53 protein-coding genes, 1 tRNA gene and 1 pseudogene (2 of these 55 cut by a window edge) are annotated in these 57,671 nt (G+C 43.8%); 32 read left to right on the top strand and 23 right to left on the bottom strand.

What is annotated here, in order from left to right:
• From tnpC to SIO70_RS33330, 6 genes and pseudogenes are all read left to right on the top strand, one after another.
• Window positions 1–771, top strand: the 3' portion of a protein-coding gene (gene tnpC / locus SIO70_RS02870) for an IS66 family transposase (protein WP_320579276.1). It extends 999 nt beyond the left edge of the window; the window shows 771 of its 1,770 coding nt (coding positions 1,000–1,770); the start codon falls outside the window, past its left edge; its stop codon occupies window positions 769–771.
• Window positions 772–920: 149 nt separating this feature from the next.
• Window positions 921–1,352 carry an ATP-binding protein gene (locus SIO70_RS02865; RefSeq protein WP_320582084.1) on the top strand — a complete coding sequence of 144 codons (432 nt, stop codon included), beginning with the start codon at window positions 921–923 and terminating at the stop codon, window positions 1,350–1,352.
• Between the two features lies 1 nt (window position 1,353).
• Window positions 1,354–2,256: a HEPN domain-containing protein gene (locus tag SIO70_RS02860; RefSeq protein ID WP_320579275.1), complete on the top strand. Its 903-nt coding sequence runs from the start codon at window positions 1,354–1,356 to the stop codon at window positions 2,254–2,256.
• A complete protein-coding gene (locus SIO70_RS33335) occupies window positions 2,253–2,537 on the top strand; it encodes a helix-turn-helix domain-containing protein (protein WP_414017899.1) in 285 nt (94 codons plus the stop codon). Before SIO70_RS02860 ends, SIO70_RS33335 begins: the two co-directional genes overlap by 4 nt.
• Before the next feature lie 270 nt (window positions 2,538–2,807).
• Complete coding sequence (locus tag SIO70_RS02855; RefSeq protein WP_320579274.1) at window positions 2,808–3,065, top strand: hypothetical protein; 258 nt, start codon at window positions 2,808–2,810, stop codon at window positions 3,063–3,065.
• A 258-nt stretch (window positions 3,066–3,323) separates the two neighbouring features.
• Window positions 3,324–4,100, top strand: a pseudogene (locus tag SIO70_RS33330) (recombinase family protein); the annotation flags it as partial.
• Between the two features lie 793 nt (window positions 4,101–4,893).
• On the opposite strand, the gene SIO70_RS02850 reads toward SIO70_RS33330, so the two are convergent.
• The 3 genes from SIO70_RS02850 to SIO70_RS02840 all read right to left on the bottom strand — a co-directional run bounded on the left by SIO70_RS02850 (window position 4,894) and on the right by SIO70_RS02840 (window position 6,921).
• A tRNA-Ser gene (locus SIO70_RS02850) sits at window positions 4,894–4,983 on the bottom strand.
• An 86-nt stretch (window positions 4,984–5,069) separates the two neighbouring features.
• Window positions 5,070–6,104, bottom strand: coding sequence for a type I asparaginase (locus SIO70_RS02845; protein ID WP_320579273.1), 1,035 nt, complete (start codon window positions 6,102–6,104; stop codon window positions 5,070–5,072).
• A 46-nt stretch (window positions 6,105–6,150) separates the two neighbouring features.
• Entirely contained in the window at window positions 6,151–6,921 is a 771-nt protein-coding gene (locus SIO70_RS02840) for a TatD family hydrolase (protein WP_320579272.1), read from the bottom strand.
• Window positions 6,922–7,049: 128 nt separating this feature from the next.
• Here SIO70_RS02840 and SIO70_RS02835 point away from each other — a divergent pair, with 128 nt between their 5' ends.
• Window positions 7,050–7,937, top strand: coding sequence for a hypothetical protein (locus tag SIO70_RS02835; protein WP_320579271.1), 888 nt, complete (start codon window positions 7,050–7,052; stop codon window positions 7,935–7,937).
• Between the two features lie 344 nt (window positions 7,938–8,281).
• On the opposite strand, the gene SIO70_RS02830 is transcribed toward SIO70_RS02835, so the two are convergent.
• On the bottom strand, window positions 8,282–8,908 hold the full coding sequence (locus SIO70_RS02830; RefSeq protein ID WP_320579270.1) for a polysaccharide deacetylase family protein: 627 nt from the start codon (window positions 8,906–8,908) through the stop codon (window positions 8,282–8,284).
• A gap of 73 nt (window positions 8,909–8,981) precedes the next feature.
• On the opposite strand from SIO70_RS02830, the gene gltX reads away from it, so the two are divergent.
• On the top strand, window positions 8,982–10,514 hold the full coding sequence (gene gltX / locus SIO70_RS02825) for a glutamate--tRNA ligase (protein WP_320579269.1): 1,533 nt from the start codon (window positions 8,982–8,984) through the stop codon (window positions 10,512–10,514).
• A gap of 68 nt (window positions 10,515–10,582) precedes the next feature.
• Here gltX and SIO70_RS02820 read toward each other — a convergent pair whose 3' ends face one another.
• Complete coding sequence (locus tag SIO70_RS02820; RefSeq protein WP_320579268.1) at window positions 10,583–12,274, bottom strand: glutamine--tRNA ligase/YqeY domain fusion protein; 1,692 nt, start codon at window positions 12,272–12,274, stop codon at window positions 10,583–10,585.
• 227 nt (window positions 12,275–12,501) lie between these two features.
• Here SIO70_RS02820 and SIO70_RS02815 point away from each other — a divergent pair, with 227 nt between their 5' ends.
• The 7 genes from SIO70_RS02815 to fumC all read left to right on the top strand — a co-directional run bounded on the left by SIO70_RS02815 (window position 12,502) and on the right by fumC (window position 20,087).
• Window positions 12,502–12,921, top strand: coding sequence for a cobalamin B12-binding domain-containing protein (locus tag SIO70_RS02815; protein ID WP_320579267.1), 420 nt, complete (start codon window positions 12,502–12,504; stop codon window positions 12,919–12,921).
• 54 nt (window positions 12,922–12,975) lie between these two features.
• Window positions 12,976–13,695, top strand: coding sequence for a hypothetical protein (locus tag SIO70_RS02810; protein ID WP_320579266.1), 720 nt, complete (start codon window positions 12,976–12,978; stop codon window positions 13,693–13,695).
• 247 nt (window positions 13,696–13,942) lie between these two features.
• The gene (locus SIO70_RS02805) at window positions 13,943–14,719 is read left to right on the top strand and encodes an enoyl-CoA hydratase/isomerase family protein (RefSeq protein WP_320579265.1); all 777 of its coding nucleotides are present in this window, start codon (window positions 13,943–13,945) and stop codon (window positions 14,717–14,719) included.
• Window positions 14,720–14,829: 110 nt separating this feature from the next.
• Window positions 14,830–15,012, top strand: coding sequence for a hypothetical protein (locus tag SIO70_RS02800; RefSeq protein WP_320579264.1), 183 nt, complete (start codon window positions 14,830–14,832; stop codon window positions 15,010–15,012).
• Between the two features lie 146 nt (window positions 15,013–15,158).
• Complete coding sequence (locus tag SIO70_RS02795; RefSeq protein ID WP_320579263.1) at window positions 15,159–16,214, top strand: S41 family peptidase; 1,056 nt, start codon at window positions 15,159–15,161, stop codon at window positions 16,212–16,214.
• A gap of 127 nt (window positions 16,215–16,341) precedes the next feature.
• Window positions 16,342–17,298 carry a sensor histidine kinase gene (locus SIO70_RS02790; RefSeq protein ID WP_320579262.1) on the top strand — a complete coding sequence of 319 codons (957 nt, stop codon included), beginning with the start codon at window positions 16,342–16,344 and terminating at the stop codon, window positions 17,296–17,298.
• Between the two features lie 1,391 nt (window positions 17,299–18,689).
• Window positions 18,690–20,087 (top strand): class II fumarate hydratase, encoded by a 1,398-nt coding sequence (fumC, locus tag SIO70_RS02785; RefSeq protein ID WP_320579261.1) that lies wholly within the window; start codon window positions 18,690–18,692, stop codon window positions 20,085–20,087.
• Window positions 20,088–20,470: 383 nt separating this feature from the next.
• Here fumC and SIO70_RS02780 read toward each other — a convergent pair whose 3' ends face one another.
• The 8 genes from SIO70_RS02780 to SIO70_RS02745 form a co-directional block, all read right to left on the bottom strand.
• Window positions 20,471–21,445, bottom strand: coding sequence for a sulfite exporter TauE/SafE family protein (locus tag SIO70_RS02780; protein WP_320579260.1), 975 nt, complete (start codon window positions 21,443–21,445; stop codon window positions 20,471–20,473).
• Window positions 21,446–21,588: 143 nt separating this feature from the next.
• Window positions 21,589–24,462, bottom strand: a complete 2,874-nt coding sequence (locus SIO70_RS02775; RefSeq protein ID WP_320579259.1) for a TonB-dependent receptor — start codon at window positions 24,460–24,462, stop codon at window positions 21,589–21,591.
• Window positions 24,463–24,738: 276 nt separating this feature from the next.
• Window positions 24,739–25,395, bottom strand: a complete 657-nt coding sequence (locus SIO70_RS02770) for a lipoprotein signal peptidase (protein WP_083724730.1) — start codon at window positions 25,393–25,395, stop codon at window positions 24,739–24,741.
• A 53-nt stretch (window positions 25,396–25,448) separates the two neighbouring features.
• Window positions 25,449–27,950: a bifunctional UDP-N-acetylmuramoyl-tripeptide:D-alanyl-D-alanine ligase/alanine racemase gene (locus tag SIO70_RS02765; RefSeq protein ID WP_320579258.1), complete on the bottom strand. Its 2,502-nt coding sequence runs from the start codon at window positions 27,948–27,950 to the stop codon at window positions 25,449–25,451.
• 221 nt (window positions 27,951–28,171) lie between these two features.
• The gene (gene gldG, locus SIO70_RS02760; RefSeq protein ID WP_320579257.1) at window positions 28,172–29,878 is read right to left on the bottom strand and encodes a gliding motility-associated ABC transporter substrate-binding protein GldG; all 1,707 of its coding nucleotides are present in this window, start codon (window positions 29,876–29,878) and stop codon (window positions 28,172–28,174) included.
• 35 nt (window positions 29,879–29,913) lie between these two features.
• A complete protein-coding gene (gldF, locus tag SIO70_RS02755; RefSeq protein WP_320579256.1) occupies window positions 29,914–30,648 on the bottom strand; it encodes a gliding motility-associated ABC transporter permease subunit GldF in 735 nt (244 codons plus the stop codon).
• 210 nt (window positions 30,649–30,858) lie between these two features.
• Window positions 30,859–31,299, bottom strand: coding sequence for an iron-sulfur cluster assembly scaffold protein (locus SIO70_RS02750; RefSeq protein ID WP_320579255.1), 441 nt, complete (start codon window positions 31,297–31,299; stop codon window positions 30,859–30,861).
• 122 nt (window positions 31,300–31,421) lie between these two features.
• Window positions 31,422–32,636: an IscS subfamily cysteine desulfurase gene (locus SIO70_RS02745; RefSeq protein WP_414017949.1), complete on the bottom strand. Its 1,215-nt coding sequence runs from the start codon at window positions 32,634–32,636 to the stop codon at window positions 31,422–31,424.
• A gap of 100 nt (window positions 32,637–32,736) precedes the next feature.
• Here SIO70_RS02745 and mce point away from each other — a divergent pair, with 100 nt between their 5' ends.
• Window positions 32,737–33,138 (top strand): methylmalonyl-CoA epimerase, encoded by a 402-nt coding sequence (gene mce / locus SIO70_RS02740; RefSeq protein WP_320579253.1) that lies wholly within the window; start codon window positions 32,737–32,739, stop codon window positions 33,136–33,138.
• Window positions 33,139–33,540: 402 nt separating this feature from the next.
• Here mce and SIO70_RS02735 read toward each other — a convergent pair whose 3' ends face one another.
• Window positions 33,541–34,821, bottom strand: coding sequence for a UDP-N-acetylmuramoyl-tripeptide--D-alanyl-D-alanine ligase (locus SIO70_RS02735; RefSeq protein ID WP_320579252.1), 1,281 nt, complete (start codon window positions 34,819–34,821; stop codon window positions 33,541–33,543).
• A gap of 317 nt (window positions 34,822–35,138) precedes the next feature.
• Between SIO70_RS02735 and SIO70_RS02730 the strand changes: the two genes are divergently transcribed.
• The 6 genes from SIO70_RS02730 (at window position 35,139) to SIO70_RS02705 (ending at window position 39,870) form a co-directional block, all read left to right on the top strand.
• Window positions 35,139–35,510 carry a hypothetical protein gene (locus SIO70_RS02730; protein WP_320579251.1) on the top strand — a complete coding sequence of 124 codons (372 nt, stop codon included), beginning with the start codon at window positions 35,139–35,141 and terminating at the stop codon, window positions 35,508–35,510.
• 33 nt (window positions 35,511–35,543) lie between these two features.
• Window positions 35,544–36,092 (top strand): YceI family protein, encoded by a 549-nt coding sequence (locus tag SIO70_RS02725; RefSeq protein ID WP_320579250.1) that lies wholly within the window; start codon window positions 35,544–35,546, stop codon window positions 36,090–36,092.
• A 32-nt stretch (window positions 36,093–36,124) separates the two neighbouring features.
• Window positions 36,125–37,045: a DUF5777 family beta-barrel protein gene (locus SIO70_RS02720; protein WP_320579249.1), complete on the top strand. Its 921-nt coding sequence runs from the start codon at window positions 36,125–36,127 to the stop codon at window positions 37,043–37,045.
• Between the two features lie 140 nt (window positions 37,046–37,185).
• On the top strand, window positions 37,186–37,512 hold the full coding sequence (locus SIO70_RS02715; RefSeq protein ID WP_320579248.1) for a DUF4157 domain-containing protein: 327 nt from the start codon (window positions 37,186–37,188) through the stop codon (window positions 37,510–37,512).
• A 119-nt stretch (window positions 37,513–37,631) separates the two neighbouring features.
• Window positions 37,632–38,018 (top strand): Co2+/Mg2+ efflux protein ApaG, encoded by a 387-nt coding sequence (apaG, locus tag SIO70_RS02710; protein ID WP_072364286.1) that lies wholly within the window; start codon window positions 37,632–37,634, stop codon window positions 38,016–38,018.
• A 91-nt stretch (window positions 38,019–38,109) separates the two neighbouring features.
• Window positions 38,110–39,870: a c-type cytochrome gene (locus tag SIO70_RS02705; protein WP_320579245.1), complete on the top strand. Its 1,761-nt coding sequence runs from the start codon at window positions 38,110–38,112 to the stop codon at window positions 39,868–39,870.
• On the opposite strand, the gene SIO70_RS02700 is transcribed toward SIO70_RS02705, so the two are convergent.
• Both SIO70_RS02700 and SIO70_RS02695 read right to left on the bottom strand, forming a co-directional pair.
• Entirely contained in the window at window positions 39,845–40,141 is a 297-nt protein-coding gene (locus tag SIO70_RS02700; protein ID WP_083724754.1) for a helix-turn-helix domain-containing protein, read from the bottom strand. The genes SIO70_RS02705 and SIO70_RS02700 overlap by 26 nt on opposite strands.
• A 442-nt stretch (window positions 40,142–40,583) precedes the next feature.
• Window positions 40,584–41,633 (bottom strand): hypothetical protein, encoded by a 1,050-nt coding sequence (locus SIO70_RS02695; RefSeq protein WP_320579241.1) that lies wholly within the window; start codon window positions 41,631–41,633, stop codon window positions 40,584–40,586.
• A 68-nt stretch (window positions 41,634–41,701) separates the two neighbouring features.
• Between SIO70_RS02695 and SIO70_RS02690 the strand changes: the two genes are divergently transcribed.
• The 5 genes from SIO70_RS02690 to SIO70_RS02670 all read left to right on the top strand — a co-directional run bounded on the left by SIO70_RS02690 (window position 41,702) and on the right by SIO70_RS02670 (window position 47,342).
• Complete coding sequence (locus SIO70_RS02690; protein WP_320579238.1) at window positions 41,702–42,385, top strand: porin family protein; 684 nt, start codon at window positions 41,702–41,704, stop codon at window positions 42,383–42,385.
• A 184-nt stretch (window positions 42,386–42,569) separates the two neighbouring features.
• A complete protein-coding gene (locus SIO70_RS02685) occupies window positions 42,570–44,234 on the top strand; it encodes an NAD+ synthase (protein WP_320579237.1) in 1,665 nt (554 codons plus the stop codon).
• Window positions 44,235–44,345: 111 nt separating this feature from the next.
• On the top strand, window positions 44,346–45,617 hold the full coding sequence (gene serS / locus SIO70_RS02680) for a serine--tRNA ligase (protein ID WP_320579235.1): 1,272 nt from the start codon (window positions 44,346–44,348) through the stop codon (window positions 45,615–45,617).
• 104 nt (window positions 45,618–45,721) lie between these two features.
• Window positions 45,722–46,267, top strand: coding sequence for a GNAT family N-acetyltransferase (locus SIO70_RS02675; RefSeq protein ID WP_320579233.1), 546 nt, complete (start codon window positions 45,722–45,724; stop codon window positions 46,265–46,267).
• Between the two features lies 1 nt (window position 46,268).
• Window positions 46,269–47,342, top strand: a complete 1,074-nt coding sequence (locus SIO70_RS02670) for a HesA/MoeB/ThiF family protein (RefSeq protein WP_320579230.1) — start codon at window positions 46,269–46,271, stop codon at window positions 47,340–47,342.
• 29 nt (window positions 47,343–47,371) lie between these two features.
• On the opposite strand, the gene SIO70_RS02665 is transcribed toward SIO70_RS02670, so the two are convergent.
• The 3 genes from SIO70_RS02665 to SIO70_RS02655 all read right to left on the bottom strand — a co-directional run bounded on the left by SIO70_RS02665 (window position 47,372) and on the right by SIO70_RS02655 (window position 50,060).
• Entirely contained in the window at window positions 47,372–48,505 is a 1,134-nt protein-coding gene (locus SIO70_RS02665; protein WP_320579228.1) for a PepSY-associated TM helix domain-containing protein, read from the bottom strand.
• A gap of 223 nt (window positions 48,506–48,728) precedes the next feature.
• On the bottom strand, window positions 48,729–49,694 hold the full coding sequence (moaA, locus tag SIO70_RS02660; RefSeq protein ID WP_320579227.1) for a GTP 3',8-cyclase MoaA: 966 nt from the start codon (window positions 49,692–49,694) through the stop codon (window positions 48,729–48,731).
• A 3-nt stretch (window positions 49,695–49,697) separates the two neighbouring features.
• Window positions 49,698–50,060: a DUF7009 family protein gene (locus tag SIO70_RS02655; protein ID WP_320579225.1), complete on the bottom strand. Its 363-nt coding sequence runs from the start codon at window positions 50,058–50,060 to the stop codon at window positions 49,698–49,700.
• A gap of 40 nt (window positions 50,061–50,100) precedes the next feature.
• Here SIO70_RS02655 and SIO70_RS02650 point away from each other — a divergent pair, with 40 nt between their 5' ends.
• Both SIO70_RS02650 and SIO70_RS02645 read left to right on the top strand, forming a co-directional pair.
• Window positions 50,101–50,331 (top strand): MoaD/ThiS family protein, encoded by a 231-nt coding sequence (locus SIO70_RS02650; protein ID WP_320579223.1) that lies wholly within the window; start codon window positions 50,101–50,103, stop codon window positions 50,329–50,331.
• 11 nt (window positions 50,332–50,342) lie between these two features.
• Window positions 50,343–50,759, top strand: a complete 417-nt coding sequence (locus tag SIO70_RS02645) for a molybdenum cofactor biosynthesis protein MoaE (protein WP_320579221.1) — start codon at window positions 50,343–50,345, stop codon at window positions 50,757–50,759.
• Here the strand turns inward: SIO70_RS02645 and SIO70_RS02640 are convergent.
• Together SIO70_RS02640 and moaC are read right to left on the bottom strand one after the other, a co-directional pair.
• The gene (locus SIO70_RS02640; protein ID WP_320579219.1) at window positions 50,734–51,312 is read right to left on the bottom strand and encodes an NTP transferase domain-containing protein; all 579 of its coding nucleotides are present in this window, start codon (window positions 51,310–51,312) and stop codon (window positions 50,734–50,736) included. The genes SIO70_RS02645 and SIO70_RS02640 overlap by 26 nt on opposite strands.
• Entirely contained in the window at window positions 51,312–51,794 is a 483-nt protein-coding gene (gene moaC, locus SIO70_RS02635; protein WP_320579217.1) for a cyclic pyranopterin monophosphate synthase MoaC, read from the bottom strand. The genes SIO70_RS02640 and moaC overlap by 1 nt, the downstream gene beginning before the upstream one ends.
• A gap of 40 nt (window positions 51,795–51,834) precedes the next feature.
• Here moaC and SIO70_RS02630 point away from each other — a divergent pair, with 40 nt between their 5' ends.
• From SIO70_RS02630 to SIO70_RS02620, 3 genes are read left to right on the top strand one after another with little or no spacing between them, the layout of a single operon-like run.
• Window positions 51,835–53,040 (top strand): molybdopterin molybdotransferase MoeA, encoded by a 1,206-nt coding sequence (locus tag SIO70_RS02630; protein ID WP_320579215.1) that lies wholly within the window; start codon window positions 51,835–51,837, stop codon window positions 53,038–53,040.
• Window positions 53,041–53,055: 15 nt separating this feature from the next.
• The gene (locus SIO70_RS02625; protein WP_320579213.1) at window positions 53,056–54,498 is read left to right on the top strand and encodes a DUF1800 domain-containing protein; all 1,443 of its coding nucleotides are present in this window, start codon (window positions 53,056–53,058) and stop codon (window positions 54,496–54,498) included.
• Window positions 54,499–54,508: 10 nt separating this feature from the next.
• A complete protein-coding gene (locus tag SIO70_RS02620) occupies window positions 54,509–55,711 on the top strand; it encodes a DUF1501 domain-containing protein (protein ID WP_320579211.1) in 1,203 nt (400 codons plus the stop codon).
• Here SIO70_RS02620 and SIO70_RS02615 read toward each other — a convergent pair.
• Together SIO70_RS02615 and SIO70_RS02610 are read right to left on the bottom strand one after the other, a co-directional pair.
• The gene (locus SIO70_RS02615) at window positions 55,708–56,211 is read right to left on the bottom strand and encodes a hypothetical protein (protein ID WP_320579209.1); all 504 of its coding nucleotides are present in this window, start codon (window positions 56,209–56,211) and stop codon (window positions 55,708–55,710) included. The two genes, SIO70_RS02620 and SIO70_RS02615, sit on opposite strands and share 4 nt — an antisense overlap.
• Before the next feature lie 131 nt (window positions 56,212–56,342).
• Window positions 56,343–57,671: the 3' portion of an OPT family oligopeptide transporter gene (locus SIO70_RS02610; RefSeq protein WP_320579207.1), read on the bottom strand. It continues 651 nt past the right edge of the window; 1,329 of the gene's 1,980 nt are visible here — the last part of the coding sequence; its start codon lies beyond the right edge, outside the window; the stop codon is at window positions 56,343–56,345.

Genomic DNA, 57,671 nt, shown 5'->3' with positions numbered 1-57,671 from the left:
CTTCATGATGAAGGTCAGGGCAAAGCCTCCAATGGTTGGATGTGGGTTTTTCATGCACCTGAACACAAACTTGTACTTTTTGAATTTCACCCAGGCAGAGATCATGAAGTTCCAAAGGAAATCCTGAAAGATTTTGCAGGAACATTACAAACAGATGCACTATCTTCTTACACCGCAGCATTTAAAGAAAACGAAAAAGTTACGTTGATGAGCTGCCTTGCGCATATCCGCCGAGGGTTCAAAAAAGCTCAACGACAAAATAAAATATTGGCAGACCAGGTACTCGTATATTTTAATATCATATACCGTATAGAAGCATACGCCAAACGTAAAGCATTTACTCCTGATAATCGGTTAGCCTTACGACAGAAATATAGTAAACCCTTCTTCGATAAGATCCGCAGCTGGTTGGATGAGCAAAAGGATATACACGTACCTGACAGCTTGCTGGCTAAGGCCATCAACTATGCAAATAATCAGTGGGATAAGCTGAACATACTATTTTTAAATGGAAGGATCGATGTCGACAACAACTCGACTGAGAGAGCTGTCCGTCCAATTACATTATTTAGGAAGAACTCACTTTTTGCCAGTAATGAGCATGGTGGCGAAAGAGCTGCTTTATTTTATTCCCTCGTAGAAAGTTGTAAACTGAATGGGATTGATCCATTCGAATACTTAAATGATGTGTATGATCGCCTACACGATTGCACCGCAGCTGAACTGGTACAGCTATTACCTCAAAACTGGAAGCCTGTCAAAGCAAAGTAATACTATCAGATTGAACCAGGAATAATCAAAGAACTAAATGATCTATTGGATTGTAGTTGCAAATGTAGCTACTGTTGAATACATAAAGAAGATGCCCCGCATCGAATGCTTACCACTGGTTTAAGGATCAGCTTCAACAGTATAAGTTAATCACAGCTACTCGTTCCGTAAAGATCAAAACCAATTTTCGACGTACAGTACCAGAGTATATTATAACAGATGAAATAAAACTAGGACAAATCTTAAAGAATCTAATAGACAACGCCCTGAAATTTGCTCCTTCTGACACAGATATTTTAATTCATATCAGTTCATTGGGGGAAACCCGTCTGTTATTCCAGATATCCAATCAGGGAGAGGGAATTCCTGCTGATAAAATTCCATTCTTATTTCAACCGTTTCAACCAATTGACGAAGGCTTAGGAGGAATGGGCTTAGGTTTATATATCAGTAAACTGTATGCGGCATCGTTAGGTGGTGACCTTATACTTGCGAATAGCGACAAAAAGGGAACTACTTTTTTATTTTTAATCGATACACAATTTCAAGCTACCTCAATTGCTAATAACTTAAATCATTAATATGGAGACAACAATTTTTCAACATCTTACAAAGTCACAGATTGAACAACTTGTACATTTAATACAAAAGATTGTCCAGGCATTTTCTCCAATAAAAATAATATGCTATGGTTATCGAACTACTACTATTAGTGATTGGAGTTGCTTTTCTTTTGGAGATGCCCGAGTTATACCAACATTTCCTACTTATGATTTGATGATTGTAATCAAGGATGACGAAAAAAGACAGCATCATGAAATAATTGAGATTGCGGAGCAGTTTGCAATACCACATAATTGTAATATCTCCATTATTGTACAACAATTGAACACTGTCAATAAGGGATTGGAGCATGGCAAACGGTTTATTTCTACTGTATATAATAATGGGATAACCCTATACAACTATGGTTCCGCTTTATCAATTCCACGGCAGGAAATGGAAATAGCAATGTTGAAAAAGCTTATAGAGGATCACTGGCAGAACTATTTTGGTATGGCAAATTGTTTTTTAATGACAGCGAATTATTGTTTCGAGAATGGTTGGAAAAAGCAGACAGTTTTTGACTTACACCAATCAGTGGAACATGCCTGCATTGCTATACTAAGGGTTTGCACAGGTTATCGACCAACTACTCATAATCTTTCCAGATTATTAAATCTGATATGTAATTTCTCTCAGGAATTAATGGTTATTTTTCCACGTACTACAAAGGAAGAAATTGATCTTTTTAACATACTGAATAGAGCATATTCTGAAGCTCGTTACAATGAGAAATATTCGGTGTCTGAAGATGTTGTAAAAATAATAATGGGAAGGGTTACTACATTATTAGGCTTAATTGAAAAGTTATACGAAAGGAAATGCACTAGCTTAAGATCTATACTTCCTGTTAGTTTCCCATTAAATATAGAAAGTCAATGAGCCACCCTGAAAACAGTAATCGTATAACTGAGCAAAGATTAAACTATTTCGCGCAATGCCTTGGAGAAGAATTGTATTTACTACGTAGAGGTCAGAATAAAAGCATAAAAGTTGTTGCGAAAGATACAAAAATGTCTCCCAGCATAGTCAGCAAAATAGAAAAGGGATTGTATGAAAATTTTTACTTATCAAGACTACTCCGGATCTGTAAATATTACAATGCCGATATGAGAGATCTAATAAGCCGTGCAGAGTATAAGGATCGGAACAATACTATTTGAACATGTTTTCAAATGAAAGCAAACAGTGCTCAATTATTTTTAATCGGCATTTATTATGTTTTCAATCAGTTTTCAAATGTCTACTGTCTCGTCCTTAAATAGGTTTACACCGTGGTGAGATAATCCTGTTTTTAGTTTACAACAGATGGCCGGTCTGCCTAATTAGACATAATTGGACATAATCAGGTAAAATTCGACATAAAACTACACAAATCGACATAATCCGGACATTGCCTTTTTCGACGGTGGTAATTTTGTAGAAAAAAAACTATGACTAAACTCACAAGACAGGTATTTGATATACCGGCCAATATTATGCTGGATGTATGTAGTTTAATTTGCGAACACGAACTTGAGCATACCATCATGGAAGTAGATGAGGATGAAGATACAATCAGTCTTGAATTACAGTATAGTAAACAAGACAGGAAAGTAATTCATAAGATAGAGGATATGATAGCTGATAACAGTGATGGAGAAGATGATGATGACGAGGACGAAGAAGATGATGATGACCAGGATGAATAGTAGTATCCGTAATAGGGAGTGTAATTAATTTTATACTCCCTATTACAATATGAGTATTATTTTTTCATTTTAATTTCTTCTTATGTGCAACACTGAGTTAAATGAACCATCAAAGAATTCTGAAAGCCTTAATATATCAGACCCTGAACTTTTAATAACACTTAAAATATTCGCGAGGATCCTACTATCTGTTAACCACTCAGAACCCATTGAGACACCAGTTGTAGATCTTAATCCAACACCTGAAAAATTAGCCGCATGAGTATTATTAATGCTTTTAAACAATTTGGAAACTATTCCAAAAAACAGCCTGTTAAAGTGGCCGCGCAAGCTGCTGTGGTATATACCAGGGTATCCAGTAAGGAACAGGCAGACCATAATTTAAGCCTGGATGTTCAGCGTAAATCAATCGAAGAATCTGCCCGTAAGAATAATTTGGGTATCATAGGCTACTTCGGGGGTACTTATGAAAGCGCGAAAACCGATGGCCGTAAAGAGTTTAACCGGATGCTGGACTTTATTAAAACCCGCAAGGGGAAAGTGAGTCATATATTAGTTTATACACTTGATCGTTTCTCTCGAACAGGAGGTGCTGCTATTAAATTAGCCGAGGAATTAAGGGAGAATTATGGTGTTACCATATTTGCGGTAACTCAGCCCACAGATACATCTAATCCTAGCGGTGTATTGCATCAGAATATCACTTTTTTGTTTAGTCAGTACGATAATCAACTGCGTAAGCAAAAGGCAGTAGCCGGGATGATAGAAAAGTTTGACAAAGGTATTTGGGTTACTAAGCCACCACAGGGATATGATATAGTGAAGATTAACGGCCAGCGTAAAATTGTTGTAAACGAGGTAGGTAAAAAGATCAGAAAGGCATTTATCTGGAAGGCTGAGGGTATGAAGAATGAGGAAATTATTTCAAGGCTGAAGGCTATGGGAGTAAAAATGTATAAGCAGCAGTTAACTAAGATATTTAAACGGCCGTTCTATTGTGGTATGATTAACCACGGTTTATTGGAAGGTAAAATAGTCGAAGGTGATCATGAAAAGATGATCAGCCCTGAAATCTTTTTAAAGGTGAATAACATTCATCAGGGCTCAGGAGGATATGGAGTACCACACAAAAAGGAACAAGACGCTGTGCCCCTTAAAATCTTCATTAAATGTGATACCTGCAACCAGCCATTTACAGGTTATGTAGTCAAAGCAAAATCACTGTGGTATTACAAGTGCCGAAAGGATGGCTGTAAATGCAATAAAAGCGCCAAAAGGATGCACGAACTGTTTGAGCAGTTACTAAGTCAATTCTGTTTTGAAGATAATCAGATAGCATCCCTTAGAAAGGTACTTATTGAGGAGTATTACGATATGAACAGGGAAAATTTGGAACAACAGAAAATATTAATAGCCCAATTAAAAGAAGTCGATAACAAGATCGACGGCTTGGAGGAAAGTAGGTATGTATTAAAAGAAATAGGGCAGGAGACGTTCGATAAGTTTTATTCCCGGTATAGTAAAGAGCGGAATCTTATTTCCACCAAACTGGAAAAATGCACCGGAAGTATTTCGAACCCTGAAGAAGTAATCAACCAAGCCATCTCTCTTTCTTCCAAACTCGCTATGGTATGGCGTTCCAGTGATACAGGCGCAAAGGAGAAGCTCCAAACTCTCATATTCCCCAACGGAATCATCTACGACCGCCAAAATGAGGCATTTCGAACCCCAAAAGTAAACCACATTTTCTCACGGATTGCCCATCTATCGGGCATTCCTACCCAAAACGAAAAAGGGACCGATCATCTTTTCGATAATCAGTCCCTCTTGGCGGAGAAGAAGGGATTCGAACCCTTGAAACCCTTTCGAGTTTACACACTTTCCAGGCGTGCCAGTTCAACCACTCCTGCACTTCTCCATCGGTTGAATTTTATTTCGGATGGCAAAGGTAACCTTTCCCCCCACATTTCCAAAATATTCCCAAAAATTCTACCCTGATCTTCGTCACCACTCATGATTTATCGGCGTCAGTTCCCCTCTTAACGAAGTCTCGATCATCTCCTGCGTGGCCGCCGCATCCAAATTCTGCCCCAACACAAACATCAATTTCGTGATCGCCGCCTCAAATGTCATATCATGACCACTTATCACCCCTATCTGCGCCAATAGCGAGCTCGTCTCATATTTACCCAACTCTACAGATCCACCATCACACTGCGTAATATCCACTATCACTATTCCCTTTTCTATTGCTTTACGAAGGCAATCTATAAACCATGGCTGCGTATTGGTATTCCCACTCCCAAAGGTCTCCATAATGACTCCCCTGAGGCCCGGAACATTCAGCGTCGCTTCCACCGCCTTCCTGGTGATGCCAGGAAACATCTTCAACACCGTCACATTATCATCCATATGCTTATGCACCTTCAATGGCGCTGTCGGCAATGGTAATACCGCCTGTGTTTTATACTTGATATCTATCCCCGCTTCTGCCAGCGGCACATAGTTCATGGAATAAAATGCCTCAAATTTCTCCGCATTGTATTTTTTGGAACGATTACCCCTGAAAAGGGAGAAGTCAAAGTAAATACACACTTCCGGTACCACTACATGCCCATTATGACGTGTAGAAGCGATTTCCATCGCGGTAATGATATTCTCCTTCGCATCTGTCCTGATCTTCCCAATTGGCAACTGAGACCCTGTCAATATCACCGGCTTCGCCAGGTTCTCCAACATAAAACTCAACGCCGATGCCGTAAATGACATCGTATCGGACCCATGCAGGATCACAAAACCATCATACCGGTCGTACCTGTCCTCAATGATCGAAGCCAGTTCTACCCATATTTCCGGCTGCATGTCAGAAGAATCAATGGGAGGATTAAAAGCATACACATAAAAGTCTATGCCCATTCGGTATAGTTCGGGTAGGTTGTTCCGTATCTCGTTAAAGCCAATTGGCCGCAAAGCCTTTGTCTTTTCATCGAAGATCATACCCACTGTTCCACCCGTGTAAATTATAAGGATTTTACTCATTGCAGCTGCTGTATCAAAAATGCCTGCAAATTTACCGCGTAATCAGTTAGTTAGTTTTGAATAATTTCAACGCATTGCTTGTAGTTATTGCAGCCACATCATCTATTTTTAGATTTTTTATATCTGCAATTTTTTGACCGATCAATGGAATGTAGGAACTTTCATTCCTTTTCCCCCTGTAGGGAACCGGTGCCAGATAAGGTGCATCTGTCTCTAATACAATATGTTCCATCCCAATCTCCCCCAGCGTTACATCCAATCCTGACTTCTTAAAAGTCACCACCCCACCGATGCCCAGGTAAAACCCGAGATCAATAATTTCACGCGCCTCCGCTATGGTCCCGCCAAAACAATGGAATACCCCACTTAAACGGCCATCCTGCAATGCCCGGACCTCATCTATACACTCCCGCGTGCTCTCACGGCTATGTATCGCCACCGGAATACCATACTGCCGCGCGAGTTCCAGTTGCCGTCTAAACGCTTTATACTGCTGTGCTGTAAACGTCTTGTCCCAATAAAAATCCAGTCCAATCTCCCCGATCGCCTTAAAAGGCCGCTTCGCCAGCCAACTCTCCACTGCCTCCAATTCCGTATCCACATTGTCATTCACATAACAGGGATGCACCCCCATCATAGGAATACATACCCCCGGAAACTGTTGCTCTAATGCCAGCATTCCCTCAATCGACTGACTGTCAATATTTGGCAAAATCAACTGATATACCCCCTCCTTTATGGCCCGCTCTATCGTCGCCGTTCTGTCATCAGAAAAATCTTCCCCATACAAATGGGCATGTGTATCAATCCATTGCATTTTATCAGAAATATTAATTTTTTCCAAAAGATGACTGAAAATATTATATTTGTATTTAATAAATATATCAGCGATCTCCCGTACAAAAGTACGGCCGCAAAACCTCATTAAAAATTTATACTTATCCTATGAGAAGCTACTTTTGCTTTAACCGTATCCTTGCAGGTGTTGTGGGCCTTTTATTGACTGCCACCTTGTTTTACGCCTGTTCCAAGAGTACGACTGATGTGACCAAGGCGAACACAAGCGATAACCTGACTATCACCGCTGCCGGAGACCAGGCTGTTGCAAACAGCTATTTCGATGATCTCTTCGTAATCGCCCAGGAAGTATGTCAGGATGCCGGATATACTCAAACTGGTCGTAAAGCTTCTCCTACAACTCAAATGACTTCTAAATTAGGTGCCTGCTATAGCTACACCGTTGATAATGTGCAGACTGACAGCTGGCCTAAAACAATATTAGTAAGCTTCGGCACCGGTTGTGCGGACGCTGACGGTCGTGTACGCGTTGGTAACATCCAGATCACGATGACTGGTTACTTTTACTACACCGGTTCTACTATTACCGTGAAACCACTCACTTATACCGTAAATGGTAAAAGCGTAACCGGTACACAGACAATCACCAACACCAGCACTAACAGCGTGTATAAATACCTGTCTGTTATCTCCGGAGGTGCTGTAGTGCTGGATTCTACTACTGTAGGTTTCGGTGGTAGCGGTACTTATACGCAAACCGCCGGCACTGCTACCCTGGGTAGTGTGTCTGACGATATCTTCAATTATGTAGGTACTGATTCCCTGGTATACTCAACAGGTAATGCTGCTTACATCACTGTAGCAGATTCTACTTATCTGGAAAGAAAACTGAGCTGTGCTTATATCGGCAAGGGTAAAGCAACCGTAACTTACAACTCACTGACTGCTACCGTAGATTATGGTAATGGTGTCTGTGATGACTCTGTAACGATCGCTGTAGGTGATAAGGTAAAAACGATCGCATTACCTAAATAATAAATAACTGCCCAGGTTTCTGAATGCCCGAAAGCGCAAATGGAACCTGGGTTTTTTATGCCCGCTAAATAAGGATTGATTTCTATATAAACAGGGGCCTTCTGCAAACAACTAACCAAGCCATCTTCTTAAAAATACCTCATCAGCAACTATACCCACTAACCAAGCCATCCCCTTAATAATACCTCATCAGCAATTATACCCACAACCAAGCTATCTTCTTAAAAATACCTCATCAGCAACTATACCCACTAACCAAGCCTTCCCCTTAATAATACCTCATCAGCAATTATACCCACAAAACAAGCCATCCCCTCAAAAATACCCATCAGCAACTACACCCACTAAACCGGCACCGCCTCCATTCCCATCCCCTTCTTCTTAAAATACTCCATCACCCTCGGCAATGCATACTCCAACCGTTCCCACGCCTTCGTACTATCATGAAACACTATTATCGACCCCGGTTTTGACTTAAACACCACATTCTGCACACACGCCTCTCCATTTATCTCCGTGTCAAAATCCGCACTCAATACATCCCACATCACGATCTGTGCCCCCGGTATCAAATTTTTAATCTGCTTTATCTGAAATGGCGTAATCCGCCCATAAGGGGGTCTGAATAAATTAGAATTGATAAACTGCCGCGCCTCCATCACATTCTCCACATACTTATCTGTGCCCGTCTTCCACCCATTCACATGATTATGAGTATGATTCCCCGTCGTATGCCCCTCCTCCAATATCCGCTGGTAAATTTCCGGATACTCCACCACATTCTTCCCAATACAAAAGAACGTGCCTTTCGCATTATATTGCTTCAATAAATCCAGTATAAAAGGAGTTGCAGTCGGATGCGGACCATCATCAAATGTCAGGTACACCACTGGCCGTGCAGGAGATAGGCTCCAGGTGCAACTCTTATAGATGGCTTTCAGGATAGCCGGCGTCTTGGTCAGATAAAACATGGATGGGTTCGGATTTAATTTTAAAGGTAGTACAAATTGAAGCGTATTTCGTATTTCCATTTACCTTTGCCCCATGCAACAACAGAAAGTTCGGGTACGATTTGCGCCCAGTCCTACCGGCGGATTACACCTGGGTGGTGTACGCACGGTCTTATTCAATTACTTATTTGCAAAACAGCACAATGGTGAATTTGTGCTCCGTATTGAAGACACTGACCAGACCCGTTATGTTCCCGGTGCAGAGGAATATATCATGGAATGCCTGAAATGGTGTGGCCTGATTGCTGATGAAAGCCCGCTGGTAGGTGGCCCTTATGCCCCTTACCGCCAGAGCGAACGTAAGCCTATGTACCGTGAGTATGCGGAACAACTGGTGAAAGCTGGTTACGCTTACTATGCTTTTGACACGCCTGAAGAGCTGGAAGAGATGCGCACCCGTCTCAAAACCGAAGAAAATCCATCGCCACAATATAACCATGCTGCCCGCGCGCAGATGAAGAACTCCATTTCTTTGTCTGAAGCCGAAACAGCAGAACTGCTGAAAAATGGCACCCGCCACGTGATCCGCATCAAAATGCCGGATAACGAGGAAGTGAGCTTTACCGACCTGATTCGTGGTCTTGTTCAGTTCAATACCAGCACTGTCGATGACAAAGTATTGCTGAAAGCCGATGGCATGCCTACTTACCACCTCGCTGTGGTAGTAGACGACTATCTCATGAAGATCACCCACGCTTTCCGTGGCGAAGAATGGCTGCCCTCCGCACCCGTTCACCTCTTGCTGTGGAAATACCTGGGCTGGGAAGCACAGATGCCACAATGGGCACACCTGCCGCTGATCCTGAAACCTGATGGCAATGGTAAATTGTCTAAGCGTGATGGTGACAGACTCGGTTTCCCAGTGTATGCCATGAACTGGACAGATCCTAAAACCGGCGAAGTGACCAAAGGCTTCCGCGAAAATGGTTTCCTGCCAGAAGCATTTGTAAACATGCTGGCTATGCTGGGGTGGAATGATGGTACCGGTCAGGAGATCTTCTCTATGGATGAACTGATTGCCCGTTTCTCCCTGGATCGCGTCAGCAAGTCAGGTGCTAAATTCGATTACGAAAAAGCAAAGTGGTTCAACCACCAATACCTGCTGAATGCTGATAATGACAAACTGGCTGTACTGTTCGAACCGGTATTGAAAGAAAAAGGCGTTACTGCATCTCCTGAATATGTAGCGACCATCGCTGGTTTAGTGAAAGATCGTTGTGACTTTGTCAACGACATCTGGCAACATGGTTTCTTCTTCTTCCAGGTGCCTGAAAGCTGGGATGTAACTGCGGTGAAACCTAAGTGGAATGCAGATAAAACCCAGTTCTTTATGGAATGGGCCTCTATACTGGATACTTTGTCCGATTTCTCGCTGGCAAGCCTGGAAGAAAGCTTCAAGACACTGGCTGCTTCTATGAATATTAAAATGGGTGAACTGCAATTGCCTTTCCGTATTATGCTGACGGGGGGTAAGTTTGGTCCTCCTGTGTTCAATATTGCTGAAACATTAGGTAAGCACGAAACTATTCAAAGGATTATGAATGGTCTGAAAGCCATTAACGAATAAAATTGTTTATAATAAAAACGAGGTTGTATCATGCATACAACCTCGTTTTTATTTAAGATCAAAATAGGCTACTTATTCTTAGTCTCTTTTGCCCAGGTATCTTTCAACGTAACTGTTCTGTTGAAAACCATCTTCTCAGCTGTACTATCGGTATCCACCGTAAAATATCCCTTCCTCAAAAACTGCAGCTTATCACCCGGTTTCGCATTCACCAAACCCGGCTCTATTAAAGCATTCGGAATCACTGTCAATGAATCAGGATTGATATAAGATTTGAAATCACCCTCTTCATTACCCGGATCAGGTGTATTGAACAGACGATCATACAATCTTACTTCTGCCGTCTTTGCATGCGCAGCACTTACCCAGTGAATGGTACCTTTCACGGTCATACCACTGTTGTCGCCACCACTCTTGCTCTCAGGAAAGTGAGTCGCGTAGATAGTGGTAATATTGCCATTCTCATCCTTATCAAAGCTTTCTCCTTTAATGATATAAGCATTCTTTAAACGCACTACCAGACCAGGTCCCAGACGGAAGAACTTCTTAGGAGGCTCCTCCATAAAGTCTTCTCTTTCGATATACAAGGTCTTACTGAAAGGCAATTTACGGGAACCAGATTCCGGGTCTTCCGGATTGTTATCCGCCGTCATTTCTTCCACCTGATCATCCGGGTAGTCAGTGATCACCAGTTTCACAGGATCCAATACCGCCATCACACGATTCGCAGTTTTGTTCAGCTCATCACGTACCAGGAATTCCAGCAGACTCACATCAATAACGTTCTCACGCTTCTGTACCCCGATCCTTTCACAGAACTCACGAATACTGGCAGGTGTAAAACCTCTTCTGCGCAAACCACTGATAGTTGGCATACGGGGGTCATCCCAACCACTCACATGTTTCTCATTTACCAGCTGCAGCAGCTTACGTTTACTCATCACAGTGTAAGTCAGGTTCAACCTGGCAAACTCATACTGATGAGAAGGGAAAATGCCCAGCTGTGCAATGAACCAGTTGTACAATGCACGGTGAGGAATGAACTCTAAAGTACATATAGAATGGGTGATACCTTCAATGCTATCGCTCTGCCCGTGGGCAAAGTCGTACATAGGGTAAATACACCATTTGTCGCCGGTACGGTGGTGATGTGCATGCTTGATGCGGTACATGAGCGGATCACGCATATGCATATTGGAACGCTCAGGAGAGCCTTCCTCAAATTGTTCAGTATCTATCTTCGCACGCAGTACTTTTTCACCATCCTTAAATTCACCATTCTTCATGCGCTCAAAGAGATCCAGGTTCTCGTCGATGCTACGGCTACGGTAAGGAGTAGGTGTACCAACCTGGGTAGGGGTCCCTTTTGATGCGGCTATCTCCTCAGGAGTAGAATCGTCCACGTAAGCCAACCCTTTTTTGATCAGTTGTACAGCGAAGTTGTATATCTGGTCGAAATAATCGGATGCATAGAGTTCCTGCGCCCATTGGAAGCCCAACCATTGGATGTCGGCTTTAATAGACTCCACATATTCGGTGTCTTCGGTTACCGGATTGGTATCGTCGAACCGAAGATTGGTCTGGCCGTTGTATTTCTTTGCCAGTCCAAAGTTCAGGCAGATGCTTTTCGCATGCCCGATGTGCAGGTAACCATTGGGTTCAGGTGGGAAGCGGGTCAGCACCCTTCCGTCATTGACACCGTTAGCAATATCCTCTTCGATGATTTGTTCAAGGAAGTTCAAGGACCTTTCTTCGCTCATAAGGTTTAAATTATTTCGGAGGACAAATGTAACAAAATCTGCCAAGCCGACCGCAGACACCGTCTATTTATCCGTTATTGGGAGAAATGAGGCCTAAAAGGGGGGCTTTAACAGGAAGAGGGTATGAAAACCATCATGAAGAAAAAAGGTAGCATCATTTTTCTCTTTTTCAGAGAATCGTACATTTAGGAAATAAATTCACGGAAAAACGAAAAACTACCAAAATAATGGTCAACCCCTCTCAACGCCCTATCCGGGTACTCGTGGCCAAAGTCGGCCTCGATGGCCATGACCGTGGCGCCAAAGTAATCGCCGCAGCCCTGCGAGACGCCGGCATGGAGGTGATCTACACCGGCCTTCGCCAAACTCCTGAAATGGTGGTCAGCGCCGCCCTTCAGGAAGACGTAGACGCTATCGGTGTCAGTATTCTCTCGGGTGCTCACATGACCGTTTTCCCCCGTATTATGGCCATCATGAAAGAAAAAGGGATGGACGATGTGCTGCTGACAGGTGGTGGTATCATTCCGGAAACTGATATGCATACCCTGCATGATATCGGTGTAGGCAAACTATTCCCCCCAGGTACCCGTACAGAAGATATTGCCAGCTATATCAACGAATGGGTGGCTACACACAGAAATTTCTAGCATCTCTGTAACCTTTTAGCGACCTGGTCGTCTTTTTTAGAAAAGAAGTAATACATGAACATAAAGACATCCCTGTTTACCCTGTTGTGCTGCCTGTGCCAGTTCGCCCTGTTCGCCCAGGATACGACCGAACAAAAGAAACTCCGTCAGCATGTATATGCTACCAATGGTGGAGATGGTCCCATCCTCTCTTTTGGGGATGTAAAGGCTAATGGCGCACATGTAAACACCGCTCCACGTTTTACCCTGTTCTTTAATGTAGGCCGTAATTATAATTATGATTTTACAAAGTGGCTGGGAATCTATTCTGGTGTCAATCTTAAAAATATAGGGATCATCACCAAAGAAAACGGTACAAAGCTAAAACGCCGTGTATATACCCTGGGGGTGCCTTTGGGACTTAAAATCGGGGATGTAAGAGGGCAGAATTTCTTTTTCTTCCTGGGTGGTCAGTACGACCTGGCCTTTAATTATAAGGAGAAGCAATTTATAAATGGAGACAAGGTGAAGAAATTCAATGAATGGTTCAGTGACCGTACGCCGCTACTCATGCCTTCGCTGTTCGCGGGCTTCCGTTTCTACCCGGGTATAGGCCTGAAAGTTCAATACTATCCAAATAACTTCTTCAACCAGGACTTTAAAGAAACCGTAGCTGGTGTTACCACCTACCCTTATCGTGATATGGCGTCCAAAATGTTCTTCGTAACACTGACCTATAGTTTTGGAGATACATGGCCGACTCAGATGAATCGTTTTGGGAAAATGCTGCATTAACCTGATAGTATTTTCACGTGTTCGGTGCTTCGCCGTCGCTTGTTCGCCGCTAGTTCGTCGCTAGTTCGCTGCTAGTATACTCAAACCATATTTCGTGAGTAAAAAAATATGAAATCCTTCTCTGTAAATGATAGAGGAGGATTTTTTTGTGAGTATAGGTAGTGTATGTTGAATAAACCACATGTTAATATTGTATCAGTCATGGCCCGCAAAAAAATCTTACATTACATATCCAAACAGAAAAACCATGTACCAGACGATCAATACCACCTTAGAAAACGATACGTTATTTATCTACATCAACCGCCCGGACAAGATGAATGCCCTGAACCAACAGGTCATGGCAGAACTGGCCCTTGCTATTGACGAAGTATATAAAGACAGGGAAATAAAAAGTGCGGTCATCACTGGTACTGGCGAAAAAGCATTTGTAGCCGGCGCAGATATTTCGGAGTTTCTACGTCTCTCTCCACAACAAGGCATTGAACTTGCCAACAAAGGTCACATGATCTTCAAGCGTATCGAAGATTGTCCGAAGCCTATTATTGCTGCTGTCAATGGTTTTGCACTGGGTGGTGGTTGTGAATTGGCCATGGCCTGTCACTTCCGTATCGCTGCTACCAATGCAAAATTTGGTCAGCCAGAAGTGAACCTTGGTATCATTCCAGGTTATGGTGGCACCCAACGTCTCACGGCACTTATTGGCAAAGGCAAAGCAATGGAATTGATGATGACTGCCGATATGATCAATGCTCAGGATGCACTATCATGGGGACTCGTGAACCACGTAGTAGCACCAGAAGAATTACTCACAAAAACAAAAGAAATACTAGCCAAAATACATGCGAAAGCCCCGCTTGCAATTGCCAGAGTTATTAAATGTGCAAACGGTGCATTGGACAAAGATATAGATGGTTTTGAATTGGAAATCAATGAATTCGGGGCCTGTTTTGCTACGAAAGATATGCAGGAAGGTGCGTCAGCATTCATTCAAAAACGACCTGCAGTATTCATTGGAGAATAAGCAACATCTATACTTTTAATGCCAATATCCGTGTATAATAATTGATGGGCGTAACCCGTTGTGATAACTTCATAAGCATATTAACCAGGTATAACTATAAAAGCCTATTCATGAAGACAACAACAACCCTTACCCTCAAAAAATCAAGAAAACTGAAATTGGAAAAAGTAACAATTTCAAAACTCAACGCACAACATTTATTTCCTATTCTCGTCGATGGCCCCGGTCAATCTACACACCCGGTGTGTGATTTTACACAGGTAACGACGGTCATGGACGTTGCAGTTTTTTAAAGCTTTTCACACTTTCAGGCTGTATCGTTATTGATGATACAGCCTGCTTTTATTCGGGTACCTGCTGATGGAAACAGCTTGTTCACTAAGCGATTCTCAGGCGGATCATTTAACTTTGATACATCCTCAAGTAATGTTGACCATTTATGATGACACGACTCTTATTAACCATTATTTTAAGCAGCTATCTATTCCCGGCCATCGCACAGGAGTGCGCCTGTAAATCAAGTCTGCAATACCTGATTGATAAAGTAGCTAAAAACTATATTGGCTTTCCGGACAAAGTCACGACCGCCAATGAAAAACAATACCATGCATTTACTGATAGTTTAATGAAAGTATCAGATACCGCTTCTATGCCGGTATGCTTTTCCATTTTACAAAAATGGACTACCTTTTTTCAGGATAAACATCTGATGGTGATTGTAAATCGTGGCGGAAAGCATCCTATGCTCGATACTTACTTTCCCAGGAAAACACCTGTAAAAATTTCGCTGGATCCATCTTTCAAAATACTCAATGATCAAACCTGCTTACTCACCATACCCAGTGCACGGCTTGAATACAAAGGCATTGTCGATAGCTTACTTGTACTACACAAAGATCTACTGAGTAAGACAAGTCATTTCATCATCGATGTGAGGGAAAACAGGGGCGGATCCACACTTGTATTTGACAACTTATTACCTTACTTATATACAAATCCTATCATTACAGAAGGGGCCATGGTACTGGCTACAGAAGAGAATATCCATAACCTGTACGAAGTGACGGATTATCCAAATGTAAGTGATAGTATGAAAGCTGTTTTCAAAAAAGAAGCAGCTGCATTAAAGGCCCACATAGGTAGGGAATATCAGTTATGGAATAACGATACCACGACTATGAATCAGGTATTCCCTTACCCCCAAAAAGTATCGCTACTCATCAATCATAATGTAGGCAGCAGTACAGAGATGTTTGTATTAAAAGCACGCCAGAGTAAAAAGGTAAAACTGTTCGGCACACATACTGCTGGTGTAGTAGATTACTCTGATGTAGTGCCGTATATGATGCCCTGTACATTATTCGCCTTTGGTGTACCCAGCTCCCGCACACTCCGCATGCCGGCGGAAGTGATAGATAATATTGGCATCGCCCCAAATGTTGAAATACCAGCAGATACTACAGATTGGGTGCAGTATGTAGTAGAACATCGCTGATTAATTAGTATATTTTACAGGAATAATGGAATCGTTTAAGAAAACCCGGGCTTACTTTAGATTAATAGCCTTACACATTTTAGCTTGGTCTATTTATATATTCATTGGATTAGCCCGAAAAATTTTATTGACTAAGTATACTTTCGACTTACTCGACTTTGTATTTACAGAGTTGCCGGTAGTGTATATTTTTTATGGAAACTATTTCATCCTCCGAAAATTTTTAAGCACAAAAAAATATGCATTGCTGGTGGCAGGTGAGTTATTTGTTTTTTTCTCTGCTGCATTTTTATACTTTGCATTCGGCACCCTGATCAGGCCTTTCGAACCACCGGGTACTGTTCCGCCGTATGTTTTCTCCGAATTATTACTGGATACATTGTGGGTATACCTGATCTATGGTTTCTTCTCATTTGGTTATTACTTCGGTATGGAGTCGGTGAGCAATGAAAAGCGACTACGAATCATGGAACAGGAAAAGGCAAGGATAGAAGCCGACCGGCTTAAATCGGAGTATGCATTTTTGCGGGCACAGATCAATCCCCACTTTTTGCACAATACCCTGAACCTCTTTTATGCCAAATCTATCATGGTGAGCGAAGAATTGTCAGAAGGCATCCTGACCCTCTGTGAAATCATGCGCTATTCCATGGCTACCGGTGAGGCAGATGTGGATACCGTACCCTTATCCAGGGAAATAGAGCATGTACAAAATGTGATCAAAATCAACCAGCTCCGGTTTAGTAACCGCTTACAGGTCATATTTGACATCAGTGGCGATATGAGTGACATTAGGATTATTCCTTTGGTAATCATTACGTTGGTAGAAAATGCTTTTAAACACGGAGAGCTGAATAATGACCAGCATCCATTAGTGATGCAGTTAAAAGTGTCGGAGGAGGACGGTACTATATACTTCTCTACACATAACAGGAAGAAAAGGGGGCCTAAAGAATTGTCTAACGGGATAGGTATGGATAACATTAAGAGAAGGCTGGACGCCACCTATAAAAACAATTATTCCCTTACTACGACTGATGAAGCGGACAATTATACCGCTTCATTATGGATCACTGTTTCCTAAAAATACCTGTAATCATGTTATCCGTCCCTTGAAAAAGGGGATCGGTGTATTGTATTTCCTGCATGGGGCGGGCAGGCTTACCTTTGATTTATCGATTCCATTAACCCCTATATCGGAAGTCACATTACAAGTTGGGGGGGACAACCCAACTGGGTCTTTGGACCAAATGATACTTAAGGCAGGTTTTCATCGATTCGATAATCTGAAGCCTCCTGTCAATTTTTTTTCATTCATTCGCCCCCAGATTTTTGGGCCAGAAATGACCCTTTTCATTCATTCGCCCCCAATGATCTTTGCCGGTTTGGCTATCCATTGACATGGTTTCATTCATTCGCCCCCAAATTATTAGACCTGAAAAGGTCTTTTTCGTCCATTCGCCCCCAATGATTATTTGCCTGAAAAGGCTATCCATGGATATTTTTCATTCATTGAAACCCTAAGCTTTTGGGCCAGAAAAGGTCCTTTTCATTCATTCGCCCCCAGTATATTAAGCCAGCAACGGCTTATTTCATTCATTCGCCCCCAAAATATCAGACCTGAAAAGGTCTTTTTCGTTCATTCGCCCCCAATGATCTTTTGCCTGAAAAGGCTATCCATGGATCCTTTTCATTCATTGAACCCTAAGCTTTTGGGCCAGAAAAGGTCCTTTTTCATCCATTCGCCCCCTGAAATTTTATGCCGGTCTGGCCATCCATTAACCTGTTTTTGTCCATTTATCTCCAATTGTCTTGTGATTGAAAGGGGTTTAATTAATCTGGTTCATCCATTCGGTCGTAATGAATTTATGCCGGTCTGGTCATCCATTAACCTGATTTCGTCCATTTATCTCCAATGGTCTTGTGATTGAAAGGGGCTTAATTACTCTGGTTCATCCATTCGGTCGTAATGAATTTATGCCGGTCTGGTCATCCATTAACCTGATTTCGTCCATTTATCTCTATCTCCAATGGTCTTGTGATTGAAAGGGGCTTAATTACTCGGTTCATCCATTCGGTCGTAATGAATTTATGCCGGTCTGGTCATCCATTAACCTGATTTCGTCCATTTATCTCTATCTCCATTGGTCTTGTGATTGAAAGGGGCTATTAATTGACCTGGTTCATCCATTCGGTCGTAATGAATTTATACCGGTCTGGTCATCCATTAACCTGTTTTCGTCCATTCGTCCCCAAGGTATCAGGTCTGCAAAGGCTTTTTCGTCCATTTACCCTTAAGTTTTTTATCCCTATCCTATACCTAACATCCATTGTCCCCAGAGTGCGCTTGTACAGGCCATCCATTGCCCACGGCCCCATATGGCCTCATTTTCATTCATTCCCCAAAATCCTGCCTGTACAAGCCATTTTTTTTACTGACATTTAGTACGTTTGTACCGCAAAAAATAAAGCATTATGGAATATAGAATAGAGAAGGACACGATGGGCGAAGTTCAGGTACCAGTTGATGCATATTATGGTGCTCAAACCCAACGTTCTATCGACAATTTCAGGATAGCACAGGATATTAACAAAATGCCTAAAGAAATCATTCAGGCATTTGCTTACCTCAAAAAAGCAGCGGCACTCACCAATCTGGATGCTGGCGTTCTCTCCCAGGAAAAGGCCACGCTGATCGGCAACGCCTGCGATGAAATTCTCGCTGGCAAACTGGACGACCAGTTCCCACTGGTAGTTTGGCAGACAGGTTCAGGTACCCAGTCCAACATGAACGTAAATGAAGTGATCGCTTACCGTGCCCATGTAAACAATGGTGGTAAACTCACTGATAAAGATAAAGCGATACACCCGAATGATGATGTGAACAAATCACAGTCATCCAACGATACTTTCCCAACTGCTATGCACATCGCGGCTTACAAAATGCTGATCGAGGTAACCATCCCAGGCATCAAAAAGCTTCGCGCTACCCTGGCTGAAAAGGCCGAAGCCTTCAAGCACGTGGTGAAAATAGGCCGTACCCACTTTATGGATGCGACTCCACTTACCCTGGGTCAGGAAATTAGTGGTTATGTATCTCAGCTGGACCATGGTCTGAGAGCCATCAACAATACGCTCGCTCACCTGAGCGAACTTGCGTTGGGTGGTACTGCCGTAGGTACTGGTATCAATACCCCTAAAGGTTATTCTGAGAATGTAGCGAAACACATCGCGAACCTCACCGGCCTGCCTTTCATCACAGCTGAAAACAAATTTGAAGCCCTGGCAGCCCACGATGCAATCGTAGAGGCACATGGCGCCCTCAAAACTGTAGCAGTGAGCCTGATGAAGATCGCAAACGATATTCGTATGCTCAGCTCCGGCCCACGCTCCGGTATCGGTGAACTCCACATTCCTGACAATGAACCAGGTTCTTCTATCATGCCAGGTAAAGTAAACCCTACACAGTGTGAAGCCCTCACGATGATCGCTGCACAGGTAATGGGTAATGACGTAGCGATCAACATTGGTGGTGCTACCGGTCACTTTGAACTAAACGTGTTCAAGCCTGTAATGATCTACAACTTCCTGCACTCTGCACGCCTGATAGGCGATGGTTGTGTAAGCTTCAATGATAAATGTGCGACAGGTCTGGAACCAATCGAAGCAAATATCAAGAAGCATGTGGACAACTCACTGATGCTGGTAACTGCACTGAATACGAAGATCGGTTACTACAAAGCGGCTGAGATTGCGCAGAAAGCACATAAAGAAGGGACTACCCTGAAGGAAATGGCGGTGAAACTGGGATATGTAAAACCAGAGGAATTTGATGCGTGGGTAAACCCAATTGATATGGTCGGAGAGATTTAGTAATCTGTATAAAGAGATCATTCGTCAGCACAAATAGATTAATAATCTGCATAAAGAGATTATATCGTCTGCTCAAAGAGATTAAATAATCTGTATAAAGAGATCAGATCGTCTGCACAAAGAGATTAAATAATCTGTATGAAGAGATCAGATCATCTTCACAAAGAGATTAAATAATCTGTATGAAGAGATCAGATCATCTGCACAAAGAGATTAAATAATCTGTATGAAGAGATCAGATCATCTTCATAAAGAGATTAAATAATCTTCATAAAGAGATCAGATCATCCCCTCCAAAACTCAAATAATCTACATAAAAAAAGGTGTTGTAAATTTTACAACACCTTTTTCTTATTATGACTTATAATGAATATTAAATAATATTAATGATGCAATGATGCCATAATAATAGTCCGTAAACTAGTCAGGATAATCAATATCCCCACCATAATCATTAGCGGCTTCCGCTTAATCTTCCTCACCAGCAGCGCTGCAAAAGGAGAAGCAATCACCCCACCAATAATCAACCCTATAATCACCGGCCAGCCAGTAATAGCGCCAAATAACAAAAACGTACTCGCACCAGCCAGTGAAATAAAGAACTCCGCAGCATTCACAGATCCAATCGTATAATGAGCCGAACGACCTTTACTCAGCAAGGTTGAAGTCACAACCGGACCCCATCCGCCACCGCCAATGGCATCCATAAAACCGCCAAACAATGCCAGCAACCCCAGTCGCTTCGTTTTGCTCTTTACCTTCTTTTTCTGAAATGCTTTGCGAAGCACAACAAGACCTAAGATCAACAAATATGCACTCATGTATGGCTTGATCACATCCCCATCAATCACCTTAGACAATAAAAACGCACCTGTTATAGCACCAATCACACCTGGTATCAAAAGGCCCATAAACAGCTTCTTATTTACATTCCCAAAACGGAAGTGTGAAATACCGGAAGCCCCTGTAGTAAACACCTCCGCCACATGCACACTCGCACTGGCAATAGCCGGAGGAATACCCAAACCCAACAACAAAGAAGTTGATGTAGCACCATAAGCCATACCCAACGCACCATCCACCATCTGAGCAGCCAATCCTACACAGATGTAGAACAACACTTCCCTCGTGAACAGAGACGCAGTAAAGTCGTAGATACGGGTGTGCGTAGCTTCGGAGGTATTAAAATAATATAATATCCCTGCCCCTACCAGTACCGCCAACCCAATGAGACCTATCAATAGCCATAAAGCTGGCTTCTTCTGGTTGTCATCATTGACAAGGTCAATAAGGACCTCCTGGCGTTCAGGACTGGCCACTTGATTCTCTATTTGCTCTATCTCCTCGTTATGCGACATTATTTCTTTGTTATTTAGTCTATAGATATGATAGACTAAGGTAGGGTGAATAAACGGTTTATCCAAGCAGGCAACCTTAAAAAGTTATTAGAAAGAGAAAAATAAGGAAAGTTTAACCCACCTCCCCCAAAGTACAAAGCCCTTTATTTCTTTGCAAAAGGCAAATCATACGTAATCGCCACATAATACAACCCCTTTATCGTAGGCCCTCCCACATACTGGAAGTAAGCCGTATTGAATATATTCGATCCACCCACTTTCACGGAAGTATGAATTTTTGGCAATCCGTAAGTTACCTGCGCATCCACCGTGCTATAAGCCGGCACATCACCATTTCCAAACAGATTCTGCCAGTAGAAAGTATCCTGCCAGTGCCATACCACATTGAACCCTACATTCTTAAACACCTGCCTGTTACCAAAACTCACATTCGAAAAGTACTTCGGCGTATTAAATCCAGGAATCAACGCATCATCCTTCGTCTTATCCTGTGTCAGGGTATTATAATTCAGGTTGCCACTAAGGGTATATCCCTTCTCAAAGTTGTAAGTCACACCCAGTGCAAACCCATAGTTCTGTACGGTCGACTTACTATTCGTCCACACCCTGTACCTGTTCTGGTATTGCTTATCATACATCTGATCCAGTACTGACTGGGTCAGGTCATTCACACTACCCGTCTTGGGAACGGCCACTTCTACCTGTCCGATAAAGTGCTTGTAACTGTTGAAATACCCATCTACATCAATAAAAACTTTATTATCAAACAACACACTCTTATACCCAGCTTCAAATGAATGGATCTGCTCTGGCACAATCGGGTCCAGGTTCGCCACTTTCAGTACGCCTGCACTTTGCTGCTCTGCCTCCGCCCTTGTCACCGTTGCATCTGCATTGGTGATCTTATTCACCGCTGTTGTATATGCCGTCGCACTGCTGGTCAGGAAGGAATTTTTAAAATACCCCAGTCCTTCTTCTATAAATGCCAGACCACCTACACGACGCACCCCACCGTTATTCACGAAAGAATACGCTTCAAACAGAGAAGGGAACCTAAACCCATTCTGCCAGCTGGCCCTGAAGTTATGACGTTGATTAGGCGTGGTATACACCGCCGCAATACGAGGGTTGAACTTACCATCGAACTGCTGACTCTTATCATACCTCAATGATGCTGTCAGTTTCAGCTGATCATGGAAGAAGGTTTTACCTGCCTGTACAAACCCACCTGCTTTACCATACCAGATGTGTTTACCCCCCGGTGTATTCCGGTCAGCCAATGCTTTTGTGAAATCCACAAAGTTGTTACCATCCGGAATGATCTCGTAAGTACGATAATCCGCACCTACCAGTACATCCGCAAAGTGTACATATTTACGCAGGTTCCAGGTACCCTCTCCATGATAGAAATGGCTCATCTGCAACAATGCAGCACCACCACTCTTGTTTGTAGAGTCTTTGGAAGTAGGGTAAATATCCCAGTCATTGATGCTCTTGATCAACTTCACCTGTTTGTCAAAAGCCGCTGTACCCGGTGTCCACCTGCCATTATCAGCAGCAGCACGTGCTGCACGATGAGCAGCAGCGATATCGCTACCCGCATCCAGTGCAGAGTTCAGGGCCGTGGTATAGTCTGCCTGCCAAACCTTGTCGGTTTTGAAAGACTTTTCCAGGTTATCCGCCAGCGGATTCATATTATAAGAGTCACCGGTATTCTCGAGTGACATATAAGAACGGATGGTGAAATCCTCTCCCTGTAACTCGACTTTATGGTTTTGTACTACCACGTTTTTCAAACCAATACGGTTACCACGCTGGAAGAATCCATCCATCTGACCAATACGGTAGTTATAGGAGATCTGCAGTTTAGGTCTGATCTTATAATAAAGACCTCCATCAAATTTCAGGTTACGTACGGTGTAATCACCTACAAGGTCCTTTTCCCAATATCCGGTACGGCTTACGTTGTAAGACTTACCATTTTTATCAGTGATGGGGAAAGTACTCTGGTCAGCATATTTATTCCATGCATCGTTGGCCACGTTATTTGCACCTACGAGTGTAGGGAAGTCAGGGTTCGCCTTGGTACCGGGATTGAAGTCATTGTGACTATCCGCATACCAGTCAGTACCCTGCATATAAGAGAAGTTGATCTTGAAGGCAAATTTGTCATTGAAAGCCTGGGCATATCTTACAGAAGTTTCAGTCAGCGCCTTTGGAGAACCACCACTGCCATCGAAGTGGTTGGCACCGATTTTCTGATACACGCTGATACCCTGGTATTGGAAAGGGTTCCTGGTAAGCAGGTTAGACATCCCGTTGATGGCGTTCATACCATACAAGGCAGAAGAGGCGCCGGGAGTTACCTCAATGCTCTGGATATCCAGTTCGGTAGGGCCGATGGCGTTACCCAGTGGTACACCAAGGGTAGCAGCCTGGTTATCCACACCATCTACCAGCTGCATAAAACGGAAGTTGTTCGGCACATTGAAACCACGGGTGTTGAATACCTTAAAGGTCAAACCTGCCGTGGTCATCTGCACCCCTTTCAGGTTGCCGATGGCATCATAGAAAGAGGCAGCCGGTGTTTCTTTCAACGCTTTTACATCCAGTTTTTCAATCGCCACCGGTGACCGCATCAGTTTTTCCTGCTGACGGGAAGCGGATACTACCACTTCGTTCACAAGCAGGTTCTGTGTTACCAGCTGTATCTGTAAACGGCTATCACTGTTCTTTACATCGAATTCCTGCGGTTGATAGCCAATGAGACGGACCACTAATTTGAATGGGAATTTAGTGTTTGCAGTCAGGTGAAAAGTACCTGCACTGTCTGTAATGGCGCCAAAGGAGGTACCCTTAATCTGTACAGAAGCACCTGCCAGGGGGTCCTTGCTATCTCCGGTGATCTTACCGGAAATGATGTAGGAGCCGTTAAGTTGTGCCTGCGCAAACAGCGGCAGGAGAATGGTCAGGAGCCACAGGTAGATTATACGTACGGGGCGTCTGGTGTTTTGCATATAATTTATATGTATTAGTAAAAAGTATTCGGCCAAAGTGAATATGTATAGTGAGTTACAAATCAGCGATTTAGCTTACTTTTCTTTCGTTAAGTCTATTAGTCTATAGAATTTGTGGACAAATGTAGTAAGGGGATTCAGCATTTCAAAATTTATTGTTAAAATTTGATGAGAGGAAGGGGTTAAACACAAGACAAGTCCCTGCTACCGCAAGGCATAAAAAAAGCCCCTGCCATAAGACAGGAGCTTTGACTTTATAGTAGTCATTCGATACTCTTATTTACTCACCGCTACCTGCTCTCTCTCTCTTTGCTCTCTCTCCTTCTCATGGTGCCTGGCAAAAAACTTTTTCTGGAACACCAGTATCGTGATCACACCTACTGAAATTGCAGCATCCGCCACATTGAAAATAGGTCTGAAGAACACAAAAGACTCACCGGCATTGATCGGGAACCAGGTTGGGAAATGCCCCCTCAAAATCGGGAAGTACAGCATATCCACCACATTTCCATGCAGGAAAGTGCCATATCCACCACCTGGAGGCAGGAACTGTGCTACATCTGCATAATTGGAAGAAGAGAATATCATTCCGTAAAACAGACTGTCTATCAGGTTACCAGCGGCACCAGCCAGGATCAATGAACCACAAATTAACAAACCTCTACTGTAATCCTGCTTCACCAGTTTCTTCATATATCTGAAACCAATTATTACCGCAAATAAGCGGAACAGCGTGAGGATTATTTTTCCAAAATCACCACCGAACTTCATACCGTAGGCCATTCCATCGTTTTCAATGAAATGAATCCTAAACCAGTTAGGGAAGATGATGATCTCATCAGAGAAGTTCATATGGGTTTTGATCCACACTTTTAATGCCTGATCTACTACCAGTACCAGTACTACAATCAATATTACGTGACGATATTTCAAAGGGTATAATTTTTATCAAAATTAATAATAATGTGCAAAATCGGAATTTCCAATTATTCCTGGAAATATACCCGCTTCACACGCTGCGAAATTCCTGTTAATATTTCATAAGGTATAGTACCTGCCCAGGCCGCCAATTGCTGTACAGGTAAGGATTCGCCAAATACTATTACTTCATCTCCTTCTGCAATATCCGGAATGTGGGTTACATCCAGCATCAGCATATCCATCGCTACCACACCCACTACCGGGGCCAGTTGCCCCCTGATCAGCATCTTGCCTACACCATTGCTAAGGCGGCGGGGATACCCATCAGCATAACCGATTCTAACAGTAGCTGTTACAGCCGGACCTTTTGCCTTCCACTTTGCACCATAACCCACAAAATCCCCGTTATTCAGGTGTTTTACCTGCGAAACGGTGGTTTTCAGTGTGCTTACCGGTTTCAGTTGTGCCTGCATTTGCTCACTGCTATCTATTCCATACATCCCGATACCTAACCGCACCATATCCAGTTGTAAATCAGGGTGACGGAGGATGGCCGCACTGTTCGAAATATGCCTGATCACCGCATAGCCGAGCGCCTTTTGCAACTCGTAGCTCATTTCATAGAAATGCTTACCCTGTAGTTTGGTCAGGTCATCCAGTGCCGGATCTTCACTACCTGCCAGGTGACTAAAGATAGATTTAACTGTAAGGTAATTATTATCTGTCAGCATAGTAGCCAGCTCGGGAATGTCTTTCCGCTCAAATCCAAGCCTGTGCATGCCCGTATCTAGTTTAATATGTACCGGAAATCCGGTCTTGCCTGCTATCTGAACTTCTTCTTCAAACTGCTGTAACAAATGCAGGGAGTAGATCTCGGGTTCAAGGTTCCACTGCAGGATCGCATCAAATGAACTGGGTTCGGGGTTCATGACCATGATCGGCATGGTTATACCTGTCCGTCTTAATTCAACACCTTCATCAGCATACGCAACGGCGAGGTAATCTACGCCATGGAACTGCAATAGATTTGCAATCTCAAAACTTCCACTACCATAAGAAAATGCTTTGACCATCGCCATCAGTTTGGTAGCGGGTTTCAGCAATGCCTGGTATTGTTTGATATTATGAGATACTGAGCTCAGATTGATTTCAAGAATGGTCTGATGTACTTTTTGTTCCAGCAATTTGCCTATCCGCTCAAACTCAAATACACGTGCACCTTTCAACAGGATGGTCTCATGCTGAAAATCCTGCTGGTTAAACTGCTGGATAAACTCTTCTGTAGTGAGGAAGAAAGTACTCTTCAATCCCTCTACCTGCTGGAAACACTTCTTTTCACGGAAGATGTTTTTACCAATACCAATCACTTTGTCGATCTTCTTTTGTTGCATCAGGCTGGCTACTTCTTCATAAAGAGAAGCATCGCTCTTGCCGCTTTGCAGAATATCGCTGAGTATCACGGTACGGGTAGGGTGCTGTTGCTGCTGTTGCAGAAAATCCAGCGCTATATTGAGAGAACCTAAATCTGAATTGTAACTGTCGTTGATCACAGAGCAGTTGTTGATACCCTGTTTCAGCTCTAGTCGCATAGCGATATTACCCAACTGATCCATACGCTGCTGGATCAATTCCGGAGAGATCTTCAGGTGTAGCATCAATACCCAGCAGTGAATCGCGTTCTCAATAGAACCCTCATCTACAAAAGGAATGGTAATATTCAGCGACTCCCCTTTATGCAGGGCCTCGATGTGAGAGTGGGTACCGTTCTTTTCCACATTGATCACCCTAAGGTCAGCATCCGTTTTGCGCGACCAGGTACAAAGTTGTAAGCCCTCCTGGTTTTCCTTCTTGCCCACCAGGTTGTGAAACTGGTTGACACATTCATTCAATGCGAGGTAATCCTTGCAGTAAATGAGCAGCTCGCTCTTGGAAAACAATACCAGCTTTTCGTTGATCTTTTGGCGAATGTTCAGGAAGCCTTCGTTATGCGCTTCGCCGATGTTAGTAAAAATGCCAATGTTAGGACGGATGATCTTTTCCAGGTGCTCCATTTCTCCGGGTTGGGAGATGCCGGCTTCGAAGATGGCCAGCTGGTGCTCAGGTTTCATTTGCCATACAGAAAGAGGGACCCCTATCTGTGAGTTGTAGCTTTTGGGACTACGTATAATGTTGTAATCTTTTTCCAGCAGCTGATACAACCACTCTTTTACGATGGTTTTACCATTGCTACCGGTTATACCGATCACAGGAATATGAAATTGCTGTCTGTGATACGCTACCAAAGCGTGCAGCGCATTCATTGTATCTTTTACCAATATAAAGGTAGCCGTTGGAAACTGGATCAGGTCTGGTGGCTCACTTACAATGAAGTTGCTGACACCCTTTTCGTACAATTCTTTTATATATTGATGAGCGTTCCTGCGGGGACTTACCAACGGAATGAAAACAGAGGTGGCCGGATATATCACCTTCCGGCTATCCAACAGAATATGTTCAATCTCCGGGTTACCTGTTTGCTGTAATAGCTCACCTTTCAGCACCTTGCTGATACTTTCTGCGTTATACACTTGTGGTTAAGTTTATTTTGCCGGAACAATGACCAGTGACGGCCTCATTGTTCCACTTCCCTTAATAGAATTAATTAAAACAAAGTTGACGTCTACTTCTAATGTGGGGTCATGGTTGCCGCAATTTTTTGATGAATGAATGGCAAATATATGGGAATAACCGTTAGCACATTGTTATAAATGTGTGCTTTCAGGTGGTAACCACTTAATTAATAATGACCTTATCTTTCGAACTTCCGCTGTCTGATGAACTGGAAAATGACCCTGAACAAAAGGATTAGCAGAACGGGAATAATGACACAAATAGCCTGCCACATAGACTTGTTTTGCTTGATCTTTTCGGCATCTAACAAGCGCAGGGTTAACTCTTTATTGCGCGCTTCCATGATGCCGGCGTTGTTGGTAAGGTATCCCAGCGAGTTGAGCAGGAACTCTTTATTGGCATATACCATCGAGGGGTCGAAGAGGTTAACACCCATCTGCATAGGACCATTTTTCTGGGAAATGGCATTGGTGATGAGGTCGCCGTCACTAACGACAATCATCTTATTTATAACATCACTATGATCTTTAAATGGTAAACGGGTCACCTGCTGAATCAGCTGTTGCTCGTCTACACTCAGTCTGTTGCGGAACAGGGAGGTAAACTGTCCTTCCAGCAATACTGCCACCGGCAGGTTATGCTGCTGGAACTGGCGTGGATTAGGTTTGGTACGAAGGTCGTTCCAGCTCAGCTGTACAGGAGCACGCTCTGTACGTGAATTGCCGGAAGAAGTCAGCAGCACAGTTTTGGAGATATCTCCTCCTTTCACTGTATCGATTGAGCTTGCAAAATGGCTCAGCACCAGGTCCATATTTTTTACAATCGGATGTGCACCGGTTGGTGAAAGCAATGGGAAATAAGGGAAAGGGAGCAGGTCAAACTGTGGTTTATCCCCAACATGTCCCACCACCTGTGGAAGGCGATCACATTGTAAATCCTGGATCAGGTCCTGGTTGATCCGCACGCCATAGCGAAACAGCATGTCTTCCAGGTTCAGTTCACGATCCATAGCTACATAGGTATCATGTTTTTGCAGGCTATCCATGCCTACATTCAGCTCATCTACAAACCAGATCACTTTACCCCCGTTCATGACGTACTGATCAATCTTCAACTTATCTTCATCAGTAAATCGGTCAGCAGGTTTTGCAAACACGATGGCGGAAAAATCCTGCGGAATGTGAGAAACGTATTGTAAAGTAATGGTGTCAAGCAGGTAGCTGCTTTGCATGCTGGTAAGGGCATCCAGTACTTCGGCCCCCAGTAATTCCTTGTGGCCGAGCATGTAGCCTACCAGTGGCAGGTGGTTTTGTTTGAGCTGATAGATGGCGTTGGCAAACTGGAATTCCAGCAGTGCCTCAGAGCTGTTCATGGTTTGCATGGGATCCTGGCCACCCTGGTTCTTCAGGAGATTGATGCCAATGGTCTTGCTGCCATAGTGAACAAGGGCACCCGGGAAGATCAGTTTCTCAGAGTATCCCTGGTTCGCATCTTCCTGCACCTGCATATTAAAAGGCATGATCCCCTGCTCAGCCAGTGATTGCTGAAAAGCGAGTCTGTCGGAATCATTCATACCCTGACCGGGATTCTGGAAAGAAAACTGTACACGGTTACCGCCTACTTCCCTGAATTCTTCCAGGAGTTCCTGGGTAGATTGTGCCAGTTGACGGAAGGAAGCAGGGTAATCACCCTTGAGGAATACCTCGATGGTAACAGTGCTATCCAGCCCTTTTAGCAGCTGGCGTGTGCTGGGAGTAAGGGTAAATCTCTTTTCGGCGGTTAAGTCCCATCTTGTATGAACGTACATGGCCAGGATGTTAACGCCTATCAGTATAGCTATGACGAGTATTGCCCGTTGCAGGTATTTTTTCTTACTGTTAATCACAATCTGATTAATTACTTAGTGTGACAGTCTTATTTTCAATCCCAGATCCTTCTTTGTAATGACAATCTTGTTAGATAGAGCATCAGTGCAATGATACTAAGGAAGTAAACTACATCCCGGCTATCGATTACTCCCCTGCTGATAGAGGAATAATGGAAGCGGATCCCTGCCATTTGCAGGTAGTAGTCCGCCGAACCGGTAAAGGCAGGCAACTTACTCAGTGAGTCGAATCCGTAATAGAATATAAAACAGGTGAAAATGGCGGTGAGGAAGGCGACCACAGAATTGGTGGTCAGAGAGGAAGCCCAGACACCGATGGCGGTGAAAACGGCTCCCAGCAGGAACAGGCCGATATAAGAACCGGTGATGCCACCGTTGTCCGGCACTGTATTAGGAGCACTGAGTCTGCGGATGGCGATGTAATACACCAAAGTAGGTATCAGAGAGATCAACACGATCAGCAGGCCAGCGAGGAACTTTCCGTTCACAATCTGCCACCAGCTGAGTGGTTTGGTGCTCAACAGCTCCATGGTGCCGGATTTGAATTCATCGGCAAAAGAGCGCATGGTGATAGCAGGTATCAGCAACAGGTAAATGACTGGCGCCAGCTCAAACAGTGGGTCCAGGTTGGCGTATCCGTAATCCAGCAGACTGGTGTCGGGGAATACGAATAGCAATAGCCCATTTGCCAGCAGGAATAGGATAATAGCGATATACCCTGTGATGCTGCTGAAAAACTGATGGATTTCCTTTCTGAATATTGCTAGCATAGTAATTTGACTGAAAGTACAAATATATATATTATTTAAGGTGCAAGCGTTAGAATATAATTAGTAATAAAAAATGCTTTTGCGCCAGGCAAAAGCATTTTTTTGCGCCATGTATATAGCGCTTAAATCAAAATTTTATTGGATAAGAGAGAAAGTTTTTCCAACCGGAGGCGCTCCGGTCGTATACATAAAGCAGGATGATAAAATCAATCAATCCCTTTCGTCGTAATAGTCAGCTGGTTCTTCATACTCTTCAACCGCAGGCTCCATTCCATTTTTAAACCGATAATCATTAATGGCAGCCTTCACCGCATCTTCCGTCAGTATCGCACTATGAATTTTAGAAGGAGGTAAACTCAGAGCTTCCACGATCTCCATATGATCTAACCGGAAAGCCTCTTCAATTGTTTTCCCCTTAATCCATTCAGTAGTGATAGAAGAACACGCAATTGCTGACCCACAGCCAAAGGTCTTGAAGCGTGCGTCTCTGATCACGTGTGTGACAGGGTTCACTTCGATTTGAAACCTTACAACATCTACGTATTCCGAGACGTGTACCAACCCGGTACCTACATGCTGGGAATTTTTGTCCAGCGTGCCGGCGTTCCTGGGGTTGTTGTAGTAATCCAGTACTCTTTCAGCGTAAGACATAAGCATAAGTATAAAGCATTCATAATCCAGAGGCATGCTACAGGTCACTGTATGTCGGCCTCTGTCTGGCCGTTTTTATAGTTGGTTTATAGCAATCTTGCGGCCAGATTTTTCTTGTATTGTCATTGATGCGACCATTCGATCGCGTTCATGTCCTCTCCCTCCTTAAACATTTCCCACAGGGGGCTGATTTCGCGCAGTCTGTTCACGGTTGCTGTTACAGCATTAATAGTAAAATCTATTTCTTCTTCGGTGGTGAATCTTCCCAATCCAAAGCGCAGGGAAGAATGTGCAAGGTCATCTCCCAATCCCAAAGCTTTCAGTACATAGCTGGGTTCAGGCGATGCTGATGTACAGGCAGAGCCGGAAGACAAAGCGACTTCCTTGCCAAAGCCCATCAGCAGGGCTTCTCCTTCTACATATCTGAATGAAATGTTACTTACATGTGGCAGGCGGTGTGCGCGACTACCATTTACATATGTTTCTTCCAGTTGTAATAACGCATTTTCCAGCTTATCGCGCATGGCCCCCAGTCTTTTTCCTTCTTCTTCCATTTCCTGCATGGCCAGTTCACAAGCTTTACCAAACCCTGCAATAGCAGGCACATTCAGGGTGCCGGACCGCATCCCACGTTCATGTCCCCCTCCGTCCATTTGCGCAGTTACCTTCACTCTGGGTGATTTGCGACGTACATATAATGCACCGATGCCTTTAGGTCCATATAATTTATGTGCACTAAATGCAGCCAGGTCTATACCGTCTTTTGTCACATTCACGGGCACCTTGCCTGCAGCCTGGGTAATATCGCTCATCATGAGTACGCCATGACGCTTGGCAATGGCACTGATCTCCCGGATAGGATTGATAGACCCAATTTCGTTGTTGGCGTACATTACAGCTACAATAATCGTTTTAGCAGTAATAGCAGATTCAAGTTCTTTCAGGTCGATCATACCTTCCTCATTGACCTTCAGGTAGGTCACAGATGCGCCCAGCTTTTCAAGGTGCTTGCAGGTATCGAGTATGGCTTTATGTTCTACTTCGGTCGTAATAATATGGTTCCCTTTGTCAGCGTACATTTCAAATACACCTTTCAGGGCGAGGTTGTCGGCTTCCGTAGCGCCGGATGTGAAGATGATCTCTTTCGGATCGGCGCCTATAAGGGCAGCTACCTGTTCCCTGGCCAGATCTATCGCAGCTTCTGCAGCCCAGCCATATGCATGATGCCGGCTGCTGGCGTTGCCAAAATGCTGTGTAAAGAACGGAAGCATCGTTTCCAGCACCCTTGGATCAAGGGGCGTAGTAGCATTGTTATCAAGATACACAGGCAGTTGCAACATACACAAAAGTTTATACTACAAATTTAACGAATTGCTACCATCAAGGTACGAATTCGTCGCGAAGGAGATTTAGTCATTTTGTGTTAATTTGCCTAACATGCTGAAAGTCGAACATATAGGTATTGCTGTACAATCATTACAAAGATCTATTCCCCTGTTTGAGGCGCTGCTCAACACTTCCTGCTACAAACAGGAGCAGGTAGATAGCGAGGCCGTCAGGACTGCTTTCTTTCAAAAAGGCGAAACCAAAGTAGAATTACTTGAACCAACAAACCCCGAAAGTGTGATTGCGCGGTTTTTGGAAAAAAAAGGAGAAGGTATGCACCACATCGCCTTCGATGTAGCTGATATTCATGCAGAAATGGCTCGCCTCGCTGCAGCAGGCTTTACGTTACTACATCCAGTACCAAAGCAGGGAGCGGACAATAAATTAGTTTGTTTTTTACACCCCAGAGATACCAGTGGCGTACTTGTAGAACTCTGTCAGGAAATATTTTAAAAAATTTCCAGTTTTTTTAAATCCACCTTTTATCTGGTTACGTAGGTATTTCTCAGACACTGTAGCAAACACGTTAATTTCAAAAAAGAAAAACATTTATTTAAACAATCGTCAATATTATTTGTTAGGATTTGTAGCTTGGGAATGTTCGGGAAATGAAAATGATCTACCTTAATATACCTAAGATTTTAAATGCACAACACAAAGCAAAAGACAATAACTAATAATCACCTTAAACATATTGTATCAACCCAATTCATTGAAAAATGAAATACGGAAGGTATATTCAAAATACTCTAAAGTTGGCATAGGTTATGAACACCTGCGGGCTTTTTAGCTTGCAGGTCTCTTTTTTATAGAAAGATCTATTCCCGCCGGAGCAGGAATAGATAAATAAAGAACTTACTGAATGACCTTCTCCATTCCCATGCTTCTCGATCCCTTGATCAATATATACGTATCTGTAAACTCCTGTTGCTTCAGCCATTCGGCCGCCGCCGCTGCGTTTTCCATGAATATGTAAGGATGTTTTACTTTACTGAAATCGCCACCCACTAATACGACTGCATGCCAATGAGTTCGCTGCAATAAATCGACCAGTGCCTGGTGCTCATCCACACTATCCGCACCCAACTCCATCATACCACCCAGCAGCAATACTTTTTGTGTAGCTTCAATACCTGCAAAGTTTTCAATCGCCGCTTTCATACTGGAAGGATTCGCATTGTACGCATCCATAATCACTGTATTACTACCCTGTTTAATCACCTGCGAACGGTTGTTGGAAGGTACATAGCCAGCAATGGCTTCCCGTATCGTTTCTCCCGGAATATTGAAGTATAAACCAACAGCTACAGCTGCCATGACATTCGGAAAATTATAGGCACCTACCAGTTGTGTGGGGATCAATCCGGTCGCTGTATCACTTGTTACTTTTACACTCAGCAGTGCAGTGTCGGCAATAGGATCACCTGTATAAGTAGCATCTTTTTGTCCATAGGTAATGACCTGTGGAATACCCTTACCCATCTCTACAAGATATGAATATTCATTACACAGGAACACAGTGCCTTCGTTTGCTCTCAGGAAATCATACAGTTCACCCTTTGCACGACGCACGCCTTCCGGGCTACCAAACCCTTCCAGGTGGGCCTTTCCGATATTAGTGATAATGCCATGTGTAGGCAATGCAATTTTACAATACGCTTCTATTTCATGTTCGTGATTCGCACCCATTTCAATCACTGCAATCTCAGCATCCGCAGGAATACGCAGAATCGTGAGTGGCACACCAATATGATTATTCAGATTGCCAATAGTAGCGGTTGTTTTGAACTCTGCTGCCAGTACCGTGCTTACCAGTTCCTTAGTAGTAGTTTTACCATTCGTACCGGTGATGGCGAGGAAAGGAATATTCAATTGTTTCCGGTGATGTAAAGCAAGTTGCTGTAAGGTAGACAGCACATCTGTTGTCAACATCATTTTTCCCGGCTGTGTATTGAATTCTTCTTCATCTATCACTGCGAGTACAGCTCCCTTTTCCAATGCCGCTGCTGCGTAGGTATTCCCGTTAAAATTGGGACCTTTCAACGCGAAGAAAATATCGCCCTGTTTGAGCTGGCGTGTATCAGTCTGTATAGATGGATGATTACGGTAAACTTCGTATAACTGCGCTATGTTCATAAAAACAAATGTAACGTAATAAAAATTATTTGCTATATGCCCTGGTGGGGCATTTGTCTGGTATTTGAAAAAATGAATTTACTGTGAATGGATTGCATTTTTTTCGGGAATCTACCTAAAATCAGGGGCAATCCACAGGCATTATACCGCAAAAATCCCCCCAAAATTCCCGTGAAAAATAAAATATTATTTATAAATATATCTTCTATATTTGTTCCAACATATAACCATATCAAGACTCAAATAACCATCACTCGACCATATTAAAAGACCTGGCTGGACAAAACCAGCTATTGTATGACCAAATGAAAAAACCTATGCAAACACTCGTGTTGCCAGTGTTATTACTTAGCCTGCTCGTGTACGGATGTACTGCTGAAAAAGCACCAGCTCCCGACTCAGGAATCACCGTTACTGCATGCGACACCGCAGTCATCACCTCCGCTTACATTCTGACTGCAGTTTCAGATAAATGTACCAGCAGAGGATGTCACAAAGGCACCGGTTCTACTGCATCTACCGATTTCACTACTTATAGTGGTATCAAAGGTTACATCACCAGTAATGAAGCCCTCTGGAAATCGCGCGTAACAGGTGCAGATGCCGATATGCCTCCCGGCTCTACAAAACTGAGCCAGGGCATGAAAGATTCCATCGACTGCTGGATATCGCATGGAATGCCCGAATAAGTTACTATTCAAAAATCCTAAAAAAGTAAAACAATGAAACATTGCATTGTGCTGTTGACAACCATGCTCTTGTTACAGCTTCGCGCCAGCTGCCAGGATGTTTATTCCTGCAAGAACACAACCCTGTCTTTCTTTTCCGCTACACCCATGGAAGACATTGATGCTGTAACCAACAAAGCCGTATCTGCTATCAATGAAAAAACAGGCGCTGTGTACTTCAAAGTCGCCATCAATACTTTTAAATTTAAAAAGACATTGATGGAAGAGCATTTTAACGAAAATTATCTCGAGAGTGACAAGTATCCAACCGCAGAATTCAAAGGTAAAATTCTCGAAATACCTGACCTGCATAAGGATGGCACCTATCCTGTAACTGTAGAAGGAACAATGAACATGCATGGCGTAGATAAAGTGTATCGCGAAAAAGGCACCATCATCGTCAAAGACGGTAAACCCACCCTCGATGCCAAATTCAATGTCAGGTTGGTAGATCACAAAATCAAAGTACCTACGCTCGTAGTCAAAAACATTGCAGAAGTAATAGAAGTGACTGTAAAAGGAGCCTATTCACCTGCGTCCTGAACCATTTAAAACAACAACAACACAACTCTTCTATGAAGCAAATATATCTGTTATTGCTCGGCTGTAGCTACAGCCTGAGCACCTTTGCGCAGGATGACCTGGCAAATATGTTTCAGGATAGCGCTAAGAAGCATGAACCCGTGATTGCGACATTCAAATCAACCCGTATCATTCAGGGCAATTCAATTGAAACCCTCAAAAAACATGAACTGGATTTTCGCGTAGATCACCGATTTGGTGACATCGGCGGGGAATTCGGTGGTGGCAAAACAGCTTTCGGGCTGGATAACTCTTCTGATATCCGTATCGCATTTGAATATGGTGTAACAGATCGCCTCATGGTAGGTCTGTCCCGCTCCAAAGGCTCTGGTGGCCTTACACAACTGTATGAAGGACTGGCTAAGTACCAGCTGATCACACAGACTACTGACGACCATGTACCCGTAACCGTTACTCTATTTGGTAATGCAGTAGCAAGTGGTGCTACATCCAGCACCGTAAAATCGGATGCTGCTTATTTTGATAAGTTCAGTGACCGTGTATCTTATACAGGACAAGTGATCATCGGCCGTAAATTCAGTCGTAGCTTGTCATTGGCACTGTTGCCAACATTGGTACACCGCAACCGGGTGACGTACATGGACGAGAATGATGTATTTGCAATAGGCGGTGGTGGGCGCCTGAAATTCACCAACCGCATGGCATTGCTGGTAGAATATTTCTATCCGATCCGCAGTCAGGAAACGAAAGACTATTTTAAAAACAGGGGGCGCGAATTGTACAATCCACTCTCAGTAGGATTGGAAATCGAGACTGGCGGACACGTATTCCATATCAATTTCACCAACTCAACTGCTATACTGGAAAATCAATTTATACCTGAAACCACTACCTCCTGGTTGCAGGGACAGTTCAGGTGGGGATTCAATATATCCAGAAGATTTTCACTGTAAAAAATTCATATAACTTCCGGACACAAAATGCTTTTGCCCATGGCAAAAGCATTTTGCTTTTATAAGGGTGAGACTGTGGCTGTGCACGATTTTTGCCCCTGCGAGGGTGGTATAAAATTGATTCGTATTTTTATAATGCAATGGAAAAACTTGTCTGCCATATCAAAGAGGATTCCTGGATAGCTCGTCTGGCTGCCCGCCGGATGAATAGCCAGAATATGGCCATGGTGATTGGAAAAACCATCCATCTCCATGGTGTAACCCGCAAGGAATTTTTGCGACACCCATGGTGGGTGCGCCACGAAGTATGCCACATTATGCAATATCAGGAGCTGGGGTTGCTCCGTTTTCTCTGGCATTATCTCTGGGAATGCAAAAAAGTAGGGTACTATGCCAACCGTTTTGAGGTGGCGGCCCGGGCCGCAGAGAAGAATACTGCGATCGTGAATCTGGTGGTGTTTAGTTAAGTAGCTGAAATACAGCTGTTTGTTGAATTTACAAGAAATTGTTAAAGTCCGTATCAGTTTATATTTTTTGATAACACTGGATTTATTTTGCTTATTTTTACGTCAAACGGAGGTGTTCTATGGTAAAAAAAGTAACAGACGGAATCACCATCAGCGTGGAGACATTTTATCAACCGGATTATTCAAATCCGATTGGGAGTGAGTTTATGTTCGCCTACCGTATCACTATTGAAAACAATAATACCTTTCCCATAAAGTTATTGCGCCGTCATTGGTACATCATTGACTCCAACGGTACGCATCGCGAAGTAGAAGGAGAAGGCGTAGTAGGTGTACAGCCACTACTAGCTCCTACCGAAAGCTATCAGTACGTATCAGGTTCTAACCTGCGTACAGAGATCGGTAAGATGTATGGTACCTACCAGATGGAGAATCAACTCAACAAGAAGCTGTTCGAGGTTAAAATCCCGGAGTTTCAAATGATTGTGCCCTTTAAGCTAAATTGATTTACTGATTAACACAGGTCTTATTGATCATGGCAAGCTGTTGCCATGATATTTTTTTTTGTTCGCACAGGTCTACCAAAATCACGATATCATGTCTCGTTCCCTTCTCCTGCTATTGCTGGTGCTTACCCAGTGTAAGAAATCTATAGTACGTACTACCTTGCCTACGCCTGACCCGGATAATGGAGGGCTCTTTTTACCAGATAGTTTTGCTGCCGTTACAGTTACACAGGGCATAGGTCCTGCCCGTCACCTGGCTGTGAATGACAATGGGGATATATATGTGAAACTCGCTTACAATGAACAGCTGGAAGGTCGAGGTGGCACAGTGGCATTGCGTGATAAGAATGGAGATGGGAAAGCGGATGTAGTAGCTTACTTTGGTGATTACCAGGATGAAGGAGGATTGCCTGCAGGCATGTCTGTCTATAACGGTTACCTGTATTTCTCGACAGTGAAATATGTATTGCGTACAAAGCTGACTCCCGGCCAACTCATTCCCGAAGGCAAAACCGATACCATCATCACCGATACGGATACCGCGCTCTTCAAACACTGGCACAGCGCCAAGCCACTGGTCTTTGATCATGATGGCCATATGTATGTTCCTTTCGGAGCACCTACCGATGCTGCTCAGGATATCAATACCGCAGGTCCCGGTGGTATGCCGGGCGGCAAAGGATTAGATCCTGCACCAGACCTGCAAAGACATGGTGGCATCTGGCGTTTCGATGCCAATAAAACAGGGCAGACACAAGACGATGGGGAACTATATGCCACTGGTATTCGTAGTGCTTTAGGACTTGCCTGGAGCCCTTTTGACAATACCCTTTATGTAGCGATGAATGGCATGGACAACTTTCATAACCGTTATCCCGGTATCTTCTCTGCCTGGCAGGCAGCAGTATTGCCCTCGGAACCTTTATTGAAAGTAACCCCTCATTCCAATTTCGGCTGGCCTTATGCCTACTTCGATCACATGCAGGGCAAAAACATGCTGGCTCCCGGCTATGGAGGGGATGGAAAGATCACAGCAAGAGCAGATAGCTTTGCTATCCCCATCTTTGGTTTTCCCGGTCACTGGGCGCCAATGGACCTTTTATTCTACGAAGGCGATCAGTTTCCGGAGAGGTACAAAAACGGGTGCTTCGTGGCTTTCCATGGCTCTACAGACAGAGCTCCATATCCACAAGCAGGTTACATCGTATGCTTTGTTCCTTTTGAAAAAGGTGCTCCTACAGGTAAATGGGAAGTATTTGCCGATGGATTTACAGGCACAGACACCGTATTCAATACCAGCGATGCCCGCTATCGCCCCATGGGCCTCGCTACCGGCCCGGATGGTTCGCTGTACATAGCAGAATCCAACAGAGGAAAGATATGGAGAGTGATGTATACCGGGAATAAACAATCATTCAACGCTGCTCAACTCAGTACGATGGAAACCCGAAAATCACGTACTTATATAAAGGCACCAGATCCTGTACTGGATATGGTGGGTAAAGGCAATGAAATGCATGGCAGAATGTTGTACAATTCGTATTGCGCTACCTGCCATCAGCGGGATGGGAAAGGCGATAATAACCGGTACCCACCATTGGCCGGTTCGCAATACCTGGCTGGTGATAAAAAACAATTGATTAATATCGTACTGAATGGATTAAAAGGAAAGATCACGGTGAATGGGAAAACCTTTGATGGGGTGATGCCTGCGCATGGCGCTTTTCTGGATGATCAGTCAGTGGCATCGATCGTGGCATATATCAAGGATCGGTTCAACAATGAAGAGATAACGGTCACTGCTGATATGGTAAAGAAGGAACGGGTTACTCCTGCGTCTTCGTCACGGTAAAACCTTCCGCAAAGAATTCCTGCGGTGTCATTTCAAGACCATCAATTATCTTGAGCAATGTACTGAGGCGGATATCATCAAACTTGCCGGATTCGTACCTTGACATTCCAACACGGGAGATGTCAATATCATAGGCAAAGGTCTCGTAAGACCTAAATCCTTTGTCTTTTCTTAAAAATTTTATGCGTTTTCCTAATTCTTCGAGGAAAATGTCGTGATCAAAATGACCCAGAACCGCCTTCTTTTTGGGTTCTTTCTTTTCTTTAGCCATGGTGCAATTAACAAACTAAGTTTACTATAATCAACTCAACAATACAGGTTGTATTGTGATATGTATATTATAATGTACTTTTTTAAATAATTCAACTTATATTTGTATCACAAACAAACAGCAAACACACAAACACATTATAAAAAAGGGAATCAGCAAAGCATTTTTGGGGTTAAACTGGTATGCTACAGGCGCTGAAATTTTTATTTCAGCCCTCTTTTTTTATCAATGGAATAGCATCGGTATTGGGTGAAAAGGAATTCATTTTTTTCCAATACATAGTAGTTTTTAGCCGGAAGGCTGGACTCTTCCCAATCCGGTATCTATTTTTTACGTTGAGCTAGCAATGCGGTGGACGCTGATTTTTCAGCACCACCGCTATTTTTTTTCCTGAAAATGGTTTTCATTCCCCGTTGAGGAATTCCCACTTCCATGCATGTTTTTACTTAGGTCTGTATTTGGATTGCTGGAAGATGCCCATAGCATCTTTATTATCCATCAGTTGTTGTAATGTTACGTTTGGATGCGCTTTCATATATGCCTGCACTATTCTCCATCCTACAAAAGCACCGATCCTGCCAGGAGAGCCTTCCGGCATACCCTGGGTAGAAGGGCCGTCGTTCATGAAATGCATATTATTCTGCCAGTCAGATTTATACAGGAGATCCTGCTGTACAAAATACTGCCAGATCATCTGTTCATTGTCCAGGCACCATTTTACCTGTTCACCAGTATAACCCAGTCTTAAACTATCGTCAGTGTAAGGCAGCACCTGTTCTGTGAAGTATTGCTGTTTGCCGGCATTCACCAACTGAATCACCAGTTTATCGCCCGGCTGACCACCCGGATATAATTGCTGTGCCAGCACCTGGATACAGTTAGGCACTATGTACTCCTGTGAAAACTTCCTCACCATATATCCCGGATAATCCGGCAGTAAACCATAAACAGGAAAATTTGCTCCCAGGTACATATCCAGTCCGATACCTAAAGTAGAATCGACGGTGACCGCACCATAATTGCTGATCATAGAGCTGAAAGTCACCACTTTGGTTGGTGGCTGGAAATTGGGGAAGTAATATTTGATGAACTTAAAGCTCTGCGCCAGTTCGTCTTCAATTTTCTTTACATCAGGGAAATGGGCATTAATAGAATCCTGCAAAAGACGGAAATCCTTATTACCCACCAGCATTTTGGTCTGCAATAACACTAGTCTGCCGGTATCGGAATAAGGACCGAAATTCATGATATGCTCTATATAACTGGGCAAAAATATAGGATATTTTTGCTCCAGTTGCTGTAAGGAAGATGTGACATTTGTTGTATCTAACTTGTCCAGCGCCTGATCAAAACGGTCAATATGTACACTGATGGCAATTTTACTTACATCTGGCACGTTTTTATGTGTACATGCTGTCAGGCAGAGCAATAAGAGAACATAGGAGATTATCTGCTGACAAATACCGGTTAATTTATTAGTCTTATTTTGCATACTTCTACTTAAACTACTGAGCGGTAAAAATATTATATACATTGTATTAAAAAAAAGATAAAATTATCATGAGAAAGGCATTTTTGGTGATCCTCCTATTAAATATAGCATTGATAAGCAATGCTCAACGTAATTATTCTATAAGGGAGCACCGGGTAAGGCTGGGATTTCGGCTGGATCCAACCGTATCACTGCTGGTTCCACAGGAATCAGGCGTAGATAGAAATGCTGGTCGGTTAGGGATAAGTTTCGGTGTGATGGCCGATTTTCTGTTGGACGAGGCAGGGCATTATGCCTTTGCTACCGGTTTACAGATTACCACTGCGGGCAGCAAACTGAAATATGATGCGGGAAAAGGATTGGATGATTATAAGGCGAACCCTGCTGAATATAATATCAAAGCCACTTATGTAGAAGTGCCTTTGGCGCTGAAACTCAAGGCGGAAACAGCACCGGGGATGAATATCTTTGGTCAGTTCGGTACTTATGTGAGTTTTCCGGTAAGAGGTCGTGCAGATGTAGTGAGTCTGACCCAGACGTATGACAAAGTGAATGTACTGAGAGACTTACAGCCAGTGAACATAGGTTTACTGGTAGGTGCTGGTGTAGAATACCCGCTGGGAGAGAATCTGACCGGGTTGGTAGGATTGGATTACAGGAATGGGTTTATTGATGTGACGAGAAATGCAAAGTGGAATGACGGGAAGGTGAATATGAATAGTATTGCGTTGAAATTAGGATTATTCTTTTAGCGGTGATAGGCTGGCCGCAGGCCATTCGCACTATATCATAAATAAATTGAACTCCTGATCAGCCCATGCATAGTAACGGGCTTTATCAGGTATCCGAATTAAACGAGCGTGTATCTTTCTTTTGATACACGCTCGTTTTTGTTATAAAATTCAGGAAATTTGTGTCAGTCCAACGCTATTACAGATGAAAATTATTCTGGCTCAACAAAACTATCACATAGGCAATTTCGAATGGAATACCCAGCAGATACTGAATGGGATCAAGACAGCTGAAGCGCAGGGCGCAGACCTCGTAGTCTTCTCTGAACTCTGTGTCAGTGGCTACCCACCCAGAGATTTTCTGGAATTCGAAGACTTTATTCAACAATGCTATGCTGCTATTGACACCATCAAAGCGCATACTCAACATATAGCCGTACTGGTAGGTGGCCCCTGCCGTAACCCTTCACCAGAGGGCAAAGACCTCTTCAACGCCGCCTGGTTCCTGTACGAAGGTCAGGTAAAACAGATCATTCATAAGACCTTGCTGCCCACCTACGACGTATTCGACGAATACCGTTATTTCGAGCCATCTTTCTCATGGAACGTGATTCCGTTCAAAGGAAAGAAACTCGCTGTCACCATTTGCGAAGATATCTGGAACCTGGGCAACAACCCACTCTACCGTATCTGTCCTATGGATCAGCTCATGGAGCAACAGCCGGATGTGATGATCAACCTCTCCGCATCTCCGTTTGACTACGATCATGACGAAGATCGCAAAGAGATCATCCGCGCCAATGTACGCAAGTACAAACTGCCCATGTTCTACTGTAACACCGTAGGCTCTCAGACCGAGATTGTATTCGATGGTGGATCTCTCATCTTCGATGCACAGGGAAATATCGCGAAGGAATTCCCTTACTTCACAGAGGCCATCGACGGTTTGGAGCTGGAACCTTTGCAGCTGGCTACGACTGCTCATCCCGTAAAACCATATGTGCCTGTAACGGAGTTGTTGTTTGAACACAACATAGATCGCATTTATGAAGCGATTTTACTGGGTATCAAAGATTACTTCCGGAAGATGGGCTTTAAAAAGGCCATCCTGGGTTCTTCCGGTGGTATTGACAGCGCAGTGGTACTGGCCCTGGCAGTAGAGGCATTAGGTAAGGAAAATGTACGTGCAATCCTGATGCCGTCTCCTTATTCCACAGAGCATTCAGTTGATGATGCTGTGGCTTTATCTAAGAATTTAGATAACCCATACGACATCATTCGCATCAATGATATTTACGAAACCTTCCTGCAAACCCTGAACCCTTATTTCCAGGGGCTGCCATTCAATGTAGCGGAAGAGAATACGCAATCCCGTATTCGTGGAAATCTCCTGATGGGATTGTCGAATAAATTCGGTTATATCCTGTTGAACACTTCAAATAAGAGTGAGTTATCCACAGGTTATGGCACCCTGTATGGTGATATGGCCGGTGGGCTGTCTGTATTGGGTGATGTATACAAAATGCAGGTGTATGCACTGGCCAGGTACATCAACAGGAATGGCGAGATCATCCCTCAGAATATTATTGACAAAGCCCCTTCAGCAGAGTTGCGTCCAAACCAGAAGGATAGTGATAGTTTGCCGGATTATGCCGTATTGGACAAAATACTCTATCAATACATAGAGCGCAGACAAGGGCCTAAAGAGATCATCGCACAGGGTTTCGATGCAGCGCTGGTAGCGCGTACGCTTAAAATGGTGAATAATAATGAGTATAAGAGGAACCAGTTCTGTCCTATTATCAGGGTGTCGTCGAAGGCATTTGGAGTAGGTAGAAGGGTGCCGATTGTGGGAAAATATCTGAGTTAATTTTTCAGCTGGCCGCAGGCCCCGCAATAAGCAAAAAACCTCTTCTACCAAAGGTGGAAGAGGTTTTTTGATGCTTTCTCTTATCTTTGGCAAAATTTAATTGATCGTACAATGTTACAAGTTCCGTTCATTCGTCAAAACAAAGAACTGGTACTAGAACGTCTGGCTTTGAAAAACTTCAAAGAAACCCAGATCGTTGATGAAGTACTGGCACTGGATGACAAGCGCAAAAAGCTGACGCTGGAATATGATGAAACCCAAGCCCAGGTTAACTCCGCTTCAAAAGAAATCGGTAAACTGATGGCTCAGGGTCAGAAAGATACTGCTGATCTGCGCAAATCGGAAGTAGCATCATTAAAAGAGAAATTACAGCCTATCAATGAAGAACTGATCGCCACTGAAAAGGCCCTGCACGATACATTGGTACAGCTCCCTAACCTCCCTGCTGCCATCGTTCCTCCCGGCAAAACCCCGGAAGAAAACCTGGAAACAGGCAAAGGTGGTACCATCCCTTCTCTCTACGAAGGTGCTGTACCTCACTGGGACCTGGTTAAAAAATACGACCTCATCGACTTTGAACTCGGTAATAAGATCACCGGTAGCGGTTTCCCTGTTTACAAAAACAGAGGTGCCCGTTTGCAGCGTGCTATGATCCAGTATTTCCTGGATTATAACATCAGCAAGGGGTATACCGAATACCAGGTGCCGCATATGGTCAACGAAGCTTCTGCTTATGGTACCGGTCAGTTGCCAGACAAAGAAGGTCAGATGTACCACATTGGCGAAGATGGGTTCTATATGATCCCAACTGCCGAAGTACCGCTTACCAACATCTACCGCGATGAGATCCTGAAAGATACAGATCTGCCTGTGCGCATGACGGGGTATACACCTTGTTTCCGTCGTGAAGCGGGTTCTTATGGTAAAGATGTACGTGGCCTGAACCGCCTGCACCAGTTTGACAAAGTAGAACTGGTACAGCTTGTTCACCCTGATAAATCTTACGAAGTACTGGATGAAATGGTGGCACATGTAGAAGGGCTGATTCAGTCACTGAACCTGCCTTACCGCATACTGCGCCTCTGTGGTGGCGATATGAGCTTTACCTCTGCCCTCACTTACGACTTCGAAGTATATAGCACTGCACAGCAAAAATGGCTGGAAGTAAGCTCTGTATCTAACTTCGAATCTTACCAGGCTAACCGCGCCAAGATCCGTTTCAAAGATGGTGGTGGAAAACCTCAGCTGGTTCACTCCCTGAATGGTAGTTCTCTGGCCCTGCCACGTATACTGGCTTGTATTCTGGAAAACAACCAGACTGCAGAAGGGATCGTGATTCCGGAAGTGCTGAGATCTTATTTCGGTAGCGACAAGATTGCATAACTAACAGGCCATTGGCCAAAATTCTATATAAAAAAGCTTCTGCCTTAGGCAGAGGCTTTTTTATTTTCAGGCCCCTTTGATTTCTTATTACATTTGTACCTCATATGCAGCATTTCCTTCCCAATGGTCAAATCCTGGAACTCCGCCAGGCCGTACCGGACGATGCCCCGGTGCTCCTATCCTATTTCCGCCAGTTAATCAGCGAAACAGATTTCCTGCTCTATACCCGCGAGGAAGCAGCTTCCTGGACGGTGGAAGACGAAAGAGATTTCATCCTCTCTTTTTCAAGAGATACCAAAGACCTGTTGTTATTAGCCTTTGCCGGCAATCACCCGATAGGTACCCTCTCCATTCGCCAGAACACCTTTTCGAAAGAAGCTCACCTTTGTAACCTGGGTATCGGCGTTCTCCACAGCTACTGGAACATGGGTATAGGAAGGAGAATGATGACTGCCGCCACACGCTGGGCGGAACAACACCCACAATTGGAAATCATTCAGTTGGGCGTACTCGCAAATAATGAAAGAGCGATTCAGTTATACCGTAACTTTGGCTTTATGGAATATGGTCGCATGCCTAAAGGCGTTCGCCAGCCAGACGGAACTTATGTGGATAATATCCTGATGTCGAAAAGAGTAAAGCCATTGTAACATGCGGTATGACAGACATTTGAAACTGGAAGGATTTGGTCCTGCCAAACAAGCGTTATTGCACAACGCTGCTATTTTAGTAATCGGTGCAGGTGGATTAGGTGTACCTGTATTGCAATACCTAACAGCCATGGGCGTAGGGAAGATCGGTATTGTAGAACACGATACAATCTCTATTACCAACCTGCAAAGACAGGTGTTATACCACACCGCAGAACAAGGTCAGTCCAAGCTCTTCACAGCTATCAAACGATTACAGCAACTCAATCCTGAAGTTGAATTCATACCACACGATACCTGGTTGTCACCAGATAATGCGTTGTCAATTTTTGCATCGTACGATGTGATCATCGACTGCTCTGACAATTTCGGTACACGCTACCTTGTGAACGATGCCTGTGTGCTATTGAACAAACCATTTGTATACGGCGCTATTCATAAATACGAAGGGCAGGTAAGTGTATTCAACTATAAAGAAAGCGCTACCTATCGTTGTCTTTTCCCTGAACCACCAGCACCAGGTACAATGCAGAATTGCAGTGATATCGGTGTATTAGGTGTATTACCAGGCATCATCGGTACGTATCAGGCCAATGAAGCTGTCAAGATTATTTGTGGTATAGGCGAGCCTTTAAGTAACCAGTTACTGACCATCGATACACTCAATAATATTCACCAGGTATTTCAATTCAAACCTGTCAGACAACCTATTACTACACTCATGGAAGAATACGATATCCCCTGCGATACAGGTGGTGTACAATACCTCAGCGTACAGCAATTACACCAATGGCTGGAAGAAGGGAAACAGGTACAGCTGATAGATGTAAGAGAACCGGATGAATGGGAAATATGTAAACTGCCGCAAGCAGTTTTTATACCTATGCGTATGGTAGGTGGGGTGCTGCCTCAACTGAGAAAAGACATCCCTACAGCTGTACTATGCCACCATGGTATGAGAAGTATGATGATTGCACAACAACTGGATGCTGCCGGCTTTCCTAAAGTATATAATGTAACAGGAGGTATACATGCCTGGGCTTACGAAATAGACGACAATATGAACACTTATTAATAAAAAACGAGCCGGCTCGTTTTTTTAATTTAAATACTAACTACCTTTTGTTGTAGGGGCTTTTTTACCACAGGTTTCTTCGATTTCTTTCCCCACCAGATCAGGAATCCCGTTACCGGTAGTGATGCGGCTATCAGTGCGCAGATAAATGCGAGTATCTTAGTCGGCCAGCCTAATAATCCTCCTGTGTGAATAGGATAGACCATTCTTCTTGCCTGCGTACCTTTTGTATCATTTGCAAATAACTTATCACCTACAAATGCACCACTTCCTGCCTGGAAATAAAGTATGTCTACAATGTGCGTGGTGATCCTGTCTGTATTTTCTTTTCCCACACTCACTGCCTGATCTTTCTTATCCGGGAATCGAATATTTACAATACCATTATAAGTGAGTCGTTGGTTTGTTTCGGTGTATACTTTGTCCAGCCATGCAATGTCTTTGGCCTTTTCGGGCTTGCTCACAGGCGCTTCTAACTTTTGTTGTGGCTTGCCATCAAATGCATAGAACAACAGGTTATTCACCCATTTATAACTCCATACCAACCCAGTCAGTGCAGTGATGAATATAACTATGTGAATATAAAATCCAAATACGGCATGCAGGTCCCAGTTCAATCTTTTGAAGCTGGCATTCCACTTCACTTTCATTCGTTGCCTGCGGGTTTTCCTTTTTGGCCACCAGAGGATCAATCCACTGATGATGATAAGCGCAAACATGCTACAGGAAATGCCTGTGATCAGTTTACCCGTTTCACCCATACACAGGTATCTGTGCAGGTTCCTCACCACCACAAAGAATCGCTTATCCTGCGCAGCTGTATGAATCATCTTTCCGCTATAAGGATCTGTAACCACCATCAGCAGTTTACCTTTCTCTTTACCCGTTTTCAGGTAAAAAGTAACGGTGCTGTTTGTGGCAGGTTGAATTTCAATATTATTCAGTTTGTAATCCGGGTATTTATCGTGTACCATCGCTGCGAGTGCATCCAGCGACATTCTTTCAGTGCCTGCGGGGGACTGTACAGTAAAAAGAGAGGGTTGAAATAGGTGTTCCAGTTCGTCTTCAAACACCAACAGGCTGCCACTGAGTGCAACCACTATAACCACCAGGCCTGAGGCAAGCCCCAGCCAGAGATGTAACCAGCCTATTAACTTCTTCATTATCAGATATCTGTGGGTAAAACGACCAGCAGACTGACCACAAATTACAGCAGGAGAAGGCCATTAGTAGCTCAAATCGGGAAAATATCTTTAGTCGAATGGAAGAATATCCCTATCTGATAGGGATAGTATCTTACACGATAGGGATAATAAATACCTATACCTGCAAAGAATAACATCGTTACCTACAGGCAATCATCATTACTTACCCGGAATTACTTCTTTACCCCCCAATTACAGACATACTATCCCAGTGTTGGTTCTGGCGCTCCGCCTCAAACCCATTCTCTGCTCTATGCCCCAGCGCATGCCGAATCTCCTGTAAAATCAATGCACTGCCTGCCCCGCTACGAAGTAAATCTCTTACATTCAGTACATCACCTCCATACAGGCATGTCTTCAAACCACCTGTAGGCGTGATGCGAAGCCGGTTGCAAGTGCCACAAAAGGTACGGCTATAAGCAGGAATTACGCCTATTTGCCCTTGATAACCAGGTATTTGGTAGTTTATACTTGTCGCCTGTGGCTGAATTGGCAATTTCTTCAAAGTATAATATTCCTGCAAAGCATCCAGCATGCGCAGGTAATGCCATTGATTTCCTGAAAAAGCATGTCCCTGTCCATTGAACGGCATCTCTTCAATAAACCGCACAGACAGCGGCATTTGTTTCGTCAGTTCTGCAAAGGCCTGTAGTTCATCTGTATTCACCCCACCCATGATCACGACATTCAGTTTTACCTGCATATCATGTTCCAGCAGACTGTTCAATGTCTGCATCACAGCAGGAAACTGATCCCTCTTCGTTATTTGCTGGAAACGGTCTCTTTGCAAAGTATCCAGGCTCAGGTTGATTTTCCGGATGCCTATTGCTTTTAATTGGGGAATATAAGGTTGGGTCAGGACCCCATTGGTCGTAATGGAAATTTCGGGAATGAATGTTTTCAGTGAGGTTAACAATGGCAGCAGGTCTTTCCGCAGGAAAGGCTCTCCACCCGTAATTCGTAACTTATCAATCCCCGCTGCTGCCAGTGGACGCAGTAGGGTCAGGATCTCGTCATTGGTGAGTAGTTCCTGCCTTTGCAGAAACTGCATCTGTTCCGGCATACAATAGGTACATCGCAGGTTACAGCGATCAGTCACTGCCAGCCTGATGTAATTAATTATACGGTTATGTGCGTCTGTCAACATAATTTAGCAACTCTGTGTAGGATTCTCAAAGGCCTGGCTTTCGTCCTCCTCTCTTTCGGTCAGACATTTAAAATCCTTTTCTATAAGCAGGTGAAGTACAGAGCCATCAGCATTTGGTAACTCATGCTTAAAACCTACCTGCTCAGTGGTGATCCACCCGGATACCTGTGTTACAGGCAAAAACAATTGTACCCCATTTGCATTCAGGGCAATGGCGGGCGCTTCCCCTTTTGCATGTATCGAAAATTGCAGGGTACCGGCGCCAATCGTAGTGATCTCTTCTACCTGCTGCGTTTCCTGCAGTGTAGCAATATCCTGTTTATCCAACCGGTAGCGGATACTGTTCCCGCGAATTCTTATTTTCATGTATGTAAATTACTACATTATCGTAGCTTTATCTATAACTATGCGTGTGTTATTATTTGGTATTGCAAAAGATATTGCGGGGGCAGGGGCTATCACCTCTACAGGCGTTGCTGACGTAGCCGCACTGAAAGAATGGTTGTATGCACAATATCCTCCGCTGCGTGAATTACGTTCTTTGATGATAGCTGTGAATAAAGTATATGCAAATGATGAGCAACCATTATTACCCGGCGATGAGATTGCTGTAATACCTCCCGTAAGTGGCGGCTGAAAAATGTCAATATGAACTTCCTTGTACACATAGCACCTGATATTAATGTGCAACAGGCACTGGATTTTGTGGAATCACCGGATTGCGGTGGTGTAGTGCTGTTTGTGGGTAATGTGCGGAATGAAACACAAGGGAAGAAGGTAGTGAAATTATTCTTTGAGTGCTATGAGCCGATGGCTATTTCTGAAATGGAAAAGATTGCACAGTATACTATCTCAGAATTGGGCATTCACCGCATCGCTATCCTCCACATCACAGGTGAAAAAACTCCTGGCGAAACGGTCGTAGTCATTGCTGCTGCGGCTCCTCACAGGGCCGTTGCTTTTGAAGCCTGTCAATACGCCATCGACACATTGAAACAAACAGTACCTATCTGGAAAAAAGAATTCTTCGAAGATGGTGCTACCTGGGTAGCTGCGCATCCATAATCGCGCGCATGGCTTCTTCTTTTTCCGAAGGTGTATTTGCGTTAAACTGCTCTATTGCAAATGGATTTTCAATCAATGCGATATCCGCTTTCAGTAAGGTTTTACGCGGACATCCCTTTTCAGCATCCAGTCTTTTTAAGCCTGCGGTTTCCCATATCGTCATCAATGGTTCCGGTGATTGTTTGAATGAACTGATAAAGGCAGTTGCTTCTTTGCTGATATCTCTTGAAGCTACCAGCAATTCTAAACTCTGCGCACTTATCAACGGCAGATCGCACGCCAATACCAACCAGGCGTTTTCCGGAAAAGCTGCATGTGCACTCAATATCCCCGTAGCCGGACCAGCATCACCTACACTATCGGTAATCACGGGCAATGCTGTATCTAATTGCTGATCTGCACGACAGGAAAGAAATACTTTCTCCGTCAGGGGGGCTAATAACTGATACAAATATTGCCATTGCGGCACCCCATGATAATCCAGCTGGCTCTTATCCTGCTGCATGCGCAGGCTTCGCCCGCCACATAATATCAATCCATATAAACCTGACATCAGAAATCTCTTTTACCACCTGTTTTACTGATCAATTTTGTTTGCCTGATCTCCATGCCATGAGAGAAAGCCTTGCACATATCATAGATCGTCAATGCTGCAATGCTGGCACCCGTCAGTGCTTCCATCTCCACACCCGTTCTGCCGGTAGTTTTGATCGTACATCTCACGACTGCTTCCTCTCCTTCCATAGTGATATCTACCTTACAACCTTCCAGCAATAAGGTATGACAAAGCGGTATCAGATCAGGCGTTTTTTTTGCCGCCATAATACCAGCTATGATCGCTGTCTGAAACACTGCGCCTTTCTTTGTATGAATATCGCTGCCACTGAATTGCTGCCGGATTACTTCGGGCAAAAAGACCCTGCTTTCCGCAACCGCAATTCTTTCCGTCACCATCTTGCCACTTACATCCACCATAGTAGGTTGATCTGCTGCATTCAGGTGAGAAAAACCTTCATTACTTGAATCATTGCTCATAATAGAATAAATTTACAAAGAAACCTGTTAACATATGCTAATGGATGTCATCGCTGCCTATGCTGCTGTCATGGGGATAGCCAGAGACTTCGGAATGGAACAGGTACCATTTACTTCCGCCACCGGAAGGGTACTACGTGAACCCGTTTTATCTGATCGGGACTTCCCCCCTTATGACCGCGTAATGATGGATGGGATCGCCATCAATTTTGAAGCCTATTCCAAAGGACAAATTGTATTTGGCGTAGAAGACATGCAGGCCGCAGGTATGCCCAGAAAGCAACTCGGTAGCATGGCTGATTGTTTGGAAGTTATGACCGGCGCTATTTTGCCGGAACTGACTGATACTGTGATCCAGTACGAACACCTGGAAGTGTCGGAACACGATGGTTTCCGTCGTTTTACTATCAAAGCTGGTGTAGCACAGGGGCAACACATTCACCGTCAGGGTGCCGATGCCGCTGCTGGTCAGGTATTGATCGCTGCAGGCACCCGTATTACTGCTGCCGAAACAGGTGTACTGGCTGCTGTTGGTAAATCGATGGTAAGTGTAAGCCGCCTGCCCAAAGTCGCCATTATAACTACCGGCGATGAACTGGTACCTGTATCAGAAATCCCTGATATACACCAGGTACGTACTTCCAACTCTTATACACTCGCTGCTGCACTACAAACAGAACTGGGTATCCATGCCACCTGTTATCATGTCAATGACGATATACCCGCCATACAACAATTATTAGGATCACTATTAGATCATGATGTATTGATCTGTACGGGAGCTGTCTCTGCTGGTAAATATGATCACCTGCCCCAGGTATTGGAAGAGCTGGGTATGCAGCAGGTATTTCATAAAGTACAACAGCGCCCCGGCAAACCATTCCTGTTTGGACACTTTGAAAATGGCCCTGTGGTTTTTGCATTGCCGGGCAATCCGGTATCCGGGTTCATGTGTTGTTATCGTTATGTTTTGCCATGGTTAAAAGCTTCTTTACAAATTACTGCAGGTCCTGAACCTTTCGCTGTATTGGGTACAGACGTACATTTCAAGCCACCATTGACCTATTTCATGCCTGTTCGTTTGCACCCGGTAGCGGGCGGCCAGTTCATCGCTTTGCCACCACCCTATCATGGTTCCGGAGATCTGGCAGCTTTATTGCAGGCAGATGGGTTTCTGGAATTGCCATCAGAAAAAGAATACTTTGAGAAAGGCAGTAGTTATCCAGTGTGGAGATTCAGATCCTGATCTAAAAATAAAATTATGGTCCCTGAAAAATTGCAGATGCAGCACCTCGCATGGAGGGCCGGCTTTGGAGAACGCTATCCTGTTATAGCTGATTGGACCCACAAGCGCCGTAAACAAATTGTAAGCAAGATCCTTATTGGTCCTGCTAAAGATGAGACGACTCCCATCAAGATCATTGACCAGTCCGACCTACCTGATTACAGGAAGAAAAAAGACCTGGATGCAGATACCCGCAAGATGGTGCAGCAAATGAATACGCAAGGTATCAAAGACCTGAACGTATCATGGGTAGATGAGATGGTGCACAGTACACATCCATTAAGAGAAAAAATGGCCCTCTTCTGGCATGGACACTTCGCCTGTCGCACACAGAATGTACTGTTCAACCAACAATTGCTGAATGTGATCAGGGTCAATGCCCTGGGCAATTTTGGAGACTTACTCACCGCTGTCTCCAAGACGCCTGCCATGTTGCAGTTCCTGAATAATCAACAAAACAGGAAAGCACATCCCAATGAAAACTTCGCTCGTGAAGTGATGGAGCTATTCACCATGGGTCGTGGTAACTATACTGAACAGGATGTGAAAGAATCGGCCAGAGCCTTCACCGGATGGGCTTTTGATGATGACGGTAACTTTGTGTTCAGGGAAAAGACGCATGATGAAGGGGTGAAAAATATTCTTGGCAAAGAAGGGAACTTCAATGGTGATGATGTATTGAAAATTCTCTTAGAGAAAAAAGCGACTGCACAATTCATCACTGCGAAGATTTATAAATTCTTTGTAGATGAAGAAACACCTGACCCTGAAAAGATCAACACCCTCGCAGATAAATTTTATAATGCTGGTTACGACATCAAAGAACTGATGCGCAACATCTTTATGGCAGACTGGTTTTACGATAGTAAATTGATCGGGAACCATATCAAATCGCCCATTGAATTGCTGGTTGGTTTTCGCAGAACGATCCCTGTTGATTTTGACAGGGAAGAAGTGATGATCTCCTTTCAACAGGTATTGGGTCAGACTTTATTTTACCCGCCAAACGTAGCCGGATGGCCCGGTGGCCGTAACTGGATAGATAGTTCCAGTTTAATGTATCGCATGCAGTTACCATCTATGATTCTCTATGAAAAGGATTTCAATATCCAGCCCAAAGAGATCACGCCAGAAATGGGGATGGGAAGTTACAAAGCCACCCAGCAGGTAAATGATGCAGCGAAAAAACAATATGCCAGAATGATCAAAGGCATTATTCATTGGGACGATTACATAGGAGAATACAATGATGTAAAACGCGAAAACCTGGCTACTACCATTGCGGATACGCTCCTGCAAAATAGTAAGAACGTAAGCAGGCAGATACTGGAAAACTACGCGGACGTTACATCCAGAGAACAATTTATAAAGACAGTCACCATCGCTGTGATGAGTACACCCGAATATCAATTGTGTTAAAACTTATTGTATGCTAATATTGAACAGACGTCGTTTTTTACAAGCGGGCTCGTTGGCATCAGCATCTTTGTTCATACCGAAGTTCCTGAAAGCATTGGAAAACTCAACACATGCCATGGTGCCGCCGGGCAATAAGGTACTTGTCATTATCCAGTTGTCAGGTGGTAATGATGGGTTGAATACCGTAATTCCATATCGCAATGACATCTATTATAAACTCCGGCCCAGCTTAGGTATACAAAGAGAAAAGGCGCTGTCCCTCACAGATGAAACAGGGCTTCATCCTGCTATGGTAGGCATGAAAGCACTGTATGATGATGGCGGTATGGGCATCCTGCAAAATGTAGGTTATCCCAATCCGGATCGTTCGCATTTCCGCTCTATGGATATCTGGCAATCCGCCAGCAACTCTTCTGACTACTGGGGTAATGGTTGGGTAGGCCGCTATCTCGATGCACAATGTAAAGATTGTGATAAACCCGTGCAGGCACTGGAAATCGACGATACATTGAGTCTTGCCATGAAAGGTGAATTCCAGAAAGGATTAGCATTCAATGATCCGGGCAGGTTAAGCAGTGGTATCAATGCAGGATTGTACAATGATCTGATGCATCAGCATCGTGATGAAGAACCTAATGTGGATTATCTGTACAAAACACTGGGCGCTACCTTATCATCTGCCAATTATATTCAAAAGCAATTTAAAACATACGACACCAAAGAAGATTATCCTTCCACCCATTTGGGTAAGAGCCTGCGTACCATTTCAAAGCTGATCATGTCCGACATCAGTACCAAAGTATATTATGTATCTCATGGTAGTTTTGATACACACGTAAATCAACAGGCACAGCAACAAAACCTCTTCAAACAACTGGACGATGCAGTGACAGTATTTACAAGAGACCTGAAGAACAATAACCGTTTTCAGGATGTGGTGGTCATGACCTTCTCAGAATTTGGCCGAAGAGTGGCGCAGAACGCCAGCAATGGCACAGACCATGGTACTGCGAATAACATGTTCCTGATAGGTGGTGGATTAAAACAACAGGGTTTATTGAACGATGGTCCTGATCTGATGAATCTGAAAGACGGAGATCTGCAATACAAAGTTGATTTCAAGAGTGTATATGCCACGCTGCTCAACAAATGGTTGGGTGCAGATGACAAAACAATTTTAAAACACAACTACGATCATTTATCATTTATTTAGAGTGTATCTCTTTTGAATACAACCCGCAGGAATCCTTTTGCCAACGGTTTTGGAGAGATAGTGCCGGTGGTGTCTATGAGTTCACCATCAAAGGAACCTTCGATGAGTGTATCAACTACTTTGGTAATATGCAGGTTCAGCGTACCAAAATTATAATTCGCCTGCAGGCTGTAATCGAGGCCTGCAAATCCTAGTCGAAAGGCATTGCCATAGATGGTAGAAGAATAGTCCCCGGGTTGAATTGTTTCGGTTTCAGAAATCAAAGAAAATTGAACCGTTTCATCATGGTTGCCGGTAGCGAGAATGGTTAGAACCGGATAGTCATTGGTAGCGTCGTTATCTGTAAGATTAGCAGGGGTGAGCACAGCGGTTGGGTCTTCAGCCAGTACGATCAGGCTATCTACCTGGAAGGATGTAAATTTTCTGATGGGTTCGTTGTCATCGTGCTTGCAGGCGCTAAACAGTAACAGGATTCCGGCTAAAGCAATTAATTGGCGCATGAGATTTTGGGTTTTATATAGCTAACGAAAATGTAAGAGGTTAATTGTCAATCGATAATTAAAAGTAAACAAAAAAGCGTTTTTGACCATCGGCCAAAAACGCTTTTTTATTTTTAAAAGAGGTATTGCTATTAAGCGCCTGCTTCTTTATTTCTTGTGGCGATGCGATACAGCACCCATCCCATGAATGCAAATCCTAATACACCGAGTATATAATAACCTTCTTCGCCCAATGCACCAGAGAGTGCATTTTCCATATTCATGGCATCCAGGGCACCTGCAGTACTATTGAAGCCCGCCATAATCGCAATGATCACACCAGCGACCGCACCACCAGCTACCAGGCCGGTGGCAAACAGGTTTCCTTTGCCCAGCTCTTCTTCTTCAGCAGAAACCTTCACATTCTTCTTCTTGTTTTTTGAATCTACCACACCACGAATAGCGCCACCAATTGCAATTGGTAAAGTCGTAGATAATGGCAGATAAGCACCTACCGCAAAGGACAGTGATTTAATACCACACAGCTCCATTACGATAGAGAGGAATACGCCTACCAGTACAAACTGCCAGTCAAGGTTTTTAGAGAGAATACCTTTCGCTAATGTAGCCATCAGCGTACCCTGTGGTGCAGGGAAATAAGTACTACCAATTGCGTGGTCAGTGACCCCATTCGCAATCATTACAGCAGTAGGTTTGTCGAGGAATTTCACTGTCAGACCAATTACGATAGAGGATACGATCGCACCAATAAACAGTGACAACTGCTGGTACATAGGAGTAGCACCCACGATGTAACCAGACTTCAGATCCTGCGATGTACCACCTGCATTCGCAGCGGCGATACAGATCATACCACCTACTACCAGTGCCATTGGTTCATATAATTTGCCGCTCCAACCCACAGCAATAAATACCAGGCAGGTACCCATCAGTGTAGCGATAGTCATACCTGAAATAGGGTTGTTCGAAGAACCAATCAAACCTACGATACGGCTGGATACAGTTACGAAGAATGCACCGAATATTACCACCAGCAAACCTACCAGCAGTTTCTGACCAATAGACTGACCTGGCAACTGGGGCAGGAATGCCATCAGGATGATCAGGCCAATGCTACCAAACAATACCAGCTTCACATTCAGGTCTTTTTCTGTACGTGGTACTTCAACATTTGCAGCACCTGTAGCTTCACCTTTCTTCAGGGAACCAAGGCTACCTTTGAAAGAAGAGATGATGGTAGGAATGGTTTTGATCAGCGTGATGAAACCGCCTGCTGCTACGGCACCAGCGCCTATCTGGCGTACATAGGCAAAGTAGATAGCGGCAGAGTAATCCGTAAAAGTATGTGTAGCAGGATTCCAGTTACCTTTACCACCAGGCGTAGCCAGGTTAGCGAGGTAACCCAGTTTTACCAGCTGGGTAGCGATCAGGTCACCAGGCAGTAAACTAGCCAGCAATGG

Source organism: Chitinophaga sancti (genome assembly GCF_034087045.1).
GTDB lineage: Bacteria > Bacteroidota > Bacteroidia > Chitinophagales > Chitinophagaceae > Chitinophaga > Chitinophaga sancti_B.
This window is presented reverse-complemented; position numbering and strand designations above follow the sequence as displayed.

Coding starts and splice junctions, on each gene's coding strand:
- SIO70_RS33335 (WP_414017899.1), top strand. CDS start 2,253: ATGAGCCACCCTGAAAACAGTAATCGTATAACTGAGCAAAGATTAAAC.
- SIO70_RS02685 (WP_320579237.1), top strand. CDS start 42,570: ATGAAAATTATTCTGGCTCAACAAAACTATCACATAGGCAATTTCGAA.
- SIO70_RS02730 (WP_320579251.1), top strand. CDS start 35,139: ATGCAAACACTCGTGTTGCCAGTGTTATTACTTAGCCTGCTCGTGTAC.
- SIO70_RS02800 (WP_320579264.1), top strand. CDS start 14,830: ATGAAGACAACAACAACCCTTACCCTCAAAAAATCAAGAAAACTGAAA.
- SIO70_RS02630 (WP_320579215.1), top strand. CDS start 51,835: ATGGATGTCATCGCTGCCTATGCTGCTGTCATGGGGATAGCCAGAGAC.
- SIO70_RS02650 (WP_320579223.1), top strand. CDS start 50,101: ATGCGTGTGTTATTATTTGGTATTGCAAAAGATATTGCGGGGGCAGGG.
- SIO70_RS02860 (WP_320579275.1), top strand. CDS start 1,354: ATGGAGACAACAATTTTTCAACATCTTACAAAGTCACAGATTGAACAA.
- SIO70_RS02750 (WP_320579255.1), bottom strand. CDS start 31,299: ATGTCTTACGCTGAAAGAGTACTGGATTACTACAACAACCCCAGGAAC.
- SIO70_RS02615 (WP_320579209.1), bottom strand. CDS start 56,211: ATGCGCCAATTAATTGCTTTAGCCGGAATCCTGTTACTGTTTAGCGCC.
- SIO70_RS02815 (WP_320579267.1), top strand. CDS start 12,502: ATGGTCAACCCCTCTCAACGCCCTATCCGGGTACTCGTGGCCAAAGTC.
- SIO70_RS02705 (WP_320579245.1), top strand. CDS start 38,110: ATGTCTCGTTCCCTTCTCCTGCTATTGCTGGTGCTTACCCAGTGTAAG.
- moaA (WP_320579227.1), bottom strand. CDS start 49,694: ATGTTGACAGACGCACATAACCGTATAATTAATTACATCAGGCTGGCA.
- serS (WP_320579235.1), top strand. CDS start 44,346: ATGTTACAAGTTCCGTTCATTCGTCAAAACAAAGAACTGGTACTAGAA.
- SIO70_RS02645 (WP_320579221.1), top strand. CDS start 50,343: ATGAACTTCCTTGTACACATAGCACCTGATATTAATGTGCAACAGGCA.
- SIO70_RS02695 (WP_320579241.1), bottom strand. CDS start 41,633: ATGCAAAATAAGACTAATAAATTAACCGGTATTTGTCAGCAGATAATC.
- gltX (WP_320579269.1), top strand. CDS start 8,982: ATGCAACAACAGAAAGTTCGGGTACGATTTGCGCCCAGTCCTACCGGC.
- SIO70_RS02625 (WP_320579213.1), top strand. CDS start 53,056: ATGGTCCCTGAAAAATTGCAGATGCAGCACCTCGCATGGAGGGCCGGC.
- SIO70_RS02820 (WP_320579268.1), bottom strand. CDS start 12,274: ATGAGCGAAGAAAGGTCCTTGAACTTCCTTGAACAAATCATCGAAGAG.
- SIO70_RS02675 (WP_320579233.1), top strand. CDS start 45,722: ATGCAGCATTTCCTTCCCAATGGTCAAATCCTGGAACTCCGCCAGGCC.
- SIO70_RS02670 (WP_320579230.1), top strand. CDS start 46,269: ATGCGGTATGACAGACATTTGAAACTGGAAGGATTTGGTCCTGCCAAA.
- fumC (WP_320579261.1), top strand. CDS start 18,690: ATGGAATATAGAATAGAGAAGGACACGATGGGCGAAGTTCAGGTACCA.
- moaC (WP_320579217.1), bottom strand. CDS start 51,794: ATGAGCAATGATTCAAGTAATGAAGGTTTTTCTCACCTGAATGCAGCA.
- SIO70_RS02690 (WP_320579238.1), top strand. CDS start 41,702: ATGAGAAAGGCATTTTTGGTGATCCTCCTATTAAATATAGCATTGATA.
- gldF (WP_320579256.1), bottom strand. CDS start 30,648: ATGCTAGCAATATTCAGAAAGGAAATCCATCAGTTTTTCAGCAGCATC.
- SIO70_RS02830 (WP_320579270.1), bottom strand. CDS start 8,908: ATGTTTTATCTGACCAAGACGCCGGCTATCCTGAAAGCCATCTATAAG.
- SIO70_RS02855 (WP_320579274.1), top strand. CDS start 2,808: ATGACTAAACTCACAAGACAGGTATTTGATATACCGGCCAATATTATG.
- SIO70_RS02780 (WP_320579260.1), bottom strand. CDS start 21,445: ATGTCGCATAACGAGGAGATAGAGCAAATAGAGAATCAAGTGGCCAGT.
- SIO70_RS02665 (WP_320579228.1), bottom strand. CDS start 48,505: ATGAAGAAGTTAATAGGCTGGTTACATCTCTGGCTGGGGCTTGCCTCA.
- SIO70_RS02840 (WP_320579272.1), bottom strand. CDS start 6,921: ATGCAATGGATTGATACACATGCCCATTTGTATGGGGAAGATTTTTCT.
- SIO70_RS02795 (WP_320579263.1), top strand. CDS start 15,159: ATGATGACACGACTCTTATTAACCATTATTTTAAGCAGCTATCTATTC.
- SIO70_RS02810 (WP_320579266.1), top strand. CDS start 12,976: ATGAACATAAAGACATCCCTGTTTACCCTGTTGTGCTGCCTGTGCCAG.
- SIO70_RS02720 (WP_320579249.1), top strand. CDS start 36,125: ATGAAGCAAATATATCTGTTATTGCTCGGCTGTAGCTACAGCCTGAGC.
- SIO70_RS02640 (WP_320579219.1), bottom strand. CDS start 51,312: ATGTCAGGTTTATATGGATTGATATTATGTGGCGGGCGAAGCCTGCGC.
- SIO70_RS02715 (WP_320579248.1), top strand. CDS start 37,186: ATGGAAAAACTTGTCTGCCATATCAAAGAGGATTCCTGGATAGCTCGT.
- SIO70_RS02620 (WP_320579211.1), top strand. CDS start 54,509: ATGCTAATATTGAACAGACGTCGTTTTTTACAAGCGGGCTCGTTGGCA.
- SIO70_RS02775 (WP_320579259.1), bottom strand. CDS start 24,462: ATGCAAAACACCAGACGCCCCGTACGTATAATCTACCTGTGGCTCCTG.
- SIO70_RS02655 (WP_320579225.1), bottom strand. CDS start 50,060: ATGAAAATAAGAATTCGCGGGAACAGTATCCGCTACCGGTTGGATAAA.
- SIO70_RS02835 (WP_320579271.1), top strand. CDS start 7,050: ATGAGAAGCTACTTTTGCTTTAACCGTATCCTTGCAGGTGTTGTGGGC.
- SIO70_RS02845 (WP_320579273.1), bottom strand. CDS start 6,104: ATGAGTAAAATCCTTATAATTTACACGGGTGGAACAGTGGGTATGATC.
- SIO70_RS02725 (WP_320579250.1), top strand. CDS start 35,544: ATGAAACATTGCATTGTGCTGTTGACAACCATGCTCTTGTTACAGCTT.
- SIO70_RS02735 (WP_320579252.1), bottom strand. CDS start 34,821: ATGAACATAGCGCAGTTATACGAAGTTTACCGTAATCATCCATCTATA.
- SIO70_RS02805 (WP_320579265.1), top strand. CDS start 13,943: ATGTACCAGACGATCAATACCACCTTAGAAAACGATACGTTATTTATC.
- apaG (WP_072364286.1), top strand. CDS start 37,632: ATGGTAAAAAAAGTAACAGACGGAATCACCATCAGCGTGGAGACATTT.
- mce (WP_320579253.1), top strand. CDS start 32,737: ATGCTGAAAGTCGAACATATAGGTATTGCTGTACAATCATTACAAAGA.
- SIO70_RS02700 (WP_083724754.1), bottom strand. CDS start 40,141: ATGGCTAAAGAAAAGAAAGAACCCAAAAAGAAGGCGGTTCTGGGTCAT.